General features: G+C 43.0%; 39 protein-coding genes and 1 pseudogene. 23 read left to right on the top strand and 17 right to left on the bottom strand.

All coding sequences use genetic code 11. From position 1 onward, the window contains the following. Positions 1–174: 174 nt before the first annotated feature. Entirely contained in the window at positions 175–1206 is a 1032-nt protein-coding gene (locus R7Z77_RS16875) for an IS630 family transposase (RefSeq protein ID WP_318136772.1), read from the top strand. Positions 1207–1317: 111 nt separating this feature from the next. After that, positions 1318–6141 (top strand): Calx-beta domain-containing protein, encoded by a 4824-nt coding sequence (locus tag R7Z77_RS16870; RefSeq protein WP_318136771.1) that lies wholly within the window; start codon positions 1318–1320, stop codon positions 6139–6141. 53 nt (positions 6142–6194) lie between these two features. Here the strand turns inward: R7Z77_RS16870 and R7Z77_RS16865 are convergent, their stop codons facing one another. Both R7Z77_RS16865 and R7Z77_RS16860 read right to left on the bottom strand, forming a co-directional pair. Further along, positions 6195–7388: a class I SAM-dependent methyltransferase gene (locus R7Z77_RS16865; protein ID WP_318136770.1), complete on the bottom strand. Its 1194-nt coding sequence runs from the start codon at positions 7386–7388 to the stop codon at positions 6195–6197. Between the two features lie 160 nt (positions 7389–7548). Continuing rightward, positions 7549–8952 carry a methyl-accepting chemotaxis protein gene (locus R7Z77_RS16860; protein WP_318136769.1) on the bottom strand — a complete coding sequence of 468 codons (1404 nt, stop codon included), beginning with the start codon at positions 8950–8952 and terminating at the stop codon, positions 7549–7551. Between the two features lie 90 nt (positions 8953–9042). Between R7Z77_RS16860 and yccX the strand changes: the two genes are divergently transcribed. Beyond that, entirely contained in the window at positions 9043–9315 is a 273-nt protein-coding gene (yccX, locus tag R7Z77_RS16855) for an acylphosphatase (protein ID WP_017634611.1), read from the top strand. A 2-nt stretch (positions 9316–9317) separates the two neighbouring features. Here yccX and R7Z77_RS16850 read toward each other — a convergent pair whose 3' ends face one another. Continuing rightward, complete coding sequence (locus R7Z77_RS16850) at positions 9318–9647, bottom strand: TusE/DsrC/DsvC family sulfur relay protein (RefSeq protein WP_318136768.1); 330 nt, start codon at positions 9645–9647, stop codon at positions 9318–9320. 408 nt (positions 9648–10055) lie between these two features. Between R7Z77_RS16850 and R7Z77_RS16845 the strand changes: the two genes are divergently transcribed. Next, positions 10056–10430, top strand: coding sequence for a chromosome partitioning protein ParB (locus R7Z77_RS16845; RefSeq protein ID WP_318136767.1), 375 nt, complete (start codon positions 10056–10058; stop codon positions 10428–10430). A 76-nt stretch (positions 10431–10506) separates the two neighbouring features. Here R7Z77_RS16845 and R7Z77_RS16840 read toward each other — a convergent pair whose 3' ends face one another. The 5 genes from R7Z77_RS16840 to R7Z77_RS16820 form a co-directional block, all read right to left on the bottom strand. Next, positions 10507–11169 carry a Bax inhibitor-1/YccA family protein gene (locus R7Z77_RS16840; protein ID WP_025766607.1) on the bottom strand — a complete coding sequence of 221 codons (663 nt, stop codon included), beginning with the start codon at positions 11167–11169 and terminating at the stop codon, positions 10507–10509. A 249-nt stretch (positions 11170–11418) separates the two neighbouring features. Continuing rightward, a complete protein-coding gene (locus tag R7Z77_RS16835) occupies positions 11419–12168 on the bottom strand; it encodes an amino acid ABC transporter ATP-binding protein (RefSeq protein ID WP_005377400.1) in 750 nt (249 codons plus the stop codon). Between the two features lie 23 nt (positions 12169–12191). Beyond that, positions 12192–13289 (bottom strand): amino acid ABC transporter permease, encoded by a 1098-nt coding sequence (locus R7Z77_RS16830; protein ID WP_017821868.1) that lies wholly within the window; start codon positions 13287–13289, stop codon positions 12192–12194. A gap of 1 nt (position 13290) precedes the next feature. Continuing rightward, positions 13291–14496: an amino acid ABC transporter permease gene (locus R7Z77_RS16825; protein WP_005377402.1), complete on the bottom strand. Its 1206-nt coding sequence runs from the start codon at positions 14494–14496 to the stop codon at positions 13291–13293. 218 nt (positions 14497–14714) lie between these two features. Continuing rightward, positions 14715–15743, bottom strand: a complete 1029-nt coding sequence (locus tag R7Z77_RS16820) for an amino acid ABC transporter substrate-binding protein (protein ID WP_005377403.1) — start codon at positions 15741–15743, stop codon at positions 14715–14717. 460 nt (positions 15744–16203) lie between these two features. Between R7Z77_RS16820 and R7Z77_RS16815 the strand changes: the two genes are divergently transcribed. Then, positions 16204–17124, top strand: coding sequence for a bifunctional precorrin-2 dehydrogenase/sirohydrochlorin ferrochelatase (locus R7Z77_RS16815; RefSeq protein WP_318136766.1), 921 nt, complete (start codon positions 16204–16206; stop codon positions 17122–17124). 102 nt (positions 17125–17226) lie between these two features. On the opposite strand, the gene R7Z77_RS16810 is transcribed toward R7Z77_RS16815, so the two are convergent. Then, positions 17227–17709 (bottom strand): YajQ family cyclic di-GMP-binding protein, encoded by a 483-nt coding sequence (locus R7Z77_RS16810; protein ID WP_005377415.1) that lies wholly within the window; start codon positions 17707–17709, stop codon positions 17227–17229. 21 nt (positions 17710–17730) lie between these two features. Continuing rightward, positions 17731–18789: a 3-deoxy-7-phosphoheptulonate synthase gene (locus tag R7Z77_RS16805; protein ID WP_318136765.1), complete on the bottom strand. Its 1059-nt coding sequence runs from the start codon at positions 18787–18789 to the stop codon at positions 17731–17733. 372 nt (positions 18790–19161) lie between these two features. Between R7Z77_RS16805 and R7Z77_RS16800 the strand changes: the two genes are divergently transcribed. Beyond that, positions 19162–19659: a DUF4442 domain-containing protein gene (locus R7Z77_RS16800; RefSeq protein WP_005377418.1), complete on the top strand. Its 498-nt coding sequence runs from the start codon at positions 19162–19164 to the stop codon at positions 19657–19659. A gap of 33 nt (positions 19660–19692) precedes the next feature. On the opposite strand, the gene R7Z77_RS16795 is transcribed toward R7Z77_RS16800, so the two are convergent. Continuing rightward, positions 19693–21045 (bottom strand): hypothetical protein, encoded by a 1353-nt coding sequence (locus R7Z77_RS16795; protein ID WP_318136764.1) that lies wholly within the window; start codon positions 21043–21045, stop codon positions 19693–19695. A gap of 192 nt (positions 21046–21237) precedes the next feature. On the opposite strand from R7Z77_RS16795, the gene R7Z77_RS16790 reads away from it, so the two are divergent. Further along, positions 21238–22071 (top strand): S1 RNA-binding domain-containing protein, encoded by an 834-nt coding sequence (locus R7Z77_RS16790; RefSeq protein WP_158173906.1) that lies wholly within the window; start codon positions 21238–21240, stop codon positions 22069–22071. A gap of 283 nt (positions 22072–22354) precedes the next feature. Here the strand turns inward: R7Z77_RS16790 and rsmF are convergent, their stop codons facing one another. The 4 genes from rsmF to R7Z77_RS16770 all read right to left on the bottom strand — a co-directional run bounded on the left by rsmF (position 22355) and on the right by R7Z77_RS16770 (position 29654). Further along, a complete protein-coding gene (gene rsmF / locus R7Z77_RS16785) occupies positions 22355–23791 on the bottom strand; it encodes a 16S rRNA (cytosine(1407)-C(5))-methyltransferase RsmF (protein ID WP_151514807.1) in 1437 nt (478 codons plus the stop codon). Between the two features lie 150 nt (positions 23792–23941). Beyond that, entirely contained in the window at positions 23942–26590 is a 2649-nt protein-coding gene (locus R7Z77_RS16780) for a PqiB family protein (RefSeq protein WP_318136763.1), read from the bottom strand. Then, the gene (locus R7Z77_RS16775; RefSeq protein WP_318136762.1) at positions 26583–27833 is read right to left on the bottom strand and encodes a paraquat-inducible protein A; all 1251 of its coding nucleotides are present in this window, start codon (positions 27831–27833) and stop codon (positions 26583–26585) included. The genes R7Z77_RS16780 and R7Z77_RS16775 overlap by 8 nt, the downstream gene beginning before the upstream one ends. 24 nt (positions 27834–27857) lie before the next feature. Further along, positions 27858–29654, bottom strand: coding sequence for an ABC transporter ATP-binding protein (locus tag R7Z77_RS16770; protein ID WP_017634277.1), 1797 nt, complete (start codon positions 29652–29654; stop codon positions 27858–27860). 92 nt (positions 29655–29746) lie between these two features. Here R7Z77_RS16770 and R7Z77_RS16765 point away from each other — a divergent pair, with 92 nt between their 5' ends. The 14 genes from R7Z77_RS16765 (at position 29747) to rmf (ending at position 50910) form a co-directional block, all read left to right on the top strand. Continuing rightward, positions 29747–30220 (top strand): GAF domain-containing protein, encoded by a 474-nt coding sequence (locus R7Z77_RS16765; RefSeq protein ID WP_005377433.1) that lies wholly within the window; start codon positions 29747–29749, stop codon positions 30218–30220. Between the two features lie 97 nt (positions 30221–30317). Beyond that, positions 30318–30944 (top strand): RNA chaperone ProQ, encoded by a 627-nt coding sequence (gene proQ, locus R7Z77_RS16760; RefSeq protein ID WP_005377435.1) that lies wholly within the window; start codon positions 30318–30320, stop codon positions 30942–30944. A 17-nt stretch (positions 30945–30961) separates the two neighbouring features. Continuing rightward, a complete protein-coding gene (gene prc / locus R7Z77_RS16755) occupies positions 30962–32968 on the top strand; it encodes a carboxy terminal-processing peptidase (protein WP_017634279.1) in 2007 nt (668 codons plus the stop codon). Positions 32969–33162: 194 nt separating this feature from the next. Continuing rightward, a complete protein-coding gene (locus R7Z77_RS16750) occupies positions 33163–33828 on the top strand; it encodes a hypothetical protein (RefSeq protein ID WP_005377438.1) in 666 nt (221 codons plus the stop codon). A 226-nt stretch (positions 33829–34054) separates the two neighbouring features. Next, positions 34055–36661, top strand: coding sequence for an aminopeptidase N (gene pepN, locus R7Z77_RS16745; RefSeq protein ID WP_318136761.1), 2607 nt, complete (start codon positions 34055–34057; stop codon positions 36659–36661). A 65-nt stretch (positions 36662–36726) separates the two neighbouring features. Then, a complete protein-coding gene (locus tag R7Z77_RS16740; RefSeq protein WP_005377440.1) occupies positions 36727–36945 on the top strand; it encodes a DUF2835 domain-containing protein in 219 nt (72 codons plus the stop codon). Between the two features lie 201 nt (positions 36946–37146). Next, positions 37147–41988, top strand: a complete 4842-nt coding sequence (locus tag R7Z77_RS16735) for an NAD-glutamate dehydrogenase (RefSeq protein ID WP_318136760.1) — start codon at positions 37147–37149, stop codon at positions 41986–41988. A gap of 311 nt (positions 41989–42299) precedes the next feature. After that, on the top strand, positions 42300–43310 hold the full coding sequence (gene pyrD / locus R7Z77_RS16730) for a quinone-dependent dihydroorotate dehydrogenase (protein ID WP_005377443.1): 1011 nt from the start codon (positions 42300–42302) through the stop codon (positions 43308–43310). 168 nt (positions 43311–43478) lie between these two features. Further along, a complete protein-coding gene (locus R7Z77_RS16725; RefSeq protein WP_005377444.1) occupies positions 43479–44021 on the top strand; it encodes a cell division protein ZapC in 543 nt (180 codons plus the stop codon). A 486-nt stretch (positions 44022–44507) separates the two neighbouring features. Continuing rightward, complete coding sequence (gene rlmKL / locus R7Z77_RS16720) at positions 44508–46628, top strand: bifunctional 23S rRNA (guanine(2069)-N(7))-methyltransferase RlmK/23S rRNA (guanine(2445)-N(2))-methyltransferase RlmL (RefSeq protein ID WP_193843847.1); 2121 nt, start codon at positions 44508–44510, stop codon at positions 46626–46628. A gap of 21 nt (positions 46629–46649) precedes the next feature. Continuing rightward, the gene (locus tag R7Z77_RS16715; protein WP_017821808.1) at positions 46650–46892 is read left to right on the top strand and encodes a glutaredoxin family protein; all 243 of its coding nucleotides are present in this window, start codon (positions 46650–46652) and stop codon (positions 46890–46892) included. Beyond that, positions 46870–48789 (top strand): ABC transporter ATP-binding protein, encoded by a 1920-nt coding sequence (locus tag R7Z77_RS16710; protein ID WP_318136759.1) that lies wholly within the window; start codon positions 46870–46872, stop codon positions 48787–48789. The genes R7Z77_RS16715 and R7Z77_RS16710 overlap by 23 nt, the downstream gene beginning before the upstream one ends. Positions 48790–48796: 7 nt before the next feature. Continuing rightward, the gene (locus tag R7Z77_RS16705; RefSeq protein WP_253652205.1) at positions 48797–50566 is read left to right on the top strand and encodes a DUF3466 family protein; all 1770 of its coding nucleotides are present in this window, start codon (positions 48797–48799) and stop codon (positions 50564–50566) included. A gap of 170 nt (positions 50567–50736) precedes the next feature. Beyond that, positions 50737–50910, top strand: coding sequence for a ribosome modulation factor (gene rmf / locus R7Z77_RS16700; protein ID WP_005377453.1), 174 nt, complete (start codon positions 50737–50739; stop codon positions 50908–50910). A gap of 140 nt (positions 50911–51050) precedes the next feature. On the opposite strand, the gene fabA is transcribed toward rmf, so the two are convergent. Further along, on the bottom strand, positions 51051–51569 hold the full coding sequence (gene fabA / locus R7Z77_RS16695) for a bifunctional 3-hydroxydecanoyl-ACP dehydratase/trans-2-decenoyl-ACP isomerase (RefSeq protein ID WP_005390081.1): 519 nt from the start codon (positions 51567–51569) through the stop codon (positions 51051–51053). Between the two features lie 70 nt (positions 51570–51639). Then, positions 51640–53280: a Lon protease family protein gene (locus R7Z77_RS16690; protein ID WP_318136758.1), complete on the bottom strand. Its 1641-nt coding sequence runs from the start codon at positions 53278–53280 to the stop codon at positions 51640–51642. A 210-nt stretch (positions 53281–53490) separates the two neighbouring features. Between R7Z77_RS16690 and matP the strand changes: the two genes are divergently transcribed. Both matP and R7Z77_RS16680 read left to right on the top strand, forming a co-directional pair. Then, entirely contained in the window at positions 53491–53940 is a 450-nt protein-coding gene (gene matP, locus R7Z77_RS16685) for a macrodomain Ter protein MatP (RefSeq protein WP_318136757.1), read from the top strand. Positions 53941–53955: 15 nt separating this feature from the next. Continuing rightward, positions 53956–54066: pseudogene (locus tag R7Z77_RS16680) on the top strand (DUF3634 family protein); the annotation flags it as partial. Positions 54067–54209: the final 143 nt, after the last annotated feature.

The raw sequence follows: 54209 nt of genomic DNA, 5'->3' as shown, positions 1-54209 counted from the left end.
AGCGTACCACTTTCAGCAGTTGGCTTCCTCTTCTACACCTTTCCATGAATGTCGCACTTATTATCTGAAATCGGGAGCATCAAATTGCTGTTATTGCACTATATATTCGGGCAATATACCCGTGATCATTGAAGATGCTTGATTTTCTATGAAATCAGGAGCATTCTACGCACCATGAAAATAATACTGACTCCCCAACAGAAACTACAACTCGAAGAGATGCACGATTCCACTCGTGATGGTCGAGTGCGTGACCGCATCAAAGCGGTTTTACTTGCGTCTGAAGGTTGGAGTCAGGCGATGATTTCTCAAGCTCTTCGCATTCACGAATCGACCGTTGCACGTCACCTCAGCGACTACGTGCTTTCTGAAAAACTGAAGCCTGAAAATGGTGGAAGCCAAAGCAAGCTTTCTGCTACTCAAACCGTGCAGCTAATCGAGCATTTGACAGGCAAGACCTATTCTCATACGTATCAAATTATCGCCTACGTTAAAGAGACATTTGGACTTGAATATACGGTCTCTGGTATGAATAAGTGGCTTCACCACAATGGCTTTAGCTACAAACAACCGAAAGGCGTTCCACACAAGTTTGATGAGGCAAAACAGCAAGCATTCATAGAGGCTTATGAAGCGCTAAAGGCAAGCTGTGGCAAGGATGAATCGATAGTCTTTATCGACGCTGTTCACCCAACCTTATCAACAAAAATATCTCATGGCTGGATACGGACTGGTCAAGATAAAGTGGTTGAAACAACGGGTAATCGTAGCCAATTGAACATTATTGGCGCACTGAACCTGTCGGATATTGGAGCCACTCTCGTTCAGGATTACGAAAGCATTAACAGTGAAAGTATTGTTCGCTTTTTCTGTAAGTTAAGAGAGGGTTATCCGTTAGCTCATAAGCTTCACATCATCTTAGATGGTGCGGGATATCACCGCAGTGACTTAGTCAAAGATGCGGCGTTTATCCTAAATATCGAACTTCATTATCTTCCACCTTACAGTCCAAACCTCAACCCAATAGAGCGGTTATGGAAAGTAATGAATGAGAAGTCGAGGAACAATGTTTACTTCAAAAGTAAACGGGACTTCAAGGCGGCAATAGAGCGTTTTTTTGCTGTGATTCTTCCAGAGATCGCAGGCTCTTTGGCATCTCGAATAAATGATAATTTTCAGGTGCTCAAGCCCGCATCTTCAAGTTGATTGGGTATAAATCCTCTTGGAATAAAACGAAAAATTCATATTTTGTCTAAACTATAGACGTGTTTAGTGCAGTAACAAGCCTTTAATTAAACTAATACAAGGATGAAGAGCATGGATCGAGTAGCGTTAAGTTCATTGATGAGCAATGTCGTGGTTATAGGGCTTGATGGGAACCTGAGAAGTCTTGAAAGTGGTCAGCTACCTCAGCCTGGTGAATTAATTATTGAGGAAGTTTCTGATACATCAGAATTAATTGTACAACAGGTAACACCGCAAGGTAGTTCAATTAACGTTACTGATGATGTCACTGCGCTAATCGAGGCTATCGCTAGTGGAGAAGACCCGGCTGCTCTTGGTGAGGATTTTGAGCCAGCTGCAGGTGAGGAAAGTGGTTCTAGCCCCCAAAATACTGGTGCAATAGATCGTACTGGCGCTGAATTGTTGGCTAGTACGAATTTTGAGACCGTCGGTATTGATGGAATCGGACTATCTACAACTCAAGCACTATCTTTGTTGGATCTTTTCAGAGTAATTAATGGCCCTGTACCACCGACTATCTTAGTTCAAGAAATATCTAGTCCGACTATCAACGAAGGTGACCAAGTTGTATTCGATATTACTCTAAGTCAAACAACTGAAGACAATACTGATGTCATTCTTTCTCTCCTTGATGGAACCGCAACAGGCGGCTCAGCTGACGATAACGGGAGTGACTACGTCAATGAGCGTGTCCTCATAACATTTTCTGATGGTACAACAGAAGAAGTTTCAGTCGGTGAAAGCGGAACCTTTACCATTTCGATCCCACCGGGTGAAAGTGACTTTACGGTCTCTATAGACTCTATTGACGACCCTATATTTGAAGGCCCAGAAACGTTTACGCTCTCTGGCACGACAGAAGAACAGAGCACACCTGTTACTGGGACTGCCACTATTTTAGATGATGGTAGTGGACCTGGCTCAAATCCTGATGATGATCGCCCAGTGGTAACGATGAGTGATGCAGGTACGGTTAATGAGGGTGAGACAGCGAACTTCAAAGTGACGCTATCGAACGCGTCTGAAGCGGAAACGCAAGTGGAATTGGGTCTTAATCTTGGCGATACCGAAGTTGGAGATTTGGGCACCCTAGAATACAACACGGGAAGTGGTTGGGTTGCAGTGCCAAACGATGGCGTAGTAACGGTGCCAGCAGGGCAAACTGAGTTTGATGTGCGTATCGCTTCCATTGATGATGCGGTGTACGAAGGCCCTGAAGATTTCAGTGTGACGGTGACTGGCATTGGCGCCGTGCAAGGCAGCGATATGGGAACGGCAACGATAGTGGACGACGGCACGGGTCCGGGCCCTGATCCGGATGATGACCGTCCAAGCGTGACTATTACCGATGCTGGCACCATTAATGAGGGTGATACGGCGAACTTCAAAGTGACGCTATCGAACGCGTCTGAAGCGGAAACGCAAGTAGAGTTGGGTCTTAATCTCGGCGATACCGAAGTCGGTGACTTAGGCACCCTAGAATACAACACCGGGAGCGGTTGGGTGGCAGTGCCAAACGATGGCATTGTGACCGTTTCTGCTGGGCAAACTGAGTTTGATGTGCGTATTGCTTCCATTGATGACGCCGTTTATGAAGGTCCTGAAGATTTCAGTGTGACGGTGACTGGCATTGGTGCAGTGCAAGGCAGCGATACCGGTACGGCAACGATTATTGATAATGATGCTCCTCCTTCTATTTCAAATGTTGTGAATGCAGTTGTTTCGGAAGAAGGTTTAGCTAATGGTATCCCTGATAATACAGGATCACCTTCAGACACCACTAACTCCGCAAGTTTCTCAGGAACATTCACAGTTGCCGATCCAGACACGGCGAATGTTTCAGTGGTATTGGCAGGCCCTAACAACCTAACATCAGGAGGGGAGCCTATATCGTGGACGTGGGACAACAGTACTCAAACGCTGACTGCGAAAACTGCTCACCTGAGCGTTGTTGCTACTGTTATGCTGAGCGAGCCTTCAGCTTCAGGTCAAGGCTCTTGGGACTATACTATTACTCTGTTTGAGCCACTTGATCATCCTGTTAATGATGTGGAAGACATCATCAACTTTGATTTACAGATTTCTGTAAGTGATGGACAAACAACAACATCTCAAAGCTTAAATGTGGCCGTTGAAGATGATTGCCCATACGTGCCTGTTGTTGTTCAACCCGTCGATGTGTCGCTTACTGGTGCACCTAACGTTCTTACAGGGCGCATAGATTTTGCAGGAAGTGAGACAGACGCAACCAGTCGAACATTTGGGGACGTTGTTGTGACTGCAAACGGTTTTGTGTCTGACGAATCTGTGATGCTGGGAACAGCTGAAATCAATCAATCATCAGAAGGGATTGGCGTTAAAAGTTCTGGTAACAACGGCTTCCAATTAGAAAACGAAGTCGATTATCGATTCGCGGGTAATGAGGGTGTATCAGAGCAGTTAATCATAGACTTAGGCAATAAAGTTGCTTACGGAGCAGAAATAGAATTTGAGAAAATGTTTGGTGGTGAACTTGAGAAAGGAATCGCATCTTTTTATAGAGATGGTGTATTAATTGCTCAGCAATCGTTCAACTCTGACGCAAGCAGTGGTGATTACGCGGCAAATTTCAATGTTCAACAGGGAGGCTTTGATAAAATCATCCTCGAGGCGACCAGTAATGGCAATGGCCCGGATACTGAAGACAACAGTGACTTTACCGTTAAATCAATAACCTTTACAGGTGCGTACTCTGGCGTGCCAATTGCTAGTGCGGATGGGAACCTCGGTGCTGTATATGGAGCTGATGGCCCTGGTTCTATAGTCTTAAATGGAGGTGAGGCTGGTTTAGAGACTCTAGATGGTAAAGACGTGTTGATATACGTCGATCCACAAAACTCTAATAGACTGATTGCAGAGGCTGATGGAGAGCTTGCATTCGAAGTTCAACTTACACCTAGCACTGGAAAATGGGAGTTCTTCCAATACTTACCTTTGACCTCACCTTATGGCGATGGGGATATCGATTTTAACTACACGATTATTGATAATGATGGAGACAGTAAAACGGGGTACTTTTCTGTCAACCCTTACGCCCCACCAATCGTAGAAGGTGTAACTCTAAACGTTTCTGAGGAAGGCTTAAGCAACGCCATTGCTGATGACTCTGCTCTAAACGGCTTTGATGACACAACTGACTCGAGTACTGATGTAGAACAATTGACGCTGGGTCAAACCGTTGATTCTGTTACGCTCAGTGAACCATCTACAGCTCTTACTAGTAACGGTATCTCTGTAACGTGGACGTTATCAAATAACGACCAAATGCTTATCGGTTCAGCGAACGGTGAAGAGGTTATCAAAATATCAGTCAATGATACTGGAGTGGTATCTACGGAGCTTCTTGGTCCGATTGATCACTCCAACCCATCTGGAGAAGACACCTTAAATATTGAGGTGCCTGTGCTTGTCTCGAATGCTCGTGGTCTTACTAACTCCACAACGGTCAACGTTATTGTGGAAGATGACTCACCAGATTCTGCATCTATTATTCACGATGTAGTTGCAGAAACTAAAGAAAGTGCCAACGTTCAGCTCATAATGGATGTCTCGGGTTCTATGCGAACGGATAATCGCTTGCAGATAATGAAAGATTCGGCAACTCAGTTATTGAATCAATATGAGTCTATCGGTCAAACGCGAGTTCAAATTATTACTTATAGCAGTACAGCATCCACTTACGCTATAGGTGCTGCGACGTGGCTGACGGTCGAGGAGGCCAAAGCGTATATTGAGAATCTAAATGCGGGTGGCATGACTAACTATAACAACGCGCTAAATGAAGCAAAACAGTCATGGGATGATGTAGGTAAGTTAACCAGTGCGTCGAATGTTAGTTACTTCTTGTCAGATGGTCAGCCATACCCTGCGTCATCATTTATAAACGACGCTCGCGAGCAGAGTTGGATTGATCACCTAACCGATCCTGATAATCAGATAACAGCCCTAGCGTATGGTATGGGCGTTTATCTTATGCCGGAGCAATTAGATCGCGTAGCATATGATGGCTTTTTGAATCAAGACCTTGATGGTGTTGTGGTTCCTGACGTAACTCAATTACCTCCGGTTATGTTGCAGTCAGTGATTCAACCTGTTGGGGGGAACTTGATGTATACCACTTCTCCAGATACAGGTATTGGTGCAGATGGTGGTTATATTAGCGAAATAGAACATGACGGTGTCACTTATTCGTTTGATGGTTCAGACCTAATAGTAACTGACAATAACGATGGTATTTCGCATGCATTTGACGACACAACGATGCAGCTTACTATCTATATCGACAGCAAACATACTCTGGAAATCGACTTAAACGATGGTGCGTATGCATTTTATGGTGCGGTGGGTGATACAGTTGAAACGTTAGACTTCGATTATGTATTGACGGATAACGATGGTGATCAAAGTGAGAACACCCTGCAATTCGTTATTGATGAAAACGGAGGAGTAAATGCTTCAAGTAATGGCTCTGCAAATATTATTGAAGCTGAAGTGGACGTAAGTCATGACATCTTGATCGGCAATGATAACGAGGCAGATGTCTTTAAATGGGTCAACGACTCCTTGGATACAGGAACAGATCTAATTAGAGGTTTTGAGAGAGATTTGGACACCTTAGATCTGAGTGAAGTCGTTGAAGATGCAGGGCACAATACGATAGAAGAACTTCTCAATAGTATTGACTTGAACATTGATGGCGATGACTTATCTCTAGAAATAACCCATAACGATGGAAACTCAATTCAAACTATCGTAATAGAAAACAGGGCGACAGAGTTTAGTGATTTAATCGTGGGAAATGCGGACTTTGAGAGTGATGTGTTATCCGCACTAACTAAGGTTAACTTAGAGCCATAATGAAAAAGGGCCAGTAGGCCCTTTTCTTCTGCTTTGTCTTACTTATTCGTAGCCTAAAGCACTTTACATGCAAAACCTTTTAAGTAGAAACCTTCTGGATATGCTGTATCGGTTGGGTGGTCAGCGGCTTGTTCAAAACGCTCCACAAACTTTACTTGGCGGTTAGCGTCTACGGCTGCATCAGCGATGATTTTCTGGAACAGAACTTGATCCATCAAGCCAGAGCACGAGTAGGTCAGTAGCGTGCCGCCCGGTTTTAGAATTTGCATTGCAAGCATGTTGATGTCTTTGTAACCACGACATGCGCCGTTTAGTTGTGCTTTGCTCTCTGCGAACTTCGGTGGGTCCATAATAACCACATCGAACTGAGTTCCTTGATCACGATACTCACGAAGTAGCTTAAACACGTCTGCATTTAGGAACACGGCACGCTTCTTCGAAATATCAAACTCGTTTAGCTCTGCGTTGAATTTTGCGGTATCTAAAGCAGGTTGCGACACGTCAGCGTTAATCACACGCTTTGCATCACCTTTTAGAGCGTAAAGTCCGAAGCCACCTGTGTAAGAGAAGCAGTTAAGAACTTCTTTGCCTTTCATATATTTCATCGCTTGCTGGCGACTATCACGTTGATCTAGGTAGAAACCTGTTTTGTGTCCGCCAACGATATCTACACTAATCTTTAAGCCATTTTCTTCGATGACGACCGATTTAGGTGGCTCTTCGCCGTGCAAAACGCCCGTGCTCTCTTTTAAACCTTCTTTTTTACGAACGGCCACGTCAGAGCGCTCGTACACATTACAATCAGGGAAGCTCTCAACCAGAGCGTCAACAATAGCCTGCTTATTGTGTTCTGCGCCAGCACTGAGAAGTTGGCACACAAAGAAATTTTGGTAACGATCGATCGTAACGCCAGGTAAGCCGTCAGACTCTGCTGCGATAAGGCGATAACCCGTAAGGCCATCACGTTTGATAATGTCTTCACGAAGAAGTTGTGCGTCTTTAAGTCGTTTAACGAAAAACGCGGTGTCGATTTCTTCTTTATCAAAACTCCAAATACGAGCACGAATTTGTGAAGCTGGCGAATATGCCGCCTTAGCTAGCCATTTACCGTCGTGAGTGAATACATCAACCGTTTCGCCAAGAGCAGGTTCGCCCTCAACTTTGTTGATGCCTCGAGAGAAGATCCAAGGGTGCTTGCGCTTGACCGATTTCTCACGACCTTTAACCAAATAGATAGCAGCTGTCATTTCATTAGCTCTTGTTGAATTTTGAAAGGGGCGTATTGTCCGGGATGTAAATGGTAAAAGCAATATCCCTCGGCAATCCAGTACATTGTAGTGACTTTTAAATACAAAAAAGGTCACTAAAGTGACCCTTTTATTGAATTTGCTGTAATAGATTCCGTTGCTATGCTTTAAGTCCAGTAAGTAGTGCTTCCATTGTGTCGCTTTGCTTACGCAGTTGATCAACGTTTTGTGAAGTCGTGCTTATCATATTGCACACGTTATCTGCTTGAACTCGAATTTCTTCAACGCTTGAGGCGATATTGTCCGCGACTACACTTTGCTCTTCAGCTGCTGTTGCAATTTGAATGCTACTGTCGGAGATAGTTTGATTTTTATCTGCCAAAGAGCCGATTTCGTGATTCACTTCCGTCATGAGGTTTTGTCCCTCATTTGCATTATTAACTGTCACTTCCATCAGCTTAGTAAGCGACTGGCTGTTACGCTGTAACGATTCAATCATCGTTTGGATTTCAACTGTCGCTTGCTGAGTGCGTCCCGCAAGAGCGCGAACCTCATCCGCAACGACCGCAAATCCACGACCTTGTTCTCCAGCACGTGCTGCTTCAATGGCTGCGTTCAATGCAAGTAGGTTAGTTTGCTCGGAAATCCCATTAATGGTTGTCACGACTTCATCAATTTGTGCGGCATTAGCATCTAACTCCGCTACTGCTTGAGACGCAGATTGAATCTCATTAGAGAGGTTCGAAATCGAGTGAAGCGTATTCTCAACTTTCACTTGTCCAGACTGAGCCACGTTACGTGCATCATCGGTTTGCGTGCTTGAATCGTGAGCTAGTGTCGCGACTTCTCGAATCGTTGATGCCATCTGTTCAGTTGCACTCGCAAGAGAGTTGAGGTGTTCCTGCTGAGTCGCTGAAATATCTGAACTGTGATGAATCGATTGATTCAGGTCTGAGCTAATTTGTTGCATTAACGCCACAGACTCTTGAATCGACAGCACCATTTGTTGCTCTCGTTCTGCAACTTTGTCTATCGTAATAGCAATTTCACTAAACTCGTCGCGAACAGGGAAGAAGTTCATTCTCGCAGTTAAGTCGCCACCAGCAAGAGTGTTTAATGCTTTGTTCATCGTGAACATCGCGCCGCCAATAAACGTCATGATGTAGTAAACACCAAGAGCGAGAATAAACAAGCTCACACAGATGATGCTCACTTGAGTCGTTGATAGGGCAGTCCATAAAGAAAGTTCATGGTTCGCAACCAAACTGTACGCACCATTTAAAACAGACACGGATTGCGGACCAGAGCCAATAGAAACGGTTTCTGAACCCGCTATGAGGCTTGCTACTTGAGATTGAGAAAGATTGCCTGCCTCTATCAGACCTTTCATAAGCATGAGCTCTTCTTGGTACATACTTGAGATCAGTGTATTAGCCGCGCTATTAAGGACGAGAGTGAGAATGACTAAAGCAAGAAGAGGGAGAACGAAGAGCAAATAGAACTTTTCTTGAATCTTTAAGTGAATGAGGTACTTATCAATCCAGCGGAATGGAATTTCTTTCATAATTATAATAACCGTGCAAAAACCCACTATCCTTAGTGGGGTGAATAGACGAAAAGAATATATCACTCAGTAAAAAGAAGCGGTACAAAGATGAACGTAAAGTGTGAGAGATTTATAGTAAAAGGTCATGTTCAAGGCGTGGGCTTTCGTTACCATACTTCCCATCAAGGATTGAAGCTAGGGTTAACAGGTTATGCGAAGAACCTAAACAATGGTGATGTTGAAGTGATGGCGTGTGGAACAGACGCGCAAATAGTTGCGTTTTCGGAATGGTTACAAGAAGGACCGCGAACGGCAACAGTAGAGCATGTGATGCAGGAGCCTGCGTCGTATAAGCCGTTACGCGGTTTTAAAATTTTATGAATCTACAAGCATTTAGCTGGCTTTGGTAGGCCGGCTAATTTGGTTGCTTGTTTGGCTGGCCCCTTTTTAAACAGCTTGAATAGATACTTACTATTACCTTTTTCTGGGCCGTGCGCTTTTTCCATCGCTTTCACAAGCATACGCACTGCAGGGGAGGTATTAAACTCTTCATAAAAGTCTCGCACAAAATGCACAACTTCCAAATGAGCATCCGTAAGCTCGATGTCTTCTTCTTTTGCTAAAAGCTCAGTCATACCTTCTTCCCATTGAGTATGATCCAATAAGTAGCCTTGAGCATCCGTTTCAATTTCTTTGCCGTTGTAAACGAACATAACGTTTTATCCGTTAAGTAAACATGGATGTTTATAGATTAGCGACAGCCGAGAATGTTCTCAACAAAAGAATCTCGAAGTCGTATCGAGCGAATCAAAAGCGTACAAAATGGTGAGTGTTTTTGACTGAGCTAGGCACTTTGATAGAAATGCTCTTTTATTCAAATAAATAGGAAACTATTCAGTTTGTTAGAAATTTTACGGGGTGAGTACCAACGAAATTGCATGGATATCCAGGCTTATTCATTTTTGTTTTGGTTTTTTCTTGGCTACTTGTCTGATTATGGGATTTTATGGGTGAATGAATAGCTGACAACGTTGTGTTTGTTTTCATAGACCGATATTCTCATTGGATTAATGAAAGCCTGTATTCAGGTTAGAAACAACAATGATGACAAGGAGTTAGTCATGTCGAAACAACGTTACATTGAGATTAATGACAATGTAAAATCCACTTGGTCCATCGAGCGAATTTGGCAACTTGCAGAATCCTTACCTGCAGAAGAAATTGCGATTGCTGATATAAAAGGCCCAAATGAAGTGACTTGGTTTAGTCATGAAGGGCCACAGCCAACCTGCCGTGAAATTGCAAAACATTGCCAACGAATCAACAATGCTGATTTGTCGTATCCGGTAATCTTAACCAGTGACTATCGTGTTTTTGACGGTATGCACCGAATCGCCAAGCAAATCATGTTAGGAGAGGAAACGATTAAAGTGAGACGCTTTAGAGAAAACCCAGAAGCTGACGAAGTTATCGAGTTGGCGGTAGACCAAGCGTAACAAACTGAATTACTTGCAAAGAAAAAGCCCGAAGGAATTACCTTCGGGCTTTTTGATTCTACTTAACGAGAAACGATTAATCGTCGTTCATGATGCCTAGAATGCTTAGTAGGCTGATGAAGATGTTGTAGATTGATACATACAAAGTTACTGTCGCAGAGATGTAGTTTGTTTCACCGCCACGAATAATGCTTTGTGTTGTCATCAGGATCGCCATAGTAGAGAAAATGATAAACAAGCTGCTCAACGCCAAGTGTAAAAGGGTTGATTGAATAAAGAAGCTTGCAATCATGCCCACAACCAGCACAACAAATAGTGATAGCATTAAGCCACCCATCATCGATAGGTCACGTTTCGTTGTTAGTGCGTATGCCGATGCTGCCATGAAAGATAGTGCCGTACCACCGAGTGCGGTTAATACGATATCGCCCATGCCTGCACCTATGTACATGTTTAGAATAGGGCCAACGGTGTAACCTAAGAAGCCAGTAAATAGGAACGTAAACACAAGGCCAAGACTGTTGTTACGGTTTTTCTCTGTTAAGAATAATAGGCCGTAGAAACCAACCAGCATTAGGATGATACCTGGATGTGGAAGGTTAAATGCCATTGCAACGCCAGCAACGACTGCCGACCATAAAAGTGTCATTGAAAGTAGAGCGTAAGTATTACGCAATACTTTGTTCGTTTGTAGAGCACTTTCTTGAGTTGAAGTGCGGGTAAACATTGGACTGTTCATAATCTTCCTCGATAAGAGACTTTCTTTTAAGTACATTTATGGGATTGAAAGTTCAAAAAATCAAGCCCTAACCATACGTAACTTAGATAAAATAATAATAGAAATAAGATGTTATGTATTTGGCAACTTGTAACACAATATTACTGACTAGCATAGCTACATTGATTCTTACACAGATTTTTGAATTTAGTAACAAAAAGCACTGGCTTCATAGAAACCAGTGCTTTTTTATGTCGATTCGGCTAAATCTTAGTGGTGTAAGATTTGCGCTAGGAAATTTTGGGTCCTATCCGATTGAGGATTTTCGAAGAAATCAACAGGGTTGTTTTCTTCGATGATCTCTCCTGCGTCCATGAATATCACGCGATCGGCAACTTCTTTAGCAAAGCCCATTTCATGTGTCACACAAAGCATAGTCATGCCTTCCTCGGCGAGTTCGACCATTACATCCAGTACTTCGCGAACCATTTCCGGGTCGAGTGCAGATGTTGGCTCATCAAAAAGCATGACTTTAGGGTTCATACACAAAGAGCGAGCAATCGCCACACGTTGCTGCTGACCACCAGACAACTGACCGGGATACTTCTCCGCTTGGTCTGGAATTTTTACACGTTCCAGATATTTCATCGCAACTGCTTCTGCCTCATCTTTTGGCATCTTCTTCACCCAGATAGGCGCGAGCGTACAGTTTTCCAGTACGGTTAAATGAGGGAAGAGATTAAAGTGTTGAAAGCACATGCCCACTTCTCGGCGCACTGCTTCAATGTTCTTTAAGTCTTCAGTTAATTCCGTACCAGAGACGTAAATGCTGCCTGCCTGGTGCTCTTCAAGACGGTTAATACAGCGAATCATCGTTGATTTTCCCGACCCAGATGGGCCACAGATAACGATTTTCTCGCCGCGCTTAACGTCGAGGTTAATATTTTTTAGTACGTGAAACTCGCCATACCATTTATTCATGTCCTTCAATTGGATCATGTAATCTTGTTGTTGCGTCATAATACGTCCTTGATCTTGATGAGTTATCGTTTGTGACCGGTATGAAGTTTGTTTTCAAGCCATATCGAATAGCGTGACATGCCAAAACAAAATACCCAAAACACTAACGCGACAAATACATAACTTTCTGTAGCAAAGCCTAACCATTCAGGGTCGGTGTTTGCTGCTTGCCCTATACCGAGTACGTCAAACATACCAATGATGAGTACCAAACTGGTGTCTTTAAACAAACCGATGAAGGTGTTCACGATAGAAGGAATAGTAATCTTTAGCGCCTGTGGCAAGATAATCAGCCCAGTCTTTTTCCAGTAACTTAACCCAAGCGCATCAGCGGCTTCATATTGACCTTTCGGAATGGCTTGTAGACCACCGCGTACCACTTCTGCCATGTAAGCGGAGGCAAACATAACCACACCGATAAGGGCGCGAATCAGTTTATCTGTCTCTGAACCTTCAGACATAAATAATGGAAGCATAACCGAAGCCATGAACAAAACCGTAATCAGCGGAACGCCACGCCAAACTTCAATGTAGACGGTACAAATGCTGCGAATGATCGGCATCTCTGAACGTCTACCAAGCGCAAGCACCACACCAATTGGCAGTGAAACTACGATACCAACTAACGCAATAATGAGCGTAACGAGTAGTCCACCCCATTTGTGTGTATCGACCACTTCTAGTCCAAAGACACCACCGTATAAAAGTCCAGCGATGATGAATGGGTAGATGTTTACGAAGAAAAGCCAAATCCACATCCGTTTCGGTGTCTTCTCATACGCGAGTAAAACAGTAAACATGGCCAATGTGATATAGAAAAGGCGAGGGCGCCATAGTTCGGACTCTGGATAAAAACCATACATGAACTGCTCCCAGCGCACGCTGATAAATACCCAGCAAGCACCATCTCGGCTACAGTCGTCACGCGTTGAGCCAATCCAGTCTGCGTTAATAAACGCCCAATCCACGATATACCATATTGCAGTTACGACAATATACGCAAGAATGACAGTAACAATGGAATTGATAGGGCCATTAAATAGATTTTTCCGCATCCAACCAACGAAGCCTACAGTATTGGCGGGTGGCGGGAGATCCGGTTGAAATTGATGAGTACTCATATTATCTCTCCACCAGCGCGACTTTACGGTTATACAAGTTCATTAATGCAGACGTAATCAGACTTAATGTCAAGTACACGCCCATCGTCATCGCAATGATCTCAATCGCTTGTCCCGTTTGGTTCAGGGTAGTACCAGCAAACACAGAGACAAGATCTGGATAACCAATCGCCATCGCTAACGATGAGTTTTTGGTGAGGTTGAGATATTGACTGGTTAAAGGTGGAATAATAATTCGTAACGCTTGAGGAATGACAACAAGCTTTAAAGTTTTCGAGCGTGGTAAGCCTAGCGACATCGCTGCTTCGGTTTGACCATGGCTAACCGCATTAATACCAGAGCGCACAATCTCAGCAATGAAAGAAGCTGTATAAACACTCAATGCCAAAAGTAGCGCAGCCAATTCAGGAATAATGCTAATACCACCTCGGAAGTTAAACCCTTTTAGTTCAGGATAATTCAGTGAAATTGGCATACCAGCAAGGAAGTACACAACCAATGGAAGGCCAACAACTAAACCCAAAACTATTCTTCCCATTGGGGTTTGTTGCCCAGTGAGACGTTGCTTATTATTCGCCCATACATTAATTAATAAGCTTGCGATTACCCCGAAGATTAACGCGGCAATAACGTAGCTACTGCCAGGTTCCATAGTCGGTGCAGGGAAATATAAGCCACGAACGTTCAGGAAAATAGCTTCACCAAGACTTAAGCTTTGGCGTGGTGAGGGTAATGCTTGAAGAACAGCGAAATACCAGAAGAATATTTGCAGAAGAAGGGGGATATTTCGGAAAGTTTCGATATAAACTGCCGCTAAACGACTAACTAACCAGTTAGAAGAAAGGCGGGCAACCCCCATGGTAAAGCCAATCACAGTAGCCAGAATAATACCTAATACAGAGACTAACGCCGTATTAAGAAGGCCGATGATAAATGTTCTACCGTAAGAGTACGTTTCATCGTATTCAATTAATGTTAACCCAATACCAAACCCGGCTTCTTGATTCAGAAAACCGAAGCCCGTTGCAATACCACGAGCATCTAAGTTATTGAGAGCGTTGTTTACAATCGTGTAAAAGAAAAATACCAGTGCAGCAATGGCAATGATCTGGAAAATAGCAGAACGAAAGGCAGGATTATAAATCAGGCTCTTGCTTCCGCTTGGTTTGGACATCGTACTTGGCGATGCATCTTGTGTCGGTTTCATACAGCGATAACCTCAAACCTTAGTTATAGATATCGGCCTGTATAACGAAGTTTCGTCCTTGCTGGCTAAAGAATAACGCTCTCATGTCTAGCGGCTTACGAACCTTTAAAGCCGTTCCACAAAGCGAGCGCTTTTCGCCATCCAATGAGCGATCCTTACTCATACAGTGAGATATAATCAAGAAAAAGGGCGGCATGAACCGCCCTGATTAACTCTTTCTATCGGATTGGTGGCGCGTACATAAAGCCGCCTGCATTCCATAGCGCATTAACGCCACGAGAGATTTCTAATGGCGAACCAGTACCGACTGTACGTTCGAAGCTTTCACCATAGTTACCAACTTGTTTGATAACCTGGTAGCCCCAATCGTCACGGATACCCAACCCTTTGCCTTTAGGGCCATCAACACCGAGGATACGTTTGATGTTTGGATCTGTTGACTTCAGCATTTCATCCGCATTCTTCGAACTAATACCGTATTCTTCAGCGTTAATCATCGCAGACAATGTCCACTTAGCGATGTTAAACCATTGATCATCGCCTTGACGAACGACTGGACCTAGTGGCTCTTTAGAGATGATTTCTGGAAGAACGGCCGCAGAGGACGGATCTTTCAAATTCAAACGTAGTGCATAAAGGCCAGATTGGTCAGTTGTTAATACGTCACAGCGTCCCGCATCAAAACCTTTCGAAGTTTGCGCCGCTGTGTCGAATACCACTGGTTTGTACGCCATGCCTTGGTTGCGGAAATAATCTGCAAGGTTTAGCTCGGTTGTTGTACCTGATTGAACACATACCGACGCACCATCAAGCTCTTTAGCACTTGATATACCAAGTTCCTTCTTCACCATAAAGCCTTGACCGTCGTAGTAGTTCACACCTACGAAGTTTAGGCCCAGTGCAGTGTCACGGTGGAGAGTCCAGGTCGTGTTACGGGAAAGCACATCAATCTCACCAGATTGAAGCGCAGTGAAACGTTCTTTTGCGGTTAGGGGTACATATTTAACTTTCGTTTTATCCCCAAGAACGGCTGCAGCCAGTGCTTGGCAATATTCTACGTCGATACCTTCCCATTCGCCTTTTGAGTTAGGGTTAGAGAAACCAGGTAGACCGGTACTTACGCCACAAGTAAGAAAGCCTTGTTTTGTGACTTTGTCCAGAGTAGTGTCTGCTGCTTGAGCTGATGTTGCCATCATCGCAGTAGAAGCCGCTACGACGGAAGCAAGAACTGTGAGTTTATTTGCCATTTGTATCCTTCCTGTATGATCCATGTTTAATCAGGAGTGACCTGAAATAACGTGTCTAATTCGTTAGAGTTATCGTCCTACGTGATTGATTTTCGAAGAAACGGCATTCGATAGATCAACCAGTTATAAGCGTAGGAAAGGATCTGTTAATTCTCAAATATATAATTTAAATGAAGTTTTGAGAGAACTTACAAAGTGCCTTGAGATTTAGAATGACGAAATGTTAATTGTTTGTAAATAGTGCAATTCATGGACAATTTGGTGCATCAGAACAATCAATAGAAGAGTGAACAATACAAAAGAATAAAAAGTTGTTATTAAAACTGTCATTAGCTGAGCAAGGTGAAGTTCAGTAAAAATTCAAACAAAAATTATTTGTGATGCCGAAACAGGGTGATGAGCTTGCCCCATTTTTGGTAGCATGGTCTACAACAGCTAATTAGAGTAATCATGGATTGAAATGCGATATTTTCCTCTGTTCTTAGATTTAATTAATAAACCCGTTCTCGTCGTGGGTGGTGGTGAGGTGGCAAGCCGAAAGGTGGAAGCGTTGCTAAAGGCTGGGGCGGATGTGACTATCGTTTCTCCGACGTTGGTTGATTTTCTGTCTAAGCTTGCTTCTGAGCATCAACTGCGCTGGGTACAACGTTTCTATTCGAGTGACATTGTCACTAAAAGCTTTGTTCAAGTGTGGGCGACGACAGACAATCCTGAGCTAAATCACCAAGTGTACAAAGATGCCAAAGAGCTAGGCATCTTGGTTAATGTTGTGGATGATAAGCCTTATTGTGATTTCATCACGCCGTCTATGATTAATCGTGGCCGCATCCAAATCGCTATCTCTAGTGGTGGAGCTTCGCCAGTTTTAATTCGAAACATCCGTGAAAAACTTGAATCGATACTGCCACAAAACATGGGGTTGATGGCGGATTTTGCTAACTCAAAGCGAAACTCAATTAAAGAGGCGCTGCCTAGCGTCGATTTACGGCGCAAGTTTTGGGAGCAACTCTTCTCGAATCCCGAGGTGGAAAACGCGCGAGATAATCGAGAGTTAGAAGCAATTTACCAAGCGACCATGGCAACACCTATAGATGAAAAGGGAAGTTGTACTTGGATACATGTTGGGAAAGATGTTGAGATGTTGCCAATAAAAGCCGTACGCTATATGCAACAAGCGGAGCTGGCTCTGTACTCAACTCGATGTGAAGCGAATGTGTTAGAACTAATACGAAGAGATGCAGAAAGAGAAGCTTTCTCGAGCGCTGCTGAGCTTTCGGATATGCTGGCCAAGGCTAAAGCTGAAAAGCTTCGAATTTGCGTGTTCATACCACAAGGAACGAGCGAATTCGTATTGCTGCAAGGGCAGGACTTAGTTATCTAGCAATGCCAAATGCTAAAAATGGATACGTAGTTCGTTACACAAAAGCCAATAAAAAACGCCAGCGCATAATCCGCTGGCGTTTTTATTTACTTCTCAGATTGATTAATCACGGAAGTTGTTAAACTGGAATGGGATACCCATCTCTGCTTCACGAATCGCTGCCATTGTCGCTTGCAGGTCGTCGCGTTTCTTACCAGTAACACGTACTTTGTCGCCTTGAATAGAGGCTTGTACTTTTAACTTTGCGTCTTTGATAAGTTTCACTACTTTTTTCGCCGTTGGAGTATCAATACCTTGGCGGAAAAGCAGAGTTTGGTGCCAGTTTTTACCAGTAACGTCTGGGTCTTGTGCATCCATTGCGTTCGCGTCAATGTTACGCTTCGCTAAGTGGCCGCGTAAAATGTCGCGCATTTGCTTAAGTTGGAAGTCACCTTCCGCAGACATTTTTACGTTTTCTTCTACTAGCTCAAAGCTCGCATTTACGTTGCGGAAATCGAAACGAGTAGACAATTCACGGTTAGCATTATCAACGGCGTTACGTAGTTCAACCGTATCGATTTCAGAAACAATATCAAACGATGGCATGAAGATTCCTTGATTATTTTGTTATAGGGACTTTCGGGACTTAACAGCGCTTGCCAGCATATCTAGCATTGTAGCAGTGTCTTCCCAACCTAGGCACGGATCTGTAATAGACTGACCATACGTTAGGTTATTGATGTCAGTCATTGGCTGATTGCCTTCAAGAATAAAGCTTTCGGCCATGATACCCGCAATACGAGTGCTGCCTGACTTAATTTGGTTACAAATGTCTTGAGCTACGTCGATTTGTTTTCTGTGTTGCTTCTGACAGTTTGCATGGCTGAAATCCACAACCAAACGTTGTGGCAATCCAAACTCAGCTAAAGCATCACATGCTTGTTTGACTGATGCTTCATCAAAGTTAGGGCCTTTTTCTCCACCGCGCAGAATAATATGACCGTAAGGGTTGCCACTTGTGCGGTAAACCGTCATTCGACCGTTCTTATCTGGCGAGTAGAAGTAATGCGATGCTTTCGATGCGCGAATTGCATCAATTGCAATTTTTACGTTGCCATTTGTGCCATTTTTGAAACCAACTGGGCAAGATAGTGCCGACGCCATTTCACGGTGAATTTGTGATTCCGTTGTGCGAGCACCAATCGCGCCCCAAGTGATCAAATCCGCGATGTATTGGCCAGTGATCATATCAAGAAACTCAGTAGCAGTCGCAAGACCAAGCTTGTTGATATCCAGTAGTAGTTTACGAGCTTTATGAAGACCAGCTTCAAGTGCGTAAGAACCATCTAGGTTAGGGTCCGTAATCAAACCTTTCCAACCAACTACTGTACGAGGCTTTTCAAAGTAAGTACGCATCACGATAAATAGCTCGTCTTTGTACTTGTCTTGGATTTCACTCAGGCGAGTGGCGTAATCAATGGCAGCTTCAGTGTCGTGAACAGAACACGGACCTACAATCGCAAGAAGGCGATTGTCTTCACCCGATAAAATGTTTTCAATCTGACGACGAGATTGAGCGATACGGTCTGCAACGTCATCCGTAATAGGATGTACACTACCTAGCTCTGCTGGGGTAGGCATTAGACCCAAAGGCTGGGTTCTCAATTCATCTGTTTTTATAGGCATGTTATAGCTTTATTCTCTATTGCGAAGGGGTAAAGATAACGGAATTACAGGCAGGAATAAACCGTTTCACGGGAATCTTCGCCAGGAAATACCGAATTGTATACAAAGGTGTAGGTATTCATTTAAATGACTTATGTATAAATGACAAAACTTGATCATTAAATCAATATATATACATTTGAATTTATAACCATTTTCTCTATCTCGCTGTAAGGTAATCTAAGTAACTGCGATAAACTTCATACCTCGAGAGTGACGCCGTCACTTCCTGAGGGTTAAATAACTCGTGAGATCGAGCTTTTGTTAACATTTCTTTGACATCTATTTCTTTCGTTGATTAACTGGTCTGACTAGATTGGTAAGGAGACCAAAATGTTATCAGCTCTACGTCGTGCGAATTTGTATCTAAATCTGTTTGGCTTTTCAAAAGTGCCGCTGATTTGGCTTTGCCACCCTAAAATCATTGCGATAGATAGCAAGCATGTTGAGGTTCGTATCCCATTGCGCAGAAGAACGAAGAACCACCTAAATAGCATGTATTTCGGCGCTTTAGCCGTTGGCGCTGATGTTGCTGGTGGTTTTCTTGCTATGAGTAAAGCGCAAGAAAAGGGAGAAGCGATCTCGCTGGCATTTAAAGGGGTGAAAGCCGAGTTTTTAAAGCGCCCGGAAGCCGATGTGCACTTTGTTTGTAACGATGGTCATGTCATTGATGAGATGCTCGAGCACACCTTGGCAACGGGTGAACGAGTAAATCGTGACGTAAAAATTGTCGCGCTGTGTCCTAACTTACATGGTGACGAGCCAATGGCTGAATTCTCGCTTACTCTTTCGATAAAAAAAGCAGCCCAACAAAGAAAAGAGGCTGCCTAGTGGTTTGTGGCTCGTTTGTTTAAAGGCGTTGGCTTAATTGAGTTCAATCTTCTCGATAGAGACGATTTTGGAGCGATTTAAGACCACTTTCCAGCGGTAATAAACAGGCTCATTGGTGTGGTTGTCCTCTTTGACAATCACATTGAGCAAATGACGTTTCTCTACTGACTCTTTGGTTACTTGACCTTCATTTAAACGGTAAACTCGGTTTGAGCTTTTATCCATCAAGCGGATGATAGGGCGTAAACTGATGTTCAATGTTTCTCTCGTTTGTTCGTAACCACTCAAGAAAAGAGAGGTCGCCATTTCGGTTTTCTCGTGATAATGAAGAATCTGCTCTTCACGTTGAACGACGCGTTTTTTACGTATTCTTTGAATCTTATCCGGCAAGCTACTTAAGGTACGATAATCGAGCCACTCCAATTTTTTGCCAACCACTTTTTTCGTCGTTGGATCAACATACTTCTTACGCCATTTTGGCTTGCCTTTACGGATCCATCGCCACATAGCATCGCGTAAATCATCTTTAAAGATTTCTCGTAAAGCGTAAATAAAAGACATCGCGATAATGAATGAGGCAGAAATTTCCCCCAGATAATCGCGAGCGAGAATCACGGTAGAGGTCACGACAACCATAACTAAACCGGTTGCAATGCCTTTGATTGCACGCTTGATGTTGTTACCCATCGATATGGTTTCTTCACGAAGCACGATAGGGTGTTCAATCAATCGCCTTAGCAAGCGCATTTTGTTAGATAAGCGAGTAACGTCTTCAACGACTCTTGATGAGTTGTATTTGTTGAGTTTGCGATGGGCTTGCTCTTTCTCACATAGCGTGATCAGGCGCTTCTTGATCGTGCCATAGTCGCCTTCACGTGGTAGGTGGGCCACCAGTGACAGGAACTTTTGCTCGGTATACCAAGACAGATAGTTATCGATGTTAACGTAGTAGCGTTTTAAGTTCTCTTCGTAAGGAATAGAACGCCGCAAGCGCTTTAAGATCTCAAGCGTGAGCTCGATAACTTCGTCCACTTCATCTTCCGTTACGGAGTTGTTCTCATGCTTGTTTAAACTTGCTACCGCTTTGTCTAGCGCGATAACGTATTGGTAAGCGAACAAACTCAAACTTACTCGGTATTGCTGATTCGACAGGCGTCCACGTTTGGCAAGTCGACTGTGTACTAGCGGAAGAAGGATTTCAGTACTGTAATAAGATCGTTGCTGTGTGATTGAGGTGTAATAAAATTCGGATTCACTGATGATATCGGCGTTTAAACCAAGCTCACCAGGTATAAAAAAGTAAATATCTAGGTCGACACTTTTGCTCTTTGCGAGTGCATGACTGATTTTTAATGTTATTGAGTCTTGTTTATCGACGGTGACCAAAGAAAGCTCCTGACTTTGCTAAAGCATTCTTAACTTATGCGTTCCGTTGAGCAGGTAAGTATAAGAGTACTAAAAGAGTGACTGGGGCATATAGCTGAACGACAACAGCATAACAGAGCACTATGCTTTTCTCTCTGATTTTCTTGTTAGTTTAGGTATAATTCCACGTAAATTTAAAAAGAGACAAAATCAATGATTAAAATTGGTCAAATTAACAGCTTAGAAGTCATTAAAAAGGCTGATTTTGGCGTATTTCTGGATGGCGATGATTACGGTTCTGTTCTACTACCTAGTAAGTATGTACCAGAGGGTATTGAAATTGGTGAGCATGTAGACGTATTTCTGTACTTCGATTCAGAAAGCCAACTTGCTGCGACCATTGAAAGACCAATTGCCCAAGTGGGTGAATGGGGTTTAATGAAGATTGAGGGTGTGAATGCGACAGGTGCTTTTGTAAATTGGGGCATCAAAGAAAAGGACTTACTGATTCCTTTTAGTGAGCAACGCACTCGCTTCTCTGCCGGACAAACCATTTTAGTGTATGTTTATACCGACAAAGCGTCAGGTCGCATTGTTGGTACGACTAAGTTCAATAAATGGTTAGATAAAACTCCAGCGAATTATGAAGTTAACGAACAAGTTGATTTGATCATCGCAGAGCGTAGTCAACTTGGTTATAAAGCTATCGTTAACGGTAAGCATTGGGGCATGATTTTCCCATCGGATGTTTTTGGTAAGCTTTACATCGGTAAAAAGCTGAAAGGCTTTATTAAGCACATTCGTGAAGATGGCAAAATCGACCTTGCTCTACAAAAAGTTGGTGTGGCGAAAATGGACGATCTTTCTAGTAAGATCCTTGACCTGCTAGAGAAGAAAGGCGGATTTTTGCCTTTGAATGACAAGTCGTCTCCTGAAGCGATTTTTGATGCTTTCCGCACAAGTAAAGGGACTTATAAAAAGACCATCGGTGGCTTATACAAGCAGGGTAAAATTGTCATTGAGAAAGACGGTATTCGCCTAGCGTAGTCCAAACTCACGTATAGCGGATCTACAGCCAAAAAAACGGCCCAAACTTTTCCTTTTTTTGGGCCTAGGGGAAACGGCTCCGCAGAGCCTGCGCTAAACTTGTCCAACAATAATTTTGTTGGTGAACATAGAGAGAAATGCCACATCAAAGCATTACTTTGATACAACTAGTTTAGTACAGCGTGTCCGGATCGCTAGCGAGCCCACTTGCTTTCATACTTACGAATTAAAAAGCCATCGCAAATACGATGGCTTTTCATTTATTTATGGTTCGTTACGTCTTTTAAAATAAGTTCTTATCTCGTACTAATTCGCGAGGGAGGCCATTCTTTATTCGGTTGCTTACCCACTTGCCAAGGCCAATAACTGCGCCTTGATAGGTGACAAGCACTTCGCCTTTACCTGTTTTCATTCCCTCAGGAATGGTTTGTGGGCGAACATCACGCCCCATGTACCATTCGCGCGCTTCTTCAATACTGAGTTCAATGGCGTTGCTTTCAGAACCTGTCGCCAGGGCAGTCGCGACTTGGTGTTGCCAACGGTAGCCATTTTTATGGGCTTCCGCGATCTTTATACCCATACGGGAGAAGCGTAATTCGCCGATCATCGCTTCTAAAGCATTAGGGAACAGCCAGACATCTTTATCGCGAAGCCATACAGAACTGTCATTTGGAAGTTTAATACCTAACGCGCTTTGGAGTTGTTGAGCAATTTCTGTCGATTCTTTTTTTGAAGTTTTAGCAAAGGGGAATTTCCCCATGCGCTTTTTGACTTCTGGCGCCTCAACAGCAGCCAGTTTGCGAATTCTTGCAACAAAGAACCCTTCACAGTCGTAGACCTGCGGGAAAATATGCAAAAAGCCTTCTTCAGTTAGAGCTGCCTCTGCGTTTTCAAACAAGTTCTCAAGGCTTTCAAACTCTACAGCATCCCCAAAGGTTTCTTTCAAGTGATGACAAACTTGTTGGTTTTCTTCTGTACTGAGCGTACATGTTGAGTAAACCATCACACCACCGGGCTTTAATGCATGGAAGGCGCTTTCAATAAGATCTTTCTGCGTGTCAGCGATGTCGAGTACGGAAGCTTGCGTCCAGTTTTTCATCGCATCTTCGTCTTTGCGAACGGTGCCTTCTCCAGAGCAAGGCGCGTCGAGCAAAACCGCATCAAATTGTTCTGGTAGCCAACCGCCAAAAACGCGCCCATCGAAGTTACTTAGTGCGGCGTTACGTACCCCACAACGTTCTACATTAGCGTGCAGTACTTTTACACGACTTGCGGCGTATTCATTGGCCACAAGTACACCTTTGTTGTTCATTAAAGCTGCAATTTGAGTGGTTTTTGAGCCGGGAGCGGCTGCGGTGTCTAACACGGTATCGTAAGATTCATCATTCATAAACAGAGCAGATACCGGCATCATAGAACTGGCTTCTTGAATGTAGAATAAGCCAGACATGTGTTCTGCTGTGTTGCCTAATGGTACAACTGACTCATCCGCTTCAATCCAAAAACCTGTGTCACACCAAGGCACGGGAGAAAGCTTCCAGCCTTTTGCTTCTGCTCGTTCTAGAAACGCTTCAACACTGATCTTCAACGTATTAACTCGAATACTTTTGCGCAGTGGCTTTTGGCACGACGCGATAAAGTCTTCCATGTTGAGGTGAGCAGGAAGGATAGTTTGGATTTTTTCCAGAAACGCGTCTGGGATGTAAACATTAGGATGCAATGTGGGATCTCGTTTGCAGAATTTGTGGCAAATAATATACGAAAGCGAAGCAGAAACGAATAGTGACAAGGGCCGAGCAATAAAAAAGAGCAGCGATTGCTGCTCTTTTAAAGTGATCAAACTTCAATTGTACGTGAATTGAGCTTTATTCTACGGCTTAGGAATCGCTGTACGCCATTGAGTCCAACCTTCTTCAGCTTGTGAATACAAAAAGAAAGATTGCCCACTCTTTGCCGCTGGTGGAATAGTCGATTGCTCTGGCGTTGAAAACGCAATTCCTCCGCGAACTAAACTATCAAAGGTTCCCGCTTTGATGTTAGCGCCGGTAAGCCCGATGGAAACATCTACTCCTGAAACATTCCAGAACACACTGTTTTGACGAACGAGGTAAGCGTATTCAGGCTGTATTTTGATAGTTGTGACGATGCGATCAGCAAATTCTCCTAGGCTTACGTCGGTCACTTGGCCAACTTCCATCTGGCGGTAAAGAATAGGTGTACCGACTTGTACTGAGCCTCTTTGTTCACTTTGTAACGTAAACATGATTCCATGCACGCGTTCTGAACTATTTTCTAACTGAAAATCAAATTTGGCTTTACCTTTACCTGGTTCAACACTGATGGATTTCGACACCAACGCTCCGAGGTTTTTAACGCCACCTAAACCAATTTCTGGTTCAGTTAGCCAAAAATGTGAACCTTCAACCGCAATGTTTTCTACGTATTCAGGTAGGATCCTTGCAGTGACTTCAACCATGTTACGACGAAAATTCGGTACAACCAGAGTGATTTCACCAACTTTAACACCTTGATATTCAATCGGCATTCCTTTAGCAATCTCTTGCGAACCGTCGGTTTCTAAAGCAATGACGCGCCCAAACTTGCGAGCGGTTTTTTGATCAGAATACAGCTTCCAGTTTTCTCCGATTTTGTTTTCAACGCCTGGCACGGAGTCAAAAGCGATGCCACCTTCGATTAACGACTTCAAAGGGTGTGCTTTAACACTGACGCCAGCTAATGATGCATCTATCTCAATCCCTGAACGATTCCAAAAAACGGTTTTTGGCGTTACAAGATAAGCGAAGCGGTTTTCGATAGTAGCCTTAATTAGTACTCCGCCATCAACTAGTTGGAAATCGGAGACGTTACCAACTGGAAGATTACGATAGAGTAGAGGACTGCCTTTGGAAATCGGCGGCAATTCAGAAGCAAATAGTGTTAGCGCCCTAGAGCCACTTTGATTGTACTGCGCCAATTCAGCCAATGATTCATTTTGGAACAGTTGATACTCTTTTTGAATATCTTGCTTGCCTTCGCTCACAAAACTAATTGACCCAGTTAACAACTGCTTTGCTGGAGGAACGGTAACGCTGAGCCCCGATTCAGTTAACTCTGCTGATGCACTGCCGGTTACATAAAAACGATTGTTTGATTTGATCAGATGTTTATATTCATTGTCAATCAATACATCCATAAATACTTCGTGTTGTGATTTTTTATCTTCCTTAACTAGGCCCACTTTGATGATTGAACCAACAACGATGCCTTTATAAAGTACATTGGCACCGCTATCTAGGCCAAACGAATTGTCGGATACCAAACGAATCGCGATGGACTTTTCTTGCTGTTGGTTAAACACGTTTTTACGAATGGCAGTAAAGCGGCGAGAGCGTTCACCCGCGCCCGGCACGATCGTTAAGAAGTTTCCTCGCACTAAATTAGCAATGTTTTCAACACCAGAAAGGGACACCTTTGCTTCTTCTAAGACAAATCGAGTACCTGTCGTCAGCATGTCACTAAAAGCGGGTTGAATTGCCGCTGACGCCAATATCACTTCTCGGCCTTCGGAAAGGCTCAAGTCCGTAACTTGGCCAATTTCGATTCCGCGATACATAATTGGAGCGCCTTCTCCGCTGATCTTGCTGTCATCAGGTAGGACGATTTTAACCGCGATGCCTCGACCAGCAGTTTTCAAATCTTTATACAAACGGAACTCGGTGTTCTCTTCTACAGGCTCACCATCATCCGGAGAGTCGACGGCGATGGCGCCACCTAGTAAGGCACTCATGCTTTCTAGTCTTACATCGACACCTTCAAAACCGATGCTGGCACCAATTCCACTGACGTTCCAGAATCGACTGCGGTTGTTAATGATATGTCGGTATTGATCCTGAATGTTGGCTTGAATAGTGATAGATTTTGCATCTTCATCTAGCTGGTAACTGTACACTTCACCGATTGGGATTTTCTTATAAACAATTTGAGAGCCAACCGATACACCACCTAAATCACGGCTTTTGAGCTTAATATTCAAACCTTGAGAAACGCGTAAATCTGTTGGGGCAGAGTCTAACGCATGGAATGTTGTCTCAAACTCTTGACCATCTCCGGGTTGAATCGAGATGTAGTTACCTGAGACGAGCGCATCCAGTCCGGAAACTCCCGTTAGGCTAGCTGTTGGTTTTACTAACCAAAAGCGTGTTTTATCGTTCAGTAACTTTGCAGCTTCAGGATAGATATCAGCATCGACATAAATACTGCCGAGATCTTCGGTGAGGTTAATGTCTCTTACCATGCCGACTTCCAATCCTTGGTAACGGATAGTGGTTCGGCCGGCGACCAGACCGGCGGCATCAGAAAAATAGATTTGCACTCGTTGTCCTGCATCGTGTATCGACTTCACCACAAGCCAGCCAGCTAAGACCATGGTCAAAATTGGCAACAGCCAAAGAGGAGATATGCCTTTACTCCGCTTTACATCTGGTACGTATGACGTTTGAGAACTGTTCTGATCACTCATTCATTGACTCTTTTTCTGATTGTTTTGGGCTTGTTTGGTCCCAGATTAGCCTTGGATCAATACTTTCTGCTGCAAGCATGGTCAATACAACGACAACACCAAATGCTACCGCGCCATATCCTGGTGTGAAATCCAGTATCTGACCACGATCGACTAACGTCATCATGATAGAAATAACAAACAAATCCATCACAGACCATTTACCGATCCATTTAACAACAAAGTAAACCATCATTCGTTGTCTATTAAACACCGAACGTTTGAATTGGATGCAAAGCATGATGTAGGCGAGCCCAAGTATTTTAATCACCGGGACAACGATACTGGCAACAAAAATGATCGCAGCGATTCCATACATGCCGCTTTTTACCAAACCAGCTACGCCTGAAAAAATAGTGTCCTCCAAACGCTTACCATTGGTAAGCAAGATGGAAATAGGGATCAGGTTAGCAGGGAAGATGGCGACCGTTGCTGCGATGAGGTAAGCCCATGTTTTCTGAATGGAGTTTGGCTTGCGATGATATAACTCGTGATGACAACGCTGGCAATGGTCACCTTCAGGTTGGGACAAGTGGCATTCATGGCAATGCACATCTTTATGCTCAAAAGCATATAAACTTTCTGGTTTCCAAGCTTCCCAATAACGACGCACGCTGATTCTTGAAACTAACAAAACGGTAAATATCTGCAAAAGAACCAGACCAATTAACCCTGGACCGACGAAAATGTCGGAATAATCTTGGAGTTTAAAACAGGAAATGGCGATGCTAACTAAGAACACATCTAACATAACCCAATGCTTCAAATGTTGAATTAGCCACAGTGAGATACGAAGCCCACGGAACCATCGTTGATGTAAAGAAATATGCGCCGTTACCACTGAAACACAAACCGTCAGTGGCGCAAGAGAGCTACAAAATAGAATGAGCAATGAAAGAAGAACAAATCCTTCTTCCATCAATGTGATCATCCCTGAAGGCAGGGTTGCCGGAATCATCACACCAAAGAGTCGGATGCTAATAAAGTTAAAAAAGTGCGATGGAATAAATAGTAGGATGCAGGTTATCGCGACGGCTAGATTACCAGAGAGACTAGGGCTACCTCCGCGATATAATTGTGTACCACAACGAGGGCAGTGTGCATTTTTGCCATGGGGTAAGTCGACGATGTCGACAGGCAATTCACAACCTTGGCACAGACGTACGTTATTGGGTTGCATGGCGTGCTTAGACAGAGAGATCATAACGACCTCTCTAGCTTGAACGATTTAAGCGTGGGACTGTATGCCCCCATATAAGGTTTGATATAAGCCTTCTTGCTCAACTAACTCACCATGAGTACCTGTTTGCGTCACTTTCCCATCTTCAAGCACGTAGATCAAATCGGCTTGTTTAACAGCGGATAGTCGGTGCGCAACGATTAATGTTGTTCTACCACGTAAGAACTCGGTCAGTGCTTTGTGTAAAGCCGCTTCAGTAGCGGTATCTAGCGCAGACGTGGCTTCGTCTAAAATAACAAATTGAGGATTACTCAGCACCATTCTAGCAATGGCAAGCCGTTGTCGTTGACCTCCTGACAAACGAATGCCATTACGACCAACTTGAGTATCCAAGCCGTGGTTCAGTTGAGAAATAACATCTTGCAGCTGAGCCACTTCAAGCGCACGCCAAAGTGACATTTCGTCAAAATTCCCACCAAGCGTTAGATTATGCCTCAAGGTATCGTTAAATAGTATAGGTTGCTGTAATACCACGGCAATTTTGTCGCGAATTACTTCAAAACCAATATCTTCTGTTAATTCATCATTAAAGCGAATGCTACCGGAGTTTTGACGGTAAACCCCAATAAGTAATTGTATCAAGGTTGACTTACCACCGCCGCTTGCACCAACCAACGCCACTTTCTTTCCTGCCGGCATATGTAAAGAAAGATTATCTAGGACTTTGTTTTCATTATTGTAAGAGAAATTAATGTTTTCTACTTTAACATCAACTTCTCTACCTTCTTTGAAAGGATTTACCTTAGGAACCGGTCTCTGCTCTTCTTCTAACTCTAATAAGTCGTTGATGCGTTTTAATGCCGCTTTAGCGCTATACCAAGAAAACTGAATCCCAAGCAACTCTTGAACAGGAGACAGCATGAACCATAGGTAACCAAAAACGGCAAATATTTGGCCAATAGTAAGGTCACTGAACATGACCATTAACATTGCGACAGCTCTGAATAATTCAAAGCCGATCAAAAAGAGAAGGAAAGATACGCGACCAGCCGCTTCAGATTGCCAAGCATACTTGTCTGCATCAACGCGAACTTGGTTCGCACTGTCTTTGAGTTGTTGGAGGAATTCTCGCTCTTTATTGGCCGCGCGTAGTTGGTAGATTCCATCTAATGTTTCAACTAAGCGGTTTTGGAAAATTTCAAAAGAATGATTTTCCTTCCGTTTCAGATGTTTAACCATACTGCCTAGTTTACGTGAGAAGTAAATGACAATAGGGTTAACTAACAGGATAAACAGACCAAGTCGCCAATCGAGCCAAAGTAGAACGATAGCAGTACCAATAACAGTCAGAAAACTGATAACGAATTTTGCTAACGTAGAACCAATAAATTTATCAATGGTCTCAATGTCAGTGATAAGGTGTGCGTTGATTCCTCCGCTACCTTTGGTTTCGTATTGTCGGATGCTGATACGGCCGAGTTTGTCGATCATTTTACTGCGCATCTCAAACGTGATGGTTTTTGAAACAAGCGTAAATTGTCGGCTTTGAAGGATATTTAATCCTTGGCTCGCAGCTCGCATAAGAACAACCAAGAACAGGGTGAAGAAAATATAGCCTGTCGGAGTGTGCCACGCTTCAGGGAGAATGGCATTCATGGCATCTAAGCCTTTTGCAGGTTGGTCCAATAAGACCTCATCAACCATCAAAGGCATGAGGAGGGGAATTGGAACACTAATCAAGGTTGCAAGCACCGCTATCAAGTTCGCTATGATCAGCTTGGACTTGTGCTTTTTTACTTGTGTTATCAACCAAGAACGGCTAATAGTGTCATTTTTCAGAAGCATTGTAATTGAGAATAAGTCCTATTATAAAGTAGGGCTGCATTTTAGCGCCATACATTGAGAATGGAAGCTTTTATAGTAAGTAGGAAGTTAATATGAACTTAGAACAATACCAAAGACTAACCAAACAAGCTGTTGCTCTAATTGAGTCTGAACCAGACTTTATTGCGAACCTAGCAAACTTGAGCTCATTGCTTTTCATGGAACTTGACGATCTTAACTGGGCAGGCTTTTACCTAACAAAAGGTGAAGAGCTTGTTCTTGGTCCGTTCCAAGGAAAACCAGCTTGTGTTCGTATCCCAATGGGTCGAGGCGTCTGCGGTACTGCTGCACAAACTAATACTATACAAAGAGTATACGACGTTCACGAATTTGAGGGGCATATTGCGTGCGATGCAGCGAGCAATTCAGAAATTGTGATTCCATTTTCTATTAATGGAAAGGTGGTTGGTGTACTTGATATTGATAGTCCAAGTATTGGCCGATTTAATGAAACAGACGAAGAAGGTCTCACTCATTTCATGGTTGAAGTAGAAAAGCTGCTTAATTCACACGCGAACGACGCATAAATTAGCCTTCGAGTGTGGTTTTTCCTTGGCATGTCACTATAATACGAGAATATTTTTTCTTAATGCTCGCGGAAATCCGCTCAAATCAGGACCCCTCATGACTGAAAAGTTAAAAAACAGCAAAGAAGTTATTGCATATATTGCTGAATGTTTCCCTAAGTGCTTTACTTTAGAAGGTGAAGCAAAACCTCTGAAAATTGGTATTTTTCAAGATCTTGCGGAACGTCTAAATGAAGACGAAAAAGTAAGCAAAACACAGCTTCGTGCAGCGTTAAGACAGTACACTTCATCATGGCGTTACCTACACGGTGTAAAACCAGGTGCAGTACGTGTAGACCTAGATGGCAACCCTTGTGGTGAGCTAGAAGAAGAGCACGTTGAACACGCGAAAGCGACACTTGCAGAAAGCAAGGCGAAAGTTCAGGCTCGTCGTAAAGAACAAGCACAAAAAGCTCGTGAAGAGGGTAAGGCGAAAGCGAAACCTGCGGCTAAAAAGCCTCAACAGCCTCGTCGTACTAATAAACCAAAAGTACAAAAACCAACTAAGCCTGTAGAAACGCGCGCTCTAAATGCTGATGAAATCACAGTAGGTAACGCAGTTAACGTGAACATGGGCAAAGGAAACATGGCAGCGACCATTGTTGAAATCAATAAGGATGATGTACGTGTTCAACTTGCTAACGGCCTACAAATGGTTGTGAAAGCGGAGCACTTGCGCGCATAAAGGAGATACTCCTACGCATGAATTGCCGTTCAAAAGTGACCCTGATTGCTGCTAGCTTATGGCTAGCAGCATCAGCTCAGGCTCTTGAAGCCAAACTACATAAAGATGACCTGCCGGTTCTTTCTCCTGAAGTTCAGCATGAAACAGCTAGCAAACGAGTCACCTCGCGATTTACCCGCTCTCATTATAAGCACTTCAGCCTCAATGATGATTTCTCTAAAGCGATCTTTGAACGCTATGTAGAGTTGCTTGATTACAATAGAAATATTTTCACTCAAGCAGACATCGATTCATTTAAAAATTGGTCAGTCGAGCTTGATGATCAGCTTAAATCGGGCAACAACCAAATTGCTTTTGATGTTTACAACCTCTCAATGCAGAAGCGTTTCGATCGTTTTGCTTATGCGTTAACTCTACTCGATGAAGAGATTAAGTTTGATACCGATGACGAGATAGAGTTAGACCGCTCTGAAGCCGCATGGCCAAAAGACGAAGCAGAGCTCAACGAGTTGTGGCGCAAGCGTGTGAAATATGACGCGTTAAATCTGAAACTGACTGGCAAAGAGTGGCCAGAGATTAAAGAAGTTTTAGAGAAGCGTTATAACAACGCGATGAAGCGCATCACACAGACCAACAATGAAGACGCATTTCAGTTGTATATGAATGCCTTCGCGCGACAGGTTGACCCTCATACAAGCTACCTTTCTCCACGTAATGCCGAGCAATTCCAATCGGAAATGAATCTTTCTCTAGAAGGCATCGGCGCCGTTTTGCAAATGACAGACGATTACACAGTAATTCGTTCACTTGTTGTTGGCGGTCCGGCCTCAAAGAGTAAGCAACTTGGTGAAGGGGACCGAATCACTGGTGTTGGACAAGACGGTGAAGAAATTGTCGACGTGATCGGTTGGCGTCTGGATGATGTTGTTCAGTTAATCAAAGGCCCTAAAGGCACAAAGGTTAATCTACAGATCTTGCCAGAAGGTAACGATGCTAAGAGTTACATTGTCACAATTGTTCGTGACAAAGTTCGCTTAGAAGATCGTGCGGTTAAGTCAGAAATCATCGAAAAAGACGGTAAGAAGATTGGTATTTTAGAAGTACCAAGTTTCTACGTCGGCTTATCGAAAGACACCGATAAATTACTAGCTGAGTTGAAAACCAAAAACGTTGACGGCGTAATCGTTGATCTACGTAACAATGGTGGTGGTGCGCTAACAGAAGCGACGGCATTGACAGGTTTATTCATTAAAGAAGGTCCTGTAGTTCAAGTTCGTGACAGCTATGGCCGCATCAAGGTGAATGCCGATACCGATGGAAAAGTGAGTTATGATGGCCCATTGACGGTGTTGATTAACCGCTACAGTGCTTCAGCATCTGAAATTTTTGCAGCGGCAATGCAAGATTATAATCGTGCAATCATCTTAGGTGAAAACTCTTTCGGTAAAGGTACAGTTCAGCAACATCGTTCACTGAATCATATTTACGATCTTTTCGATAAAGAGCTAGGTTATGTTCAGTACACGATTCAGAAGTTTTATCGTATTGACGGTGGAAGTACGCAAAATCGTGGTGTTGCACCAGATATTTCGTACCCAACGCCAATTGAGGCTTCTGAAACAGGTGAAAGTGTTGAAGACAATGCTTTACCTTGGGATCAGATTGATAAAGCACAATATCAAACGTTTCCAAGTAACGACGCCTTAGTTGAAAAACTTACTGCTCTGCATAACAAGCGTATTTCTGATGAGATGGAGTTCCGCTTTATCAATGAAGACATCGAGAAATATCGTAAAGAAAAAGACGATAATACTCTGTCTTTGAACGAGAAAGTTCGTAAAGCTGAATCGGATAAAGCGGAAGCCCTTCGATTACAACGCATAAATGAACGTCAAGTTGCTTTGGGTAAAAAAGCATTCAAAACATTGGATGACATACCAAAAGACTACGAGGCTCCTGATGTTTATTTAGATGAGTCTGTTGCGATTATGGTCGATCTACTTAAGCAGGAAAATCAGTCATAATAACTGGCAATTTAGAATAAAAAGAGTGAGTCTTTCAGATTCACTCTTTTTTTATGCCTTTTTGTCTTCCGCTGTCTCGATATCGAGCAAGATATTCGCTTATTTTCCCCCAATAATTTACGTGATCTACATCTAAAATTTCGCGAAAGTGAGGACTACTGGCTAAGCTAAAAGAAAACGATAAGGATGCCGATATGAAGTGGTTCTTTATTTTACTTAGCTTTTGCTGCTTTAGTGTGTTTGGTGGAGAAAACACCAGAGAAGATGAATTAAGTCACTTTGACACGCCGTTTCTCATCGGAGACTGGTATTTGATGAACCCAAACCCCGAAGAGTCGGCTGAAAACTTTCGTGCGATCAAACTCTCATTAGGTTCTGACTACAGCTTTTCTATTGATATTCAAAAGAAAGACTATTCCGTTGACCATTGGGAAGGGCTGTATAACGCAAATGAAGACACCATCGTTCTTGGTTTAAACACCGACGAGCCTCAAATTTATGCCTATCGCAACAACCATAATACGCTTGATCTTAATGGTGTAACGTTCACTAAGGGATTATCTAATTCACTTGCAGGTATTTGGTCTAGCTCTCACGTATCTGGCGACGGTCTTGTGGCAAACAACATTAATCAGATGGATTTGATACTTCAACCTGATTTCGTGTTCATGTTTCGGGTATCAAATGAAGAAGGGGATGAGTCCATCAAACAAGGTGTGTTTTACACAGAAGATGAGTTTTTGGTTCTGCTGTATGAAAATGGCGAGCATGGAACCACGTATAAGCTCAACAAGAATGAGCTAACGATCGAAGATTCCAATGGTGATATGTACGCCGTACTCAATAGAGTTACGCCATGATGCCTTTAACATGCGCCAAATTACGCGTGCGTACGGTAAGTCATTAATGTTGTTTAAATGTTAATCAAAAAACGGAGCTAGAGCACTAAAAGCTCCGTTTTTTGATGGAAAGACTTGTATTCTGATACCACAACCCCTACAAATAGCTTATATAGTGATACCAGAACTGCATTTTTGATCATGCAGTCTGGTATTTTTGTTGTTCGACATACAAGGATTTATGCTCATGTCTCAAGCTCCCCAGGCCAAATATCGTAAAGATTATAAAGAGCCATCTCATGCGATTACTGATATCGATCTTACTTTTGATCTATATGACAATGACACAATCGTTACGGCGGTATCAAAAGTTGCTCAAAAAGGCGATACAACAACGCTAGAACTCGATGGCGAAGGGCTTGAGCTACGCGCTGTAAAAGTAAATGGTGAGGATTGGGCTCATCACGAGGTGAAGGAGTCATCGCTGGTACTGACCGATCTTCCATCCGAGTTTGAACTTGAAATCGTCACCAAAATTGATCCTGAAGCGAATACAGCACTCGAAGGTTTGTACAAATCAGGCGGCGCATTTTGTACTCAGTGTGAGGCTGAGGGCTTCCGCCGTATCACGTACTATCTAGACCGTCCGGATGTTCTAGCAAAATACACAACAAAAGTGATCGCAGATAAAGCGGCTTACCCATATTTGCTGAGCAATGGTAACCGAATTGCAGAAGGTGATGCAGAGAACGGTCGTCATTGGGTTCAATGGCAGGATCCGCATCCAAAACCAGCTTACTTGTTCGCCCTTGTTGCAGGCGACTTTGATGTATTGCGTGACAAATATACAACGATGTCAGGTCGCAGTGTTGATTTAGAAATCTTTGTTGATAAAGGTAACTTAGATCGTGCAGGTCATGCGATGACATCGCTGATCAACTCGATGAAGTGGGATGAGGAACGCTTTGGCCTGGAATACGATCTGGATATTTACATGATCGTTGCTGTTGATTTCTTCAACATGGGTGCAATGGAAAACAAAGGCTTGAACATTTTCAACTCAAAATATGTTCTGGCGAATGATCAAACTGCGACAGATCGTGATTATTTAGGCATCGAAGCTGTGATCGGTCATGAGTACTTCCACAATTGGACTGGCAACCGTGTCACTTGTCGTGACTGGTTCCAACTAAGTCTAAAAGAAGGCTTAACCGTATTCCGTGACCAAGAATTCTCTTCTGACTTAGGCTCTCGTGCTGATAACCGTATTGATAACGTACGTATTATTCGTGGTCCTCAATTTGCGGAAGATGCAAGCCCAATGTCTCACCCGATTCGTCCTGACAAAGTCATTGAGATGAATAACTTCTACACGCTAACGGTGTATGAAAAGGGCAGCGAAGTTATTCGCATGTACCATACACTCCTTGGCGAAGAGGGCTTCCAAAAAGGAATGAAACTTTATTTTGAACGTCACGATGGTACCGCCGCGACGTGTGAAGACTTTGTTTCTGCAATGGAAGATGCCACCGGGGTTGATTTAAAACAGTTCCGTTTGTGGTACAGCCAATCGGGTACACCAACGCTACGCGTAAATAGCGAATACAACGCTGATGCAAAAACTTACGCACTAACGGTAGAGCAATTTACGGAGCCGACGCAAGACCAAGCAGAAAAACAAGCGCTGCATATTCCGTTCGATATCGAGTTGTATGATTCGAAAGGTCGAGTTATCCCACTGGTGATTAACGGTGAATCTGTTCATAACGTGCTGGATATTAAACAAGATAAGCAAACGTTCGTATTTGAAAATGTCGAAGAACAGCCAGTGCCATCTTTGTTGCGTGAATTCTCGGCACCAGTCAAATTAGAATACGATTACAGCGATGACGAGTTAGTCTTCTTGATGAAGCACGCAACGAACGATTTTGCTCGATGGGACGCTAGCCAAATGCTATTGGCTAAATACATTCGTCAGAATGTGAAAAACGTTCAAGCGGGACAAGAAGTATCGCTTTCTGAAGGTGTGATAGATGCTTTCCGCGGTGTGCTGTTGGATGAAACGCTTGAGCCAGCTTTCATTGCTCAAATTTTCTCTATGCCTTCAATCAATGAGATTACTGGTTGGTACCAACAAATTGATATCGATGCCGTAGACAAAGTGCTAAACAGCATTATAGTGTCACTTTCTAAGGAATTAGAAGATGAGCTAAGTGCGACTTATCACACGCTTAAGCAAACAGAGTATACGATCGACCATGCTGCTATTGGCAAGCGTGCTTTACGTAACCGTTGCCTGCAGTACCTAGCACATACGGCAAAAGGTAATGATTTAGTCAACGCACAATACGCATCTGCAAATAACATGACAGATACGATTGCTGCGATGAGTGCTGCAAATAACGCTCAGCTCGAGTGTCGTGAAGCACTTATGGCTGATTACAGCGATAAATGGAAGCACGATGGTTTGGTTATGGATAAGTGGTTTGCACTGCAAGGTAGCAATCCTGCAGAGGATGCTCTTGAAAAAGTAAAAGCAACCATGAACCACGAAGCATTTAGTTTGAAAAATCCGAACCGTACGCGCAGCTTAATTGGCTCGTTCTTAAGTGCGAACCCTGTACGTTTCCATGATAAATCCGGTGTAGGTTACCAGTTTGCCGGTGAAATTCTTCGCCAACTAAATGATTCGAACCCACAAGTAGCTTCTCGAATGATTGATCCTTTGCTTAAGTTCCGTAAATACGATGAAGCTCGCCAAGCAATGATTCGTGCAGAACTTGAAAAGCTCAAAGCAATGGATAATCTTGCTAAAGATCTATTCGAAAAAGTGACTAAAGCACTAGACGAATAGTAAACAACACAATAGGGTGGTCATTTAGACCACCTTATTTGTTTATGTCACTTAGTTTTCACTTCATGAACTATTACTACTTTAATCTCAACATTTCATATCAAACGTTTTTATCTCATTATTCTGGTGCGGCAAGTGTTGTTCAAGTTGTCACACACAACGGTTTGCGTTTGCAGTTACCCGCTGCGAGATTTAGACCATTTCTTAGTCAATTGGGCGTTAGAGGCCAGTTTAGACTAACAACTGACCAAAATAATAAGTTTCTTAAGTTAGAAACTCTGTGATGTATTGTATTTGCAGAGAGTTAAATAGGAATCTTAGTCACAGAATCGGACATTTCACCTCTTACCACTACGATTAGTTGTTAAACATTTGTAATTATGCTTTTACAATGGGCACATGCATTACCTATGCTTAGTTTCTAAGGTAACAACCTAGCTACTAAGTCCCCCTACAAAACAACAATTCTAATGTGGAGTGTGAATATGACCGCGCGTGAAAATGTAGTGCCGGTTCTGCTTGAAAAGGTTTACCAGCTGATTCAAGACAAACTCGAGCTTTCTCACCAAACGCTTGTAACTAAACTTGCTCAACACTTATTCAGTAACATTGCTGATGATGATCTAATTCAGCGAAACGAATCCGACCTTTATGGTGCTGTCGTTAGCCTTTGGCACCATATCAATGAAAAAAAACCAGAAGAGATTTCAGTTCGAGTATTTAACCCGACCGTAAGTCGTCAAGGCTGGCAATCCACACACACAATCGTAGAAATTGTTGTTCCAGATAGTCCATTCTTAGTGGACTCAGTCAAAATGGCTTTAGCGCGTTTGGATCTTGTTTGTCACCTAATGTTGAATAACCCAACACAGATTCAGCGTGATAAAAAAGGCCAAGTTACAGACGTAAACGGTGAGGGTGGTGTTCTTCAATCACTTTTCCACATAGAGGTAGACCGCCTTACTAGTAAAGACGAGATGCAAGCGCTTAAAGAAGAGCTGTTAAGAATTCTATCTGATACTCGCTTAGTCGTTGATGACTGGAAGCAGATGGTTGATAAACTTAAGTTTGTTACTGATGAACTTGAGCAAAATAAAGATCGTGTTTCTATCCAAACCGATCGTATGGATGAAACGATCGCATTTCTTCGTTGGCTAGAAGATCATAACTTTACCTTTATGGGTTATAAAGATTACGACTTAAAAGAGGCCAATGGTGATACCGAACTTGTTCCTGCTAAAGAAAAAGGACTAGGTCTGTTTGCTGATGACAAGCGCGTGCGTAGCGTCAAGCTCTCTGAATTATCAGATTCAGCGCGATTAGAAGCGAAAAAACCATACGCTCTGATCATCACCAAAGGTAACAAAGCATCTCGTATCCACCGTCCGGCTTATACTGATTACATCGGTATTAAGAAGTTTGATGAAAACGGTAAAGTAATAGGTGAGCATCGCTTTACTGGTTTATATACCTCCGCCGTTTACAACCAAGCGGTACAAAGTATTCCTCTGATCCGTGAAAAAGTTGACCGTATCCTTGAAGCAAGTGGATACCGTCACGGATCATACTCATACAAAGCATTGCACAATATCTTAGAAAACTACCCACGCGACGAGTTGCTTCAAGCTAATGAAGAAGAGCTGCTTGAGGTGGGAATGGGTGTTGTACAAATGCAAGATCGTGACTTGCTGCGTTTGTTTGTTCGTAAAGACCCATTTGGTCGTTTCTTCAGTTGCATGGTTTATGTCACTAAAGATCGTTACAACACTGAATTGCGTCGTCAAACTCAACGCATTCTTAAGCAGTACTTTGGTTGCGAGCAAGAGGTTGAATTTACAACGTACTTCTCAGAAAGCCCACTAGCGAGAACACATTACATTGTTCGTGTAGACAATAACAACATTGACGTAGACGTGAAAAAGATCGAGCAAAATCTAATGGAAGTTTCTACCTCTTGGGATGACAGACTAAAAGAATCCATCATTGCTAACTTTGGTGAAAGCAAAGGCCTTCCTCTTTCAAAAGAATATATGAGTGCGTTCCCTCGCTCATACAAAGAGGACATGATGCCAGGTTCTGCGGTTGCAGATATCGAGCGCTTAGAAGCGTTAAGTGATGATAATAAACTTGGCATGTTGTTCTACCGACCTCAAGAAGAGGGTGCAGATTCCAAAGCTGTCCGCTTAAAGTTATACCATCGCGATGAACCAATTCACCTTTCTGACGTAATGCCGATGTTGGAAAACCTTGGTTTGCGTGTGATTGGCGAATCGCCATATGAGATCGAGAAAAACAACGGGCAGACTTTCTGGATCCTTGACTTCTCTATGCTGCATAAGAGCGAGAAAACCGTTGACCTTCGTGAAGCTCGTGATCGTTTCCAACAAGCATTTGCTGCCATTTGGGCGGGTAATCTTGAAAGTGATGGTTTCAACCGATTGTTATTAGGTGCGTCGTTATCTGGCCGTGAGATTTCCATTCTTCGTGCTTACGCACGATACATGCGCCAAGTAGGCTTCCCATTCAGTCAGCAGTACATCGAAGACACGCTAAGCCACTACCCAGACTTAGCGACAGGTCTAGTCAAGCTGTTCACCAAGCGATTTGATCCGAAACACAAAGGCAGCGAGAAAGGCCAAAACGATCTAATTAAAAAGCTAACAGAGCAGTTGGATCGTGTAGAGAGCTTGGATGATGATCGTATTATTCGTCGTTATATTGAAATGATCATGGCGACGCTTCGTACCAACTACTACCAAGTAGACGAGAATAAGCAGCCTAAGCCTTGGTTATCTTTGAAAATGAAGCCAAGCGATATTCCTGAGATTCCGCAGCCTGTACCTGCATTCGAGATCTTTGTTTACGCACCAGATATTGAAGGTGTTCACCTTCGTGGTGGAAAAGTGGCTCGTGGTGGTTTGCGTTGGTCAGATCGTCAAGAAGACTTCCGTACGGAGATTCTTGGCTTAGTGAAAGCGCAACAGGTTAAGAACACTGTAATTGTACCAGTGGGTGCAAAAGGCGGCTTCGTTTGTAAACGCCAGCCATCTCTCACCACTCGTGATGAAATTTTTGCGGAAGGTCAGCGTTGTTACAAACGCTTTATCCGTGCACTGCTTGATGTGTCAGATAACATCATTGAAGGAGAAGTAGTACCACCACAAAATGTTGTTCGTCACGATGAAGATGACCCATACCTAGTAGTGGCTGCCGATAAAGGTACAGCAACCTTCTCAGATTTGGCAAACTCTGTTTCTGCAGAGTACAACTTCTGGCTAGGCGACGCATTCGCTTCAGGTGGTTCAAACGGTTACGATCACAAAGCAATGGGTATCACCGCAAAAGGTGGTTGGGAATCTGTTAAACGTCACTTCCGTGAAATGGGCATCAACTGTCAGACCACTGATTTTACTGCAATCGGTGTAGGTGATATGGCAGGTGACGTGTTCGGTAACGGTATGCTGTTATCGAAGCATATTCGATTGCAAGCTGCGTTTAACCACATGCACATCTTTATTGATCCAAATCCAGATTCAGCCAGCAGCTGGGAAGAGCGTAACCGCTTGTTTAATTTGCCAAGATCAAGCTGGGAAGATTACAACAAAGACTTGATCTCTCAAGGTGGTGGCATCTTCTCTCGTCGATCAAAATCGATCCAGTTGACGCCAGAAATTCAGAAAATGTTAGGTACGAAGAAAGCATCTTTAGCGCCTAACGATCTGATAAAGATGATCTTGAAAATGAAAGTCGATCTTCTTTGGAACGGTGGTATCGGCACTTACGTTAAATCATCGACAGAAACTCATACAGATGTTGGTGACCGTGCTAACGACATGCTGCGCATTGACGGCCGTGACTTAAGAGCCAAAGTGGTTGGCGAAGGTGGTAACTTGGGTATGACTCAGCTTGGTCGTATCGAATACGCACTAACTGGCGGTCGAGTGAACACGGACTTCGTTGATAACGTAGGTGGCGTTGACTGTTCGGATAATGAAGTCAACATCAAGATCTTCCTCAATGGACTGGTTTCAAATGGCGATCTTACGGTTAAGCAACGTAACCAAATTCTAGAGTCTATGGAAGACGAAGTGGGTGAAATTGTCTTGGATGATGCTTACCGTCAGTCGGAGTCGATCTCTGTTACTGAACAGCAAGGTGTTGGCATTGTTAAGGAGCAAATTCGATTCATCCACACTATGGAGAAAGCAGGGTACTTGGACCGTGCTCTCGAATACATTCCTGATGATGAAACGCTAATCGAGCGTGAAAAACAGGGACTAGGTCTGACTCGCCCTGAGCTATCAGTGTTAGTTGCCTACGGTAAAATGGTACTTAAACAGCAACTTGTTACGGATGAAATCGCAAATGATGAATTCCATGCAAAACAACTTGTTGAATATTTCCCAAGTGCGTTACGACGTAACTATAAAGATCAAATGGTTAATCACCCACTGCGAGCTGAAATTATCGCTACAGCATTGGCTAACCAGATGGTTAATGAAATGGGCTGTAACTTCGTTACTCGTTTGCAAGAAGAAACTGGTGCAAGTGTTGTCGATATTGCCAATGCTTACAGTGCGGCTAGAGAAATCTTTGATTTAGAAGCAATCCTCATGCAAACTCGCAAACTTGATAACGTTGCGACAGCGCAAGCTCAATACGAAATTATGTTTTACGTGCGCCGAGCACTGCGTCGAATTGCACGCTGGTTGCTTCGTAACCGTAGCGGCAAATGCACGGTCGGTGAGTTGATTGCTATCTACAAGCAAGATGTCAATGTTATCACTGAAACCCTAGACACTATGTTAGTTGAGTCTGAAGTTGAAGAACACAATGACTTGGCTCAAGGTTGGATAGAGAAAGGGGTTGAAGAGAAACTCGCTCACCAAGTTGCCCGCTTATCAAGCTTACAATCTGCACTGGATATTTCATCAGTAGCAAGTGAAACAGGTAAAACGGTTGAGCAAGCATCGAAACTCTACTTTAACTTGGGTGACCGTTTATCGTTGCATTGGTTCTTGAAGCAAATTAATAGCCAAGCCGTTGATAACAACTGGCAAGCACTTGCTAGAGCGGCATTCCGTGAAGATCTGGACTGGCAACAACGTCAACTTACCGCTCAGGTACTGACTTGTGGCTGCTCAACCGAAGAGCTTGACGTGATGGCTGCGTTAGAAGATTGGATTGAAACTAACGAGCAATCGTTGCACCGCTGGGAGAGTATCTTAAACGAGTTCAAAGTTGGCTCAGTACACGAATTTGCTAAGTTCTCTGTAGCACTTCGAGAGCTAGTACTTTTAAACCTCAACTGCTCATCGAAAGAGTAGTGGAATAATCAAGTCATAAGTAAAAGCCTCGTTATTTAACGGGGCTTTTTATTATCTATTATTCACATTTGGAACGAAAATAGTTACATTGTCACATTGAGTTGAAATTAAAACAGAGTGAAATCGATTGCTTTTAAGCGGTTAGTTACGATTTTTATCGCAGAAACTTGATTGTAATTGTTTGTTTTATATTTAAAAATTTTATAAAGATATAGGTTTTTACTTATTACGTTCATTTTCATTGAATTACGATGAAAAACGGTAAATAATATTGTCCCGTTTATACGGGGCTTTTTTCTTTCGGAGGCACAATGCTTTACCGTCTAGCCAGAACTGGCTTTTTCCAACTCGATGCCGAGAAGGCACATGATCTTGCAATCAAGAACTTCCAACGCTTTAACGGCACACCACTTGATCTCTTTTACCGCCAACAGTTACCAACTCGTCCAGTTGAGTGTATGGGTCTAACATTCCGTAACCCTGTTGGTCTTGCGGCTGGTTTAGATAAAAACGGCGAATGTATTGAAGCATTTGATGCCATGGGCTTTGGCTTTGTCGAAGTCGGCACTGTAACGCCACGACCACAACCAGGTAATGATAAACCACGCTTATTCCGTTTAGTGGAAGCAGAAGGGATCATCAACCGCATGGGCTTTAATAACCTAGGCGTTGATAATTTGATCGAGAATGTTAAACGAGCAAAATTCAATTGTGTTCTCGGAATTAATATCGGTAAAAATAAAGATACGCCAATTGAGAAAGGGGCAGAGGACTACCTGATTTGTATGGAAAAAGTGTATGAGTATGCTGGCTATATTGCAGTAAACATCTCATCGCCAAACACTCCAGGTCTTCGTTCACTTCAATATGGTGAAGCGCTTGATGAACTGCTTTCCGAATTAAAAGCGAAACAAGCGGAGTTATCAGAGAAGTACAACAAGTATGTCCCGTTAGCATTAAAGATTGCGCCAGATTTAAGTGACGATGAAATCTGCCAAATCTGCGATTCTTTATTGAAAAACAATATAGATGGTGTGATCGCGACTAACACAACTTTGGATCGCACGATCGTAGAAGGGATGAGACACGCCAATGAGGCAGGTGGCTTGAGTGGTCGCCCTGTGCAATCACGCTCTACGGAGGTCGTACGTAAGCTTCATGAAGAGCTTGGAGACAAACTTCCAATTATCGGTGTTGGTGGTGTAGATTCCTATGTTGCAGCCAAAGAAAAGATCATGGCAGGCGCTAAACTTGTTCAAGTCTACACTGGCTTTATTTACCACGGCCCAGGTCTCGTACGTGATATTGTTAAGAATCTTTAACACATACATCAAAAACTACTGAAAAATCAGTACCTGTTACATAAAAAAGAGGACTTTGTTTCCTCTTTTTTTTTATCCGTTCGTTTGTAGAATTTAAAAATCACGAGTAGGTAATTAAGCGTCTTACCTCTTTACCACTGATTTAACTAGTCAAGAGAGAACGGAATAATGCTTAAACCCAGCGACAAATGGAATTGGTATTTTGACGAGCAAAAAGCTTGCTTAATGCTGGATCTGGGGGAGGAAATGATTTTCCAAACCAATCTATCCCGAAAATTGTTGGTTAACTGTGCCTTCTCAAACAGTGAATTTACCGTTGATGACGCCAGCGCATTTCAAACGTTTAATGAGCGCATTCGCTGTCTCGATATCAGTGAATATCGCCAAGCTGAATTAACACTGTATTGTGTTGCTGCAAAGCGTTTTCATAAACCTGTACAGCCTAAGAGCTGGTTCTTCGATGCACAGTCCTCTGATTATGAACCTCAAGAAGGGGACATGGTCTTTCTCACAAATCAATATTCTGATGGTATGTTCATCGTTCTAGAACCAGGCGAAACATCGAGCTTATGTGCTTATGTTAACCAAGAAGCCTTTGTTCTTGATGGCAATAAGGCGCTTCAATTTGGGCAGCCGATTAAAGTAATGCATGATCGCATGGCTTGTGCAAACCACCTCTTTGCAATGACCCCTATGGCAATGGTGGGTTAAAGCTGTTTAATTTTTCTTTATTTCGTTCCTTTGTTTGCCTTAATCGACCTTATTGGGTCGATTTTTTTTGTCCTTTCCTCTGACACTCCAATCCGAAAGACCATGAAACTGTTTGTTTTCTATGCATGCAAACATGAAGCTGGTCACTTTTATTTTACTTATTTCAATTTGATTACTCCTTTAATTAGGCAACCTAGCGCCTAAAACAACCCTATTTATTCCCCTATAAAGGGTATTTGTAAGTAATTTACATCAACCAATCCCGGCTGGTGTATACCAAAATGCATGTAAATAAGTATTCACTTCTTCTAAAGGAAACAAAATACGTTCATGAATGAAAAACATTCAAACTAAAGATGTTGAAAGTTTTAGATCATTTGAGTGGTGATGATTTGAACTAACGGGTGGGAAAATACCTTTAAAAACGAGGCATTGATCGTAAAGTCAGGTATAATTGAAACCATTTTTTATCAGCGAAAGAACACTATGAATCAATATCTCGCGGTAACTTCAAATGGCATGGAAAATTTGCTTGTTGAAGAACTGACTAAACTAGGCATTGAAAATGCGAAACCAGTACAGGCAGGCGTAAAATTTAAAGCGACAAACGAACAGGTTTATCGCTGTTGTTTGTGGAGCCGTTTAGCGTCTCGATTTGTACGTGTTTTATCTGAGTTCACGTGTAACAACGACATGGACTTGTATCTATCCACTTCCACTATTAACTGGGTTAACCAATTTCATAGCTCTAAACGCTTTGTTGTGGACTTTAACGGCACAAACCGTGAGATTAGAAATAGCCAATACGGAGCTATGAAGGTCAAAGATGGCATCGTAGATTGCTTTGAGAACAAAGGCTTGCCACGTCCTAATATCAGCAAAGAACGCCCAGATATTCGTATTCACGTTCGTTTGCATAAAGATAAAGCGTTGCTTGGGGTAGACATGGTAGGTAGTGGTCTTCATCAGCGTGGTTATCGACCAGAATCGGGTCGTGCGCCATTACGTGAAACGCTTGCTTCTGCGATTATCATGCGTTGTGGCTGGGATGGGCATCAACCATTACTCGATCCAATGTGTGGTTCTGGGACTTTGCTTATTGAAGCGGCAATGATGGCAGCCAACATGGCACCTGGCGTTAAGCGCAAACAATGGGGCTTCGAAGTTTTGGAAGACTTTGAACCGGAGACCTGGGCTGAGATTAAATCAGAGGCTAATGTTCAAGCTAGACGAGGTGTCAAGAAAGTTGACGCTAAGTTTTTTGGATTCGATAACGACCCCAAAGTATTAAAAGTCGCTCAAGAAAACGCCCGCAGAGCAGGTGTTGAAGAGTTGATTGAGTTTGCGCAAGGTGATGCTGCAACTATTACTCGTCCCGCAGGATTTGAACACGGTGTTATCGTTTCAAACCCACCTTACGGTGAGCGTCTAGGAACTGAGCCGGGGCTGATTGCGCTCTATACCGCATTCGGTGGACAGCTAAAATCTGAGTTTGGCGGATGTAAAGCATCTATCTTCTCTAGCTCAGACGAGCTCTTGAGTTGCCTTCGCATGCGCGCTGATAAACAGTTTAAATTGAACAACGGTGCGTTACCGTGTCACCAAAAGAACTACAGCATTGCCGAGCGCAGCGCTGATGAAGTTAAAGGTGCAGATACTAACGTTCAAATCGCACCAGACTTCTCAAACCGTTTGAAGAAAAACATTGGCAAGATTGGCAAGTGGGCTCGTAAAGAGAAACTAGACTGCTATCGTATCTACGATGCAGACCTTCCAGAATACAACGTAGCGATCGACGTGTACGGCGATCAAATTGTGATTCAAGAGTACGCAGCACCTAAGAACATCCCTGAAGAAAAAGCCAAGCGTCGTCTAACGGACATTATCCGTGCGACGATTCAGGTGACCGGTGTCGAAGCGAACAAAGTTGTACTGAAAGTTCGTGAGAAGCAGAAAGGTCGAAGCCAGTACCAAAAATTAGGTCAGGTATCAGAGACGCTCGAAGTAAACGAGTACGGTGTGAAGCTGATCGTGAACCTTCATGACTACCTAGACACAGGCCTGTTCTTGGATCATAAGATCACTCGTCGTCGTCTTGGCGAAATGGCACAGGGTAAAGATTTCCTTAACTTGTTTGCTTACACTGGTAGTGCAACAGTGCACGCTGCAGTTGGTGGTGCGCGTTCCACTACAACTGTCGATATGTCAAACACCTACTTGAATTGGGCGAAAGACAATATGCAGCTTAATGGCTGTGTAGGGCGCCAACATAAATATGAACAAGCGGACTGTTTGCAATGGCTAGAAAACGCAAAAGGTGAGTACGACTTGATCTTTATTGACCCACCTACGTTCTCTAACTCTAAGCGTATGGAAACATCATTCGATGTACAACGTGACCACATTAAGCTGATGAAGAATCTCAAACGTTTACTGAGAAGTGAAGGCACAATCGTATTTTCAAATAACAAACGTCATTTCAAGATGGATGAAGAATCACTCGCTGAATTGGGTTTGAAGGCTCAGAATATTTCTTCTCAAACGTTACCATTAGATTTTACGCGTAATAAACAGATTCATAACTGTTGGCTAGTAACGCACGCGTAGTATAAACAAAAGGATTAATACGTGCTGATATTGTATAGCACGGAGGGATGCCATCTTTGTGAGATGGCATTTGCTCTAGTAGACCAAGTCGGTTTGGCCGAGCAAACAGATATCATTGATATTGCGTTCGATGATGTACTATTTTCTCGTTACGGCGTCACAATACCCGTATTAAAATATCAAGATTCTGAGTTGAACTGGCCGTTTGACTTAGAACAACTCACACATTGGTTGGATAATAATGGCATTACTTACCATTCATAACGCACAACTTGCATTTGGTGCCCACCCATTGCTAAACAAAGCGGAGTTCGCTCTTCAAGAAAACGAACGCGTTTGTTTAGTTGGTCGTAACGGAGCAGGTAAGTCCACGTTAATGAAAGTGCTTGCCGGCGACATTTTGTTGGATGATGGCAAGATTCAAATAACTCAAGACGTAGTAGTTTCTCGGCTTGAACAAGATCCACCGCGCAATCAAGAGGGTACGGTTTACGAATACGTATCTGGCGGTTTGGCTGAAATCGGCGAACAATTGAAGATCTATCACGATCTTCTCGATCTTGTTGCTCAAGACCCAAGTGAGAAGAACATTAACCGTTTGGCGAAAGTTCAAGAGCAACTTGATCATTCTAATGCTTGGCGCTTTGATGACCGTGTTAAGAACGTACTTGGCGCTTTAAAACTAAGCCCAGAAACCAAACTGACCGATCTATCCGGTGGCTGGCAACGTAAAGCTGCTTTAGCTCGTGCGCTGGTTTGTGATCCTGATGTATTGCTTCTTGATGAACCAACAAACCATCTCGATGTTACAACGATCGAATGGTTAGAGAACTTCTTAAAAGACTTCAAAGGCTCGATCATCTTTATTTCTCACGACCGTGCATTCATCAAGTCGATGGCGACACGCATCGTCGACTTAGATCGCGGTCAATTAGCTTCTTTCCCTGGTAATTACGAACAGTATTTGAATGACAAAGAAGAAATGCTTCGCGTCGAAGAAATGCAAAATGCTGAGTTCGATAAGAAACTAGCTCAGGAAGAAGTGTGGATTCGTCAAGGCATTAAAGCACGTCGTACTCGTAATGAAGGCCGTGTTCGAGCCCTTAAAAAACTTCGTGAAGAGCGTCGTGACCGTCGTGAAGTTCAAGGTAAAGTTAACCTAAACATCGATGATGCTTCTCGTTCAGGTAAGATTGTATTTGAAGCAGAAAATGTATCTTTTGCTTACGAAGGCAAGGCAATTGTCGACGACTTTAGCTTTAACATCATGCGTGGTGACCGTATTGCACTTATCGGACCAAATGGCTGCGGTAAGAGTACGGTACTTAAATTGCTATTGGGGCAATTGGAAGCGCAGTCTGGTCGTTTACACTGCGGAACAAAATTAGAAGTCGCGTACTTTGATCAGTACCGAGAGATTTTGGATCCAGAAAAGACAGTGATCGATAACTTAGCGGATGGGAAACAAGAAGTAATGGTTGGGGGACGTCAGCGTCATGCGCTGAGTTATCTCCAAGACTTCTTATTTGCACCTAAGCGCGCCAGAACCCCGGTTAAGGCACTTTCCGGTGGCGAGAAAAACCGATTATTGCTAGCCCGTATCTTGTTGAAACCAAACAACTTACTTATTCTTGATGAACCAACTAACGATTTGGATATCGAAACGTTGGAACTTTTAGAAGAAATGCTTGCCAATTATCAGGGTACATTATTGTTAGTAAGTCACGACCGTGAGTTCGTAGACAACACAGTAACAACCAGCTGGATTTTTGAGGGTAACGGTATAATCGAAGAGTTCGTTGGTGGTTATCATGATGCTAAACAGCAACGTGACCAAGTTCTTGCTTCGCGCAGTCAGGTTGAAAAACCAACGAAGAAAGAGAAAGTGGTTGAGGAAACTCCCAAAACTACGCAACCTAAGAACAATTCGAAGAAGTTATCGTATAAGCTGCAAAGAGAATTAGAGGCTCTACCAGCTAAACTTGAACAATTAGAGTCGGATATCGAGAGCCTTCAGGAGCAAGTGAACGATCCAGAGTTCTTTGCTAAACCTGTAGAGCAAACTCAGCCGGTATTGGAACAGCTTGCTGCACTAGAGCAGGAGTTGGAAATCGCATTCGAGAGATGGGAAGAACTCGAAGCAATGCAACAGGATAGTTAAGAATTCAATGAATTGTAGTAACAAATTCAAATTAACCGCCGTCGCGATGATGGTTGGTACGGCAATGAATGCTAATGCAGCATTGTACAAAGTGGTTGAAGTAACTCCAAACGATATTGATACCACTGACAAAGCTGTTTTTGGCGTTGCAATAGAACGTGGAGATGTCGCTTTTGATAAGGGGTGTTTTGACAACGGCGCTGATTGTATAACTAGCGATCAATTCGCACTTGCCGGAGAAACAAGACCTACTTTACTTGCAGATGGCTCCAAATTACCATCGCTTCTAGCTGGTGTCTCAGTTGATGGCGTGAACTTCAGAGAAGAGACCCCGTTTAGCTCAGATTCAAGGTTTCGTTCTTTCGAAAAACGGGATTATTTAGAAGATTTTTGTTTTTCTGAGTATGGTTATGAAACATGCGAAAGTTGGGCTTCAAGCGTTTGGGCACCTCTTCATCAAGTAAGGTACTCTTCAAACACAGACTCCGTATCCTTGGCGTTTGTAGAGGGGCAGAGCTTTGATAACCAATACAATAGCGTCATTAATACTCTCATTGAAGGTGCTATACCTGTAGGCAACCAAAGTGTGTTAAACAGTGCTTCAAATTCTACAGAGGATAAAGTCGAAACGGATAACCAACCTTTTTCACCATCGTTACCGCCAAATTATGAAAAGTTAGACGAAAATGATGAGCACACGGACTATGCACAGGTACGAGCTTGGAATTATCACAATAACCTGACTTCAGGAAGCGTTGCCTACGCTCGAAGCAATGATTATGGATTAAACTATGTGTCCAAAGCCGCAATTTGGGATGATAGTGGTGATGTTTCAGTAGTTGAATGGGAATCGGGACAACCTAACGAAAACGAACATTTATCCCAAGGTAGCATCAGAGACTTTGTGGTTTCTAAAGATGATAACGGTAACATCAAAGAGATTTACGCAGTAGGTTTTAACACATGGGATGACGATAGGAACCAGCTTAACGCAACCGTATTTAAAGGTAGCTTCGATGCTATTGGTGATCCGTTAAGTAAAATTAAGTGGGACTTGTCTGCGGTGAGTGGTGCAAGATCTTATGACGGTTCAGATTATATTTATTCAAATACCGTCATTGAAGCAATAAACAATAACAAACTAGCAGTAGGTGAAGCCAAGCGCACTACACCAGAGTCAGGAGCTCAAGCTAATAGACTCTATGTTATAAAGGATATTGATTCGCCATCCGCAGACTTTCTATCCGGAGGGATATTTTTCTCTGGTGCTGGCGGACACATTGGCGGTTTGAATGATTACAATGAAATTGTCGGTCAAATCGACGCAGGGAATACGCGAGAAGATGGTGGTAAAGCTCGACGTAAGAGAGCCTTTATTGAGCCATATGAGTTTGAAGGTACAATAACTTCTCGAAGAGAAGTTTTTAAAAACCAGGCATGGTTGTTGGACGACCTGACGAATGGTGGTGACTACAATGAAGAAAATAACCGATTCCGTATTGTTGATGCCACTGACATTAATAATGCAGGGGTAATCTCTGCAACTGCTATCATGTGCGAAAATGGTTATGATACAACTGCTCATAATGCACTCTGTAACGGTGGCAATGCCAATTCAGAAAAAGTGGTTGCAGTAAAACTAATCCCAATACCTGGAGCGACTAAAGACATGATAGAGCCAAGGTCTGTCGAACAAACAGCAGCAGAACGTCAAGGTGCTGGCCTTGGTTGGTTGGCTTTGACCATGCTTGGCTTGTTCGGGTTCCGTAGAAAATAGTCAGTAGTTTTTAAATCAAGCAGAGGCTCACAGAAATGAACCTCTGCTTTTTTATGCCTTGAGAAATTGCCTACTTTGATCGATTCTTATAAGTGGAGTCATAAAAACTCCATCAAAGTTTCACAATAACAGCTGTACGTTAGTAAATGGACCTGTATGAGGAATTAACTATGAAGAGACAAAAGCGTGATCGCCTAGAACGAGCTCAATCTCAAGGCTACAAAGCTGGGTTGAATGGAAGGTCTCAAGAGGCTTGCCCATATCAACAAGTTGATGCTCGGTCGTATTGGTTAGGTGGTTGGCGTGATGCCAGAGATGAAAGACAATCTGGTCTCTACAAATAAACTCTCCACATACAAAAAGAAGGATTCGAAAGGGCTCTACGGAGCCTTTTCTACATTATAGGTACATAGGGAAGTAGGTTAACACTCGATAACAAAAAGGCTCCTAAATAGGAGCCTTAATAAATCGATTAAAATCGTGATTAGAAGCTTGAAGTGTCTTGGAACAAGCCAACTTTCAAATCTTTTGCTACGTAGATTTCTTTGCCGTCTACACATACACGACCGTCAGCCAAACCCATCACAAGTTTACGGTTTACAACGCGTTTCATGTGGATTTCGTACGTCACTTTTTTCGCTGTTGGCAAGATCTGACCTGTAAACTTCACTTCGCCAACACCCAGAGCACGACCTTTTCCTTTGCCACCAACCCAGCCAAGGAAGAAACCAACAAGTTGCCACATCGCATCAAGGCCAAGACAACCCGGCATTACAGGGTCGCCAGGGAAGTGGCAGTCAAAGAACCACAAATCTGGAGTAATATCCAATTCCGCCAAGATCAAACCTTTACCAAAATCGCCTTCAGTCTCAGACATTTTAGTAACACGATCCATCATTAGCATGTTTGGCGCAGGAAGCTGAGGGTAACCAGGCCCAAACAGTTCGCCTTGGCTAGAAGCAAGTAGATCGTCACGGTTATAAGAATCACGTTTGTTTTGCATTATCAATTACTCCAATTTTTGATAGCTGCATCTTAGTGAACACGTGTACGCTAAACAACTCCGATCAGTACTAGACAAACCAGTTTTTGATGCGCTGCACAATTCCTTCTGGATGCTCATGTCTTTCAAAGTTTTCAATACGTTCCGCTATTTTGCCAATAATGCTATCGTCTTCACCTCTAAAAGGTTTATTCATTACAATCGGAATAGCTTCATCTACGGTAGAAACGGACCAAATATGGAACTCACCATTTTTAATGCTTTCTATTACATCTTTATGTAATGCAAGGTGTTTAAGGTTTGATTTTGGCATCACAACACCTTGATTTCCTGTAAAACCTTGATGTTTACAAACCTGATAAAAACCTTCAATTTTTTCGTTCAAGCCACCAACGGCTTGCACTCGACCAAACTGATCAACAGCCCCTGTAACCGCAACTTGTTGATTAATTGGAGATTCAGATAAAGCACTTACCAAGCAACAAAGTTCTGCAAGAGATGCGCTGTCACCATCAACTTCACTATAAGACTGTTCAAATACGATGGAGGCTGAATAAGGCAGTGGTTCATCCAGTTTCAGAGCAGAGCTCAGAAAAGCTTGCATAATCATCATGCCTTTTGCATGTAGATTGCCTCCAAGCTCAGCTTTGCGCTCAACATCGGAAACATCGCCATCACCAAAATGAATTACACAAGATATTCGTGCAGGCTCACCATAGCTGACAGGGTGCCCAGCCATATCAATAACGGTTAGGCCATTGATTTGACCAACTTGTTCCCCAGTTGTCTCAATGATGACTTGGCCATCTAAAATATCGTACACGGCACGCTGAGGAAGGTAAGATTCTCGGTAATACTTATCGTCAATCGCTTTATCTAACGACTTGTAATCTAATGCGTGGCCATCACTGAACTGGTTGGCAAGCGTTAGAAGTTGAGAGTGCCACATTACTCCTAAAGGCAGATAATGTTGATCTTCAGTAAATCTCATACCGGCCAGCAACAATCTTCTAAAACCACATTCAGTTAAGTGAGGCAGTTGATATTGAGAACAAATCCAGTTCACTAAACCAAAGTAATCTGTCAAATTCTGCTCTGACAGATGAATATCTTCTTCAACTTCCGTATACATGGCAAAGCCAGAACAGAAGTCTTCATCGATGTATTCTAGCTCTGCTAACTGACTTCTTTCTCCTGTTACAATCAGTTTTACATCATAAGCTTTAGCTTGCGGTACTGAAGTAGGTAAACGAGTAGGGCTTAGGTTCAGTGGCTCGATAAGGTTTTGTTGAATTGCAGACTTTATATTTGGCCAAAGCCCTGGGTTAGCCAAAATTAGATTAGCCGGTACAATTAAGTAACCTCTATCTGCCTGTGAAATTAAACCAGGTTGGAAGGCAATATCACCACTTACATCAACACTGTAACGGTCAAATAAACGTTTGGCATCAAGTGATTCCGACAAAACTATCGCAGCGTTAGACTGGCTCTGAAGAGCTTTACTGATGAACTCTCTATATACAGAATTATCTACGCAGTTAATGAGTAGTACTCGCGTCAATCCGGAAATTTTTGAAAAACGAGATATCGTTGCCGACATTCTCGGTTGGAGCTCAGTAAAAGACTTCTTTGGTAACGAAGGTGCAGACTTTAAAAGTGCTTCGTACTGCTCAAGTGAAGGTGTTACGTCTTGCCAATTAAGTTGGTTCATTAAAATTCATCGTAATTCAATCTTGCCGACATTATAACTAAACGGACTATAACACCCTAGCACCAATTTGGTTTGCTCACGGCATTCAACTCTCAATGAACAATACTTAGACAAATGAGTGATCAACATCGATACTTCTAAGAGTTTTATTTGCCCAAGTAAACCATCTGGGTTACGCTGTCACTAGGTTATGTTTATGGGTCGGAACAAATGAAATATCAGCAGCTTGAGAATCTAGAATGTGGGTGGAAATGGAAGTATCTCATCAAAAAATGGAAAGATGGTGAAGCGATTACCCGACATATTGATACAAGCGAAGCAGATGCAGCGGTCGCAGAACTAAAACGCCTTGAAAACGAGCCTACACTTGTCTTGGCTTGGATAGAAAACCACATGTCAGAAGAGTTAGATAATAAACTCAAGCAGGCTATCCGAGCGAAACGGAAACGTCACTTCAATGCAGAGCAAGTCCATACAAAGAAAAAATCCATTGATTTAGATTACCGAGTTTGGGAAAAGCTTTCTAGCAGAGCGAATGAACTTGGTTGTACGTTATCTGACGCAATTGAATATTTGCTTTCCGAAGCGTCGAGAAGTGAAAAAGCGAGTCAAAAAGTTACCTCAATTAAAGAGGATTTGAGTAAATTGCTATCTAGCTAGGATAGGGAGTGCCAAATGTTATATGTAATCTTAATTGCAGCCATCGTGATCTTTTGGTTGATCGCAGTCGATAGGCCGGTGTTAAAAGTAAAGTTCGATAATGGCCATATTAGTAACGTAAAAGGGCTTTGTTGCGTAATTCGGACAGAAAACCAAGTCGTCCGAAATTGAATAATTATTAAACAATATACCGAGTTTCAGGCATACCAAGCCCTGTAAGCTTGTTCAGCGCTTTAATCATGGCGTAGGTTTCGCCAACCTGAGAATTA

The organism is Vibrio sp. 1401, assembly GCF_033340295.1.
Note: the sequence above shows the minus strand (reverse complement) of the source record. Positions and strands in the feature narration are given on the sequence as shown.

What these genes read in the sequence shown, in the direction of transcription:
- R7Z77_RS16765 (WP_005377433.1), top strand. Translation starts at nt 29,747, where the DNA reads ATGAACTTAGAACAATACCAAAGACTAACCAAACAAGCTGTTGCTCTA.
- yccX (WP_017634611.1), top strand. Translation starts at nt 9,043, where the DNA reads ATGAACGTAAAGTGTGAGAGATTTATAGTAAAAGGTCATGTTCAAGGC.
- R7Z77_RS16725 (WP_005377444.1), top strand. Translation starts at nt 43,479, where the DNA reads ATGCTTAAACCCAGCGACAAATGGAATTGGTATTTTGACGAGCAAAAA.
- fabA (WP_005390081.1), bottom strand. Translation starts at nt 51,569, where the DNA reads ATGCAAAACAAACGTGATTCTTATAACCGTGACGATCTACTTGCTTCT.
- R7Z77_RS16740 (WP_005377440.1), top strand. Translation starts at nt 36,727, where the DNA reads ATGAACTATTACTACTTTAATCTCAACATTTCATATCAAACGTTTTTA.
- R7Z77_RS16860 (WP_318136769.1), bottom strand. Translation starts at nt 8,952, where the DNA reads ATGAAAGAAATTCCATTCCGCTGGATTGATAAGTACCTCATTCACTTA.
- matP (WP_318136757.1), top strand. Translation starts at nt 53,491, where the DNA reads ATGAAATATCAGCAGCTTGAGAATCTAGAATGTGGGTGGAAATGGAAG.
- R7Z77_RS16705 (WP_253652205.1), top strand. Translation starts at nt 48,797, where the DNA reads ATGAATTGTAGTAACAAATTCAAATTAACCGCCGTCGCGATGATGGTT.
- R7Z77_RS16835 (WP_005377400.1), bottom strand. Translation starts at nt 12,168, where the DNA reads ATGACGCAACAACAAGATTACATGATCCAATTGAAGGACATGAATAAA.
- R7Z77_RS16800 (WP_005377418.1), top strand. Translation starts at nt 19,162, where the DNA reads ATGTTATCAGCTCTACGTCGTGCGAATTTGTATCTAAATCTGTTTGGC.
- R7Z77_RS16870 (WP_318136771.1), top strand. Translation starts at nt 1,318, where the DNA reads ATGGATCGAGTAGCGTTAAGTTCATTGATGAGCAATGTCGTGGTTATA.
- rmf (WP_005377453.1), top strand. Translation starts at nt 50,737, where the DNA reads ATGAAGAGACAAAAGCGTGATCGCCTAGAACGAGCTCAATCTCAAGGC.
- R7Z77_RS16775 (WP_318136762.1), bottom strand. Translation starts at nt 27,833, where the DNA reads ATGATCTCTCTGTCTAAGCACGCCATGCAACCCAATAACGTACGTCTG.
- R7Z77_RS16865 (WP_318136770.1), bottom strand. Translation starts at nt 7,388, where the DNA reads ATGACAGCTGCTATCTATTTGGTTAAAGGTCGTGAGAAATCGGTCAAG.
- R7Z77_RS16875 (WP_318136772.1), top strand. Translation starts at nt 175, where the DNA reads ATGAAAATAATACTGACTCCCCAACAGAAACTACAACTCGAAGAGATG.
- R7Z77_RS16790 (WP_158173906.1), top strand. Translation starts at nt 21,238, where the DNA reads ATGATTAAAATTGGTCAAATTAACAGCTTAGAAGTCATTAAAAAGGCT.
- R7Z77_RS16815 (WP_318136766.1), top strand. Translation starts at nt 16,204, where the DNA reads ATGCGATATTTTCCTCTGTTCTTAGATTTAATTAATAAACCCGTTCTC.
- R7Z77_RS16825 (WP_005377402.1), bottom strand. Translation starts at nt 14,496, where the DNA reads ATGAAACCGACACAAGATGCATCGCCAAGTACGATGTCCAAACCAAGC.
- R7Z77_RS16810 (WP_005377415.1), bottom strand. Translation starts at nt 17,709, where the DNA reads ATGCCATCGTTTGATATTGTTTCTGAAATCGATACGGTTGAACTACGT.
- R7Z77_RS16820 (WP_005377403.1), bottom strand. Translation starts at nt 15,743, where the DNA reads ATGGCAAATAAACTCACAGTTCTTGCTTCCGTCGTAGCGGCTTCTACT.
- proQ (WP_005377435.1), top strand. Translation starts at nt 30,318, where the DNA reads ATGACTGAAAAGTTAAAAAACAGCAAAGAAGTTATTGCATATATTGCT.
- R7Z77_RS16750 (WP_005377438.1), top strand. Translation starts at nt 33,163, where the DNA reads ATGAAGTGGTTCTTTATTTTACTTAGCTTTTGCTGCTTTAGTGTGTTT.
- prc (WP_017634279.1), top strand. Translation starts at nt 30,962, where the DNA reads ATGAATTGCCGTTCAAAAGTGACCCTGATTGCTGCTAGCTTATGGCTA.
- R7Z77_RS16770 (WP_017634277.1), bottom strand. Translation starts at nt 29,654, where the DNA reads ATGCTTCTGAAAAATGACACTATTAGCCGTTCTTGGTTGATAACACAA.
- R7Z77_RS16710 (WP_318136759.1), top strand. Translation starts at nt 46,870, where the DNA reads ATGGCATTACTTACCATTCATAACGCACAACTTGCATTTGGTGCCCAC.
- R7Z77_RS16735 (WP_318136760.1), top strand. Translation starts at nt 37,147, where the DNA reads ATGACCGCGCGTGAAAATGTAGTGCCGGTTCTGCTTGAAAAGGTTTAC.
- R7Z77_RS16850 (WP_318136768.1), bottom strand. Translation starts at nt 9,647, where the DNA reads ATGTTCGTTTACAACGGCAAAGAAATTGAAACGGATGCTCAAGGCTAC.
- rlmKL (WP_193843847.1), top strand. Translation starts at nt 44,508, where the DNA reads ATGAATCAATATCTCGCGGTAACTTCAAATGGCATGGAAAATTTGCTT.
- R7Z77_RS16780 (WP_318136763.1), bottom strand. Translation starts at nt 26,590, where the DNA reads ATGAGTGATCAGAACAGTTCTCAAACGTCATACGTACCAGATGTAAAG.
- pyrD (WP_005377443.1), top strand. Translation starts at nt 42,300, where the DNA reads ATGCTTTACCGTCTAGCCAGAACTGGCTTTTTCCAACTCGATGCCGAG.
- R7Z77_RS16845 (WP_318136767.1), top strand. Translation starts at nt 10,056, where the DNA reads ATGTCGAAACAACGTTACATTGAGATTAATGACAATGTAAAATCCACT.
- R7Z77_RS16830 (WP_017821868.1), bottom strand. Translation starts at nt 13,289, where the DNA reads ATGAGTACTCATCAATTTCAACCGGATCTCCCGCCACCCGCCAATACT.
- pepN (WP_318136761.1), top strand. Translation starts at nt 34,055, where the DNA reads ATGTCTCAAGCTCCCCAGGCCAAATATCGTAAAGATTATAAAGAGCCA.
- R7Z77_RS16805 (WP_318136765.1), bottom strand. Translation starts at nt 18,789, where the DNA reads ATGCCTATAAAAACAGATGAATTGAGAACCCAGCCTTTGGGTCTAATG.
- R7Z77_RS16840 (WP_025766607.1), bottom strand. Translation starts at nt 11,169, where the DNA reads ATGAACAGTCCAATGTTTACCCGCACTTCAACTCAAGAAAGTGCTCTA.
- R7Z77_RS16690 (WP_318136758.1), bottom strand. Translation starts at nt 53,280, where the DNA reads ATGAACCAACTTAATTGGCAAGACGTAACACCTTCACTTGAGCAGTAC.